Origin of the sequence: Deefgea piscis, from assembly GCF_019665785.1 — a bacterium.
In the GTDB taxonomy this organism is placed as follows: Bacteria; Pseudomonadota; Gammaproteobacteria; order Burkholderiales; family Chitinibacteraceae; genus Deefgea.
The window spans coordinates 1727555-1785225 of the sequence record NZ_CP081149.1 but is presented as its reverse complement, the minus strand read 5'-3'; the positions used below and the strand labels follow the sequence as shown (position 1 = coordinate 1785225).

Annotated in this window: 51 protein-coding genes and 1 tRNA gene (2 of these 52 running past the window's edge); 26 read left to right on the top strand and 26 right to left on the bottom strand. The window is 48.1% G+C overall.

Annotated features, from left to right (window positions below):
* From astB to K4H25_RS08250, 5 genes are all read right to left on the bottom strand, one after another.
* A protein-coding gene (astB, locus tag K4H25_RS08270; RefSeq protein ID WP_221022823.1) for an N-succinylarginine dihydrolase crosses the window boundary here: on the bottom strand, positions 1–63 show its beginning. Its footprint begins 1293 nt before the window's first position; only the first 63 of its 1356 coding nucleotides appear in the window; its start codon is at positions 61–63; the stop codon falls past the left edge of the window.
* Positions 60–1517, bottom strand: a complete 1458-nt coding sequence (gene astD, locus K4H25_RS08265) for a succinylglutamate-semialdehyde dehydrogenase (RefSeq protein WP_221022822.1) — start codon at positions 1515–1517, stop codon at positions 60–62. Before astD ends, astB begins: the two co-directional genes overlap by 4 nt.
* Positions 1518–1527: 10 nt before the next feature.
* Positions 1528–2550 (bottom strand): arginine N-succinyltransferase, encoded by a 1023-nt coding sequence (astA, locus tag K4H25_RS08260; protein ID WP_221022821.1) that lies wholly within the window; start codon positions 2548–2550, stop codon positions 1528–1530.
* Between the two features lie 108 nt (positions 2551–2658).
* Positions 2659–3156, bottom strand: a complete 498-nt coding sequence (locus K4H25_RS08255; RefSeq protein ID WP_221022820.1) for a C40 family peptidase — start codon at positions 3154–3156, stop codon at positions 2659–2661.
* A complete protein-coding gene (locus K4H25_RS08250) occupies positions 3149–4087 on the bottom strand; it encodes a histone deacetylase family protein (RefSeq protein ID WP_255588178.1) in 939 nt (312 codons plus the stop codon). The genes K4H25_RS08255 and K4H25_RS08250 overlap by 8 nt, the downstream gene beginning before the upstream one ends.
* A 280-nt stretch (positions 4088–4367) precedes the next feature.
* On the opposite strand from K4H25_RS08250, the gene K4H25_RS08245 reads away from it, so the two are divergent.
* The 6 genes from K4H25_RS08245 (at position 4368) to K4H25_RS08220 (ending at position 11483) form a co-directional block, all read left to right on the top strand.
* Positions 4368–5303 (top strand): AAA family ATPase, encoded by a 936-nt coding sequence (locus K4H25_RS08245; RefSeq protein WP_221022819.1) that lies wholly within the window; start codon positions 4368–4370, stop codon positions 5301–5303.
* Positions 5303–6265 (top strand): DUF58 domain-containing protein, encoded by a 963-nt coding sequence (locus K4H25_RS08240; protein ID WP_221022818.1) that lies wholly within the window; start codon positions 5303–5305, stop codon positions 6263–6265. The genes K4H25_RS08245 and K4H25_RS08240 overlap by 1 nt, the downstream gene beginning before the upstream one ends.
* Positions 6262–8193: a transglutaminase TgpA family protein gene (locus K4H25_RS08235; protein WP_221022817.1), complete on the top strand. Its 1932-nt coding sequence runs from the start codon at positions 6262–6264 to the stop codon at positions 8191–8193. Before K4H25_RS08240 ends, K4H25_RS08235 begins: the two co-directional genes overlap by 4 nt.
* Positions 8194–8251: 58 nt before the next feature.
* Positions 8252–9358, top strand: coding sequence for a ferrochelatase (gene hemH / locus K4H25_RS08230; RefSeq protein ID WP_221022816.1), 1107 nt, complete (start codon positions 8252–8254; stop codon positions 9356–9358).
* A gap of 69 nt (positions 9359–9427) precedes the next feature.
* Positions 9428–10126, top strand: a complete 699-nt coding sequence (locus tag K4H25_RS08225; protein WP_221022815.1) for a response regulator transcription factor — start codon at positions 9428–9430, stop codon at positions 10124–10126.
* Positions 10113–11483, top strand: a complete 1371-nt coding sequence (locus tag K4H25_RS08220) for a sensor histidine kinase (protein WP_221022814.1) — start codon at positions 10113–10115, stop codon at positions 11481–11483. Before K4H25_RS08225 ends, K4H25_RS08220 begins: the two co-directional genes overlap by 14 nt.
* A gap of 115 nt (positions 11484–11598) precedes the next feature.
* Here K4H25_RS08220 and purU read toward each other — a convergent pair whose 3' ends face one another.
* On the bottom strand, positions 11599–12453 hold the full coding sequence (gene purU / locus K4H25_RS08215) for a formyltetrahydrofolate deformylase (RefSeq protein ID WP_221022813.1): 855 nt from the start codon (positions 12451–12453) through the stop codon (positions 11599–11601).
* Between the two features lie 88 nt (positions 12454–12541).
* Positions 12542–12898 (bottom strand): hypothetical protein, encoded by a 357-nt coding sequence (locus tag K4H25_RS08210; RefSeq protein ID WP_221022812.1) that lies wholly within the window; start codon positions 12896–12898, stop codon positions 12542–12544.
* A gap of 89 nt (positions 12899–12987) precedes the next feature.
* Between K4H25_RS08210 and trmL the strand changes: the two genes are divergently transcribed.
* The 3 genes from trmL to K4H25_RS08195 all read left to right on the top strand — a co-directional run bounded on the left by trmL (position 12988) and on the right by K4H25_RS08195 (position 15719).
* Complete coding sequence (gene trmL / locus K4H25_RS08205; protein WP_173533854.1) at positions 12988–13452, top strand: tRNA (uridine(34)/cytosine(34)/5-carboxymethylaminomethyluridine(34)-2'-O)-methyltransferase TrmL; 465 nt, start codon at positions 12988–12990, stop codon at positions 13450–13452.
* Positions 13453–13937: 485 nt separating this feature from the next.
* Positions 13938–14753 carry a triose-phosphate isomerase gene (gene tpiA, locus K4H25_RS08200; RefSeq protein ID WP_221022811.1) on the top strand — a complete coding sequence of 272 codons (816 nt, stop codon included), beginning with the start codon at positions 13938–13940 and terminating at the stop codon, positions 14751–14753.
* 12 nt (positions 14754–14765) lie between these two features.
* On the top strand, positions 14766–15719 hold the full coding sequence (locus K4H25_RS08195; protein ID WP_221022810.1) for a class 1 fructose-bisphosphatase: 954 nt from the start codon (positions 14766–14768) through the stop codon (positions 15717–15719).
* A 62-nt stretch (positions 15720–15781) separates the two neighbouring features.
* Here the strand turns inward: K4H25_RS08195 and K4H25_RS08190 are convergent, their stop codons facing one another.
* The 12 genes from K4H25_RS08190 to ppsA form a co-directional block, all read right to left on the bottom strand.
* Positions 15782–16180, bottom strand: coding sequence for a group II truncated hemoglobin (locus K4H25_RS08190; RefSeq protein ID WP_221022809.1), 399 nt, complete (start codon positions 16178–16180; stop codon positions 15782–15784).
* Positions 16173–17378 carry a formate-dependent phosphoribosylglycinamide formyltransferase gene (purT, locus tag K4H25_RS08185; RefSeq protein ID WP_221022808.1) on the bottom strand — a complete coding sequence of 402 codons (1206 nt, stop codon included), beginning with the start codon at positions 17376–17378 and terminating at the stop codon, positions 16173–16175. Before purT ends, K4H25_RS08190 begins: the two co-directional genes overlap by 8 nt.
* 277 nt (positions 17379–17655) lie before the next feature.
* Positions 17656–18381 (bottom strand): ABC transporter ATP-binding protein, encoded by a 726-nt coding sequence (locus tag K4H25_RS08180; RefSeq protein WP_221022807.1) that lies wholly within the window; start codon positions 18379–18381, stop codon positions 17656–17658.
* Positions 18378–19148: an ABC transporter ATP-binding protein gene (locus tag K4H25_RS08175; protein ID WP_173533848.1), complete on the bottom strand. Its 771-nt coding sequence runs from the start codon at positions 19146–19148 to the stop codon at positions 18378–18380. Before K4H25_RS08175 ends, K4H25_RS08180 begins: the two co-directional genes overlap by 4 nt.
* A complete protein-coding gene (locus K4H25_RS08170; RefSeq protein ID WP_221022806.1) occupies positions 19141–20310 on the bottom strand; it encodes an ABC transporter permease subunit in 1170 nt (389 codons plus the stop codon). The genes K4H25_RS08175 and K4H25_RS08170 overlap by 8 nt, the downstream gene beginning before the upstream one ends.
* A 12-nt stretch (positions 20311–20322) precedes the next feature.
* Positions 20323–21252, bottom strand: a complete 930-nt coding sequence (locus K4H25_RS08165) for a branched-chain amino acid ABC transporter permease (protein WP_221022805.1) — start codon at positions 21250–21252, stop codon at positions 20323–20325.
* Positions 21253–21631: 379 nt separating this feature from the next.
* Positions 21632–22834 (bottom strand): aspartate aminotransferase family protein, encoded by a 1203-nt coding sequence (locus K4H25_RS08160; RefSeq protein ID WP_221022804.1) that lies wholly within the window; start codon positions 22832–22834, stop codon positions 21632–21634.
* A gap of 153 nt (positions 22835–22987) precedes the next feature.
* Entirely contained in the window at positions 22988–23947 is a 960-nt protein-coding gene (locus tag K4H25_RS08155; protein ID WP_221022803.1) for a DUF4434 domain-containing protein, read from the bottom strand.
* Positions 23944–26421, bottom strand: coding sequence for an NfrA family protein (locus tag K4H25_RS08150; protein ID WP_221022802.1), 2478 nt, complete (start codon positions 26419–26421; stop codon positions 23944–23946). The genes K4H25_RS08155 and K4H25_RS08150 overlap by 4 nt, the downstream gene beginning before the upstream one ends.
* Complete coding sequence (locus K4H25_RS08145) at positions 26405–27868, bottom strand: glycosyl transferase family protein (RefSeq protein ID WP_221022801.1); 1464 nt, start codon at positions 27866–27868, stop codon at positions 26405–26407. The genes K4H25_RS08150 and K4H25_RS08145 overlap by 17 nt, the downstream gene beginning before the upstream one ends.
* Complete coding sequence (wecB, locus tag K4H25_RS08140; protein ID WP_221022800.1) at positions 27868–29025, bottom strand: non-hydrolyzing UDP-N-acetylglucosamine 2-epimerase; 1158 nt, start codon at positions 29023–29025, stop codon at positions 27868–27870. Before wecB ends, K4H25_RS08145 begins: the two co-directional genes overlap by 1 nt.
* Positions 29026–29192: 167 nt before the next feature.
* Complete coding sequence (ppsA, locus tag K4H25_RS08135; protein ID WP_221022799.1) at positions 29193–31565, bottom strand: phosphoenolpyruvate synthase; 2373 nt, start codon at positions 31563–31565, stop codon at positions 29193–29195.
* 144 nt (positions 31566–31709) lie between these two features.
* Here ppsA and ppsR point away from each other — a divergent pair, with 144 nt between their 5' ends.
* The 6 genes from ppsR (at position 31710) to K4H25_RS08105 (ending at position 38281) form a co-directional block, all read left to right on the top strand.
* Positions 31710–32528: a posphoenolpyruvate synthetase regulatory kinase/phosphorylase PpsR gene (gene ppsR / locus K4H25_RS08130; RefSeq protein ID WP_182075044.1), complete on the top strand. Its 819-nt coding sequence runs from the start codon at positions 31710–31712 to the stop codon at positions 32526–32528.
* Positions 32529–32676: 148 nt separating this feature from the next.
* Positions 32677–33396, top strand: coding sequence for a septum site-determining protein MinC (gene minC, locus K4H25_RS08125; RefSeq protein WP_221022798.1), 720 nt, complete (start codon positions 32677–32679; stop codon positions 33394–33396).
* Positions 33397–33425: 29 nt separating this feature from the next.
* A complete protein-coding gene (gene minD / locus K4H25_RS08120; protein WP_173533837.1) occupies positions 33426–34235 on the top strand; it encodes a septum site-determining protein MinD in 810 nt (269 codons plus the stop codon).
* 3 nt (positions 34236–34238) lie between these two features.
* A complete protein-coding gene (minE, locus tag K4H25_RS08115) occupies positions 34239–34502 on the top strand; it encodes a cell division topological specificity factor MinE (protein ID WP_173533836.1) in 264 nt (87 codons plus the stop codon).
* A gap of 254 nt (positions 34503–34756) precedes the next feature.
* Positions 34757–35566: a type I methionyl aminopeptidase gene (map, locus tag K4H25_RS08110; RefSeq protein ID WP_221022797.1), complete on the top strand. Its 810-nt coding sequence runs from the start codon at positions 34757–34759 to the stop codon at positions 35564–35566.
* Between the two features lie 150 nt (positions 35567–35716).
* Positions 35717–38281 carry a [protein-PII] uridylyltransferase gene (locus K4H25_RS08105; RefSeq protein ID WP_221022796.1) on the top strand — a complete coding sequence of 855 codons (2565 nt, stop codon included), beginning with the start codon at positions 35717–35719 and terminating at the stop codon, positions 38279–38281.
* A 403-nt stretch (positions 38282–38684) separates the two neighbouring features.
* Here the strand turns inward: K4H25_RS08105 and trhO are convergent, their stop codons facing one another.
* Positions 38685–39635 carry an oxygen-dependent tRNA uridine(34) hydroxylase TrhO gene (gene trhO, locus K4H25_RS08100; protein WP_221022795.1) on the bottom strand — a complete coding sequence of 317 codons (951 nt, stop codon included), beginning with the start codon at positions 39633–39635 and terminating at the stop codon, positions 38685–38687.
* A gap of 248 nt (positions 39636–39883) precedes the next feature.
* Here trhO and K4H25_RS08095 point away from each other — a divergent pair, with 248 nt between their 5' ends.
* The 5 genes from K4H25_RS08095 (at position 39884) to K4H25_RS08075 (ending at position 44657) form a co-directional block, all read left to right on the top strand.
* Positions 39884–41017 (top strand): hypothetical protein, encoded by a 1134-nt coding sequence (locus K4H25_RS08095; RefSeq protein WP_221022794.1) that lies wholly within the window; start codon positions 39884–39886, stop codon positions 41015–41017.
* Between the two features lie 9 nt (positions 41018–41026).
* Positions 41027–41455, top strand: coding sequence for a hypothetical protein (locus K4H25_RS08090; RefSeq protein ID WP_221022793.1), 429 nt, complete (start codon positions 41027–41029; stop codon positions 41453–41455).
* A gap of 213 nt (positions 41456–41668) precedes the next feature.
* Positions 41669–42136: a hypothetical protein gene (locus K4H25_RS08085; RefSeq protein ID WP_221022792.1), complete on the top strand. Its 468-nt coding sequence runs from the start codon at positions 41669–41671 to the stop codon at positions 42134–42136.
* Positions 42136–42945 (top strand): hypothetical protein, encoded by an 810-nt coding sequence (locus K4H25_RS08080; RefSeq protein ID WP_221022791.1) that lies wholly within the window; start codon positions 42136–42138, stop codon positions 42943–42945. The genes K4H25_RS08085 and K4H25_RS08080 overlap by 1 nt, the downstream gene beginning before the upstream one ends.
* A gap of 323 nt (positions 42946–43268) precedes the next feature.
* Positions 43269–44657 carry a transposase gene (locus K4H25_RS08075; protein WP_221022790.1) on the top strand — a complete coding sequence of 463 codons (1389 nt, stop codon included), beginning with the start codon at positions 43269–43271 and terminating at the stop codon, positions 44655–44657.
* Positions 44658–44865: 208 nt separating this feature from the next.
* On the opposite strand, the gene trhP is transcribed toward K4H25_RS08075, so the two are convergent.
* The 5 genes from trhP to xseB all read right to left on the bottom strand — a co-directional run bounded on the left by trhP (position 44866) and on the right by xseB (position 50252).
* Positions 44866–46227 carry a prephenate-dependent tRNA uridine(34) hydroxylase TrhP gene (trhP, locus tag K4H25_RS08070; protein ID WP_221022789.1) on the bottom strand — a complete coding sequence of 454 codons (1362 nt, stop codon included), beginning with the start codon at positions 46225–46227 and terminating at the stop codon, positions 44866–44868.
* Between the two features lie 517 nt (positions 46228–46744).
* Positions 46745–46960, bottom strand: a complete 216-nt coding sequence (locus K4H25_RS08065) for a (2Fe-2S)-binding protein (RefSeq protein ID WP_221022788.1) — start codon at positions 46958–46960, stop codon at positions 46745–46747.
* 223 nt (positions 46961–47183) lie between these two features.
* Complete coding sequence (gene dxs / locus K4H25_RS08060; RefSeq protein WP_221022787.1) at positions 47184–49061, bottom strand: 1-deoxy-D-xylulose-5-phosphate synthase; 1878 nt, start codon at positions 49059–49061, stop codon at positions 47184–47186.
* A 40-nt stretch (positions 49062–49101) separates the two neighbouring features.
* A complete protein-coding gene (locus K4H25_RS08055) occupies positions 49102–50007 on the bottom strand; it encodes a polyprenyl synthetase family protein (RefSeq protein WP_221022786.1) in 906 nt (301 codons plus the stop codon).
* On the bottom strand, positions 50007–50252 hold the full coding sequence (xseB, locus tag K4H25_RS08050; RefSeq protein WP_173533827.1) for an exodeoxyribonuclease VII small subunit: 246 nt from the start codon (positions 50250–50252) through the stop codon (positions 50007–50009). Before xseB ends, K4H25_RS08055 begins: the two co-directional genes overlap by 1 nt.
* Positions 50253–50453: 201 nt before the next feature.
* Here xseB and K4H25_RS08045 point away from each other — a divergent pair, with 201 nt between their 5' ends.
* Together K4H25_RS08045 and K4H25_RS08040 are read left to right on the top strand one after the other, a co-directional pair.
* On the top strand, positions 50454–51308 hold the full coding sequence (locus tag K4H25_RS08045) for a beta-1,6-N-acetylglucosaminyltransferase (protein ID WP_221022785.1): 855 nt from the start codon (positions 50454–50456) through the stop codon (positions 51306–51308).
* 61 nt (positions 51309–51369) lie between these two features.
* Entirely contained in the window at positions 51370–52470 is a 1101-nt protein-coding gene (locus tag K4H25_RS08040; RefSeq protein WP_221022784.1) for an SIS domain-containing protein, read from the top strand.
* A gap of 17 nt (positions 52471–52487) precedes the next feature.
* On the opposite strand, the gene K4H25_RS08035 is transcribed toward K4H25_RS08040, so the two are convergent.
* Entirely contained in the window at positions 52488–53234 is a 747-nt protein-coding gene (locus K4H25_RS08035) for a c-type cytochrome (protein WP_221022783.1), read from the bottom strand.
* A 152-nt stretch (positions 53235–53386) separates the two neighbouring features.
* On the opposite strand from K4H25_RS08035, the gene K4H25_RS08030 reads away from it, so the two are divergent.
* The 4 genes from K4H25_RS08030 to K4H25_RS08015 all read left to right on the top strand — a co-directional run.
* Positions 53387–53463: transfer RNA gene (locus tag K4H25_RS08030), tRNA-Arg, on the top strand.
* A gap of 461 nt (positions 53464–53924) precedes the next feature.
* A complete protein-coding gene (locus K4H25_RS08025) occupies positions 53925–56318 on the top strand; it encodes a type I restriction-modification system subunit M (protein ID WP_221022782.1) in 2394 nt (797 codons plus the stop codon).
* Positions 56309–57586: a restriction endonuclease subunit S gene (locus K4H25_RS08020; protein WP_221022781.1), complete on the top strand. Its 1278-nt coding sequence runs from the start codon at positions 56309–56311 to the stop codon at positions 57584–57586. The genes K4H25_RS08025 and K4H25_RS08020 overlap by 10 nt, the downstream gene beginning before the upstream one ends.
* An 18-nt stretch (positions 57587–57604) precedes the next feature.
* Positions 57605–57671: the beginning of an HNH endonuclease gene (locus K4H25_RS08015; RefSeq protein ID WP_221022780.1), read on the top strand. It continues 743 nt past the right edge of the window; 67 of the gene's 810 nt are visible here — the first part of the coding sequence; it begins with the start codon at positions 57605–57607; its stop codon lies beyond the right edge, outside the window.

The following is a 57671-nucleotide window of genomic DNA, read 5'->3' as shown; positions in this document are numbered from 1 at the left end:
ATAATGATGCGTCGGCCCTACCAAACCATCAAAATTGGCTTCAAATGCCCGTACTGAACTCATAAAGTCATCCCCACTGGCAACTGAGCCGGCAACTGCAATTGCTCAGCCTCAATCGAGGCCACCGGATAGGCACAATAATCAGCGGCATAATACGCACTGGCGCGATGATTGCCCGAAGCGCCAATACCACCAAATGGCGCAGCACTGGACGCGCCGGTCAGCGGTTTATTCCAATTCACAATGCCAGCACGCGACGCACGCCAAAAATAGTCATATTGCGAGCGCGAATCAGACAATAAACCCGCCGCCAAGCCAAACTGCGTGCGATTGGCCAGCACCAGCGCTTGATCAAAATCGGTATAACGCTGCACTTGCAGCAAAGGGCCAAAATATTCTTCATCCGGCAAATCCGCCAAACCAGTGACATCTAAGATGCCAGGCGACAATAAGGCGGTATTGGGCATCAATCGTTGCATGGCTAATAAAGTTTGCGCGCCTTGGGCTTGCAAACGCTGCTGCGCCGCCAGCATTGCATCGGCCGCCGCCAGTGAAATCACCGCGCCCATAAAGGGCTGGGCTGGCGCATCCCAAGTACCGACTTGTAAAGCGGCAGTGACTGTAATCAGGCGCGCAATAAACGCATCGCCCCACGCACCAACCGGCAAGAGCAAACGCCGTGCACAGGTACAACGTTGACCCGCAGAAATAAATGCCGATTGAATCACATGGTGGATTGCCGCATCAACGTCACTCACCTCCTCCACCACCAATGGATTATTGCCGCCCATTTCTAGCGCCAAAATTTTGTGTGGCGCACCGGCAAATTGGCGATGCAAGGCATAGCCAGTATGCGCACTACCGGTAAAATACAAACCATCTAAATCGGAGTTGGCCGCCAAAGCGACTCCGGTTTCACGCCCACCTTGCACCACATTCAATACGCCCTCTGGCAAACCGGCAGCTATCCATAACTCAGCGGTTTTTTGCGCGGTCATCGGTGCCAATTCAGACGGTTTAAACACCACGCAATTGCCTGCCAGCAGCGCTGGCACAATGTGACCATTGGGTAAATGACCCGGGAAATTATACGGACCAAATACCGCCACCACGCCATGCGGTCGATGGCGTAACACGGCTTGCGCATCGCCTTGCTGCGCCTCTTTATAGCCAGTTCGCTCATCGTAACTTTTGATCGAGATCTCGATTTTATTGACCATGGTTGCCACTTCAGTCAATGCTTCCCAACGCGGTTTACCCGTTTCAATACCAATCACATCGGCCAAACTGGCCTGATTGGCCTTTAATAGCTCAGCAAAGTTGCGAATCAACGCCGCACGCTCGGCAAACTGCAAATCACGCCAAGCAATAAACGCGGCACGAGCGGCACAAACCGCCTCCTTCACATCATCTTCATTGGCAGCAGCACCTTGCCAAACAATGTCTTGCGTTACTGGATTGCGCGAAGAAAAAACCTCACCACGGCCAGACAGCCAATGCCCATGAATTAATTGCATACTTTTTCCTTTAAACCTTTGCGGACAAAGGCACAGCACGAACAGTCGCGTCATGCGTTAAATTTAAGCGTGTTAATACTTCGCTCGTCAGCGGCAAGATGCCATCTTGTGGCAAGGACACCGCTAAAGTAACTCTAAAATCAGTCAGGCTTCGATTGCTCACTAACCAAACTGAGCCATCAATCGGCTCGGTGGCGACGGGCAAAACGGGAAATACGGCACTGTCTTTGATGGCACGAATATCGGCCAAGCTGCATTCCAAGCTTGGACCGGCATCAAAAATATCGACATAGCCTTGATAACGAAAGCCTTCGGACTCCAGCAAAGCGCGTGCCGGTTCCGTTGCCGGATGCACGTGCCCCAAAGCGGCTCTCGCCTCATCAGACAAGAAGCAGGTATAGATCGGATGTTTGGGCATCAGTTCAGCAATAAACGATTTGCTGCCGACGTAAGAGAGAAAATCCGCTTTAGCGAAATCCATCGTAAAAAAATGCCGGCCTAAACTTTCCCAAAATGGCGAACGTCCGGTTTCATCAGAAACGCCGCGCATTTCTGCAATCACACGCTCTGAAAATCGATCAGGAAACTCCGCCATAAACAAAAAACGACTTTTAGACAATAAAGCGCCATTACCATCTCGGCGATAAGTTGGCTTTAAAAACAAAGAGCACAACTCGCTTGAACCAGTTAAATCGGAAGTCAAAAATAGCGTCGGCAGTTGCTTATAGATTTGCATTTCGCGCGACGCATGCACCGACAGACCCACTCGGTAGTTGTACCAAGTGTCATGCAGACCCAAAGCGGCTTCAACGCCGCAAATACCGACGATTTGTTGACTATCGTCGTCTTCAAGCACGAATAAATAACTGGCGTCAGCCAAGTCAAGTTGACCATGCAGACTTAGATTACTGGTTTGAATGCGCGCACTTAAGCGCTCAGGATTGGGCTGTAACGTTGTAACGCCTACACCCGCGGTCGCTGCCAAAGCAAGGAGCGCCTCTAGATCTGCGGGGACGATCGGGCGTATTAACATGGTCTTCAACTAAAAATGGAATATAACCAATGTAGCAAAGTGTTGAAAAACCGCGTATCGGTACTATCCCCATTGAAGCGTGATGCACTGTGCTATTTACTGATTGGCCTACATCAAGGTGCGCGCCCCTTCAAAGCGCGGCGCAAAGTAAACATTTTTTAGTGATTCAATCCGAACTCGACCATTACTTGACGGCGCATGAATAAATTTTTCATCGCCAAGATAGATACCAACATGTGAAAACGAGCGATCGGTGGTTTTAAAAAACACCAAATCACCCGCCCGCATTTCAGACTGACTCACCGGCCTTGCGGCGGCTGCCATTGCCGCGGCAGTGCGTGGCAAGGTAACGCCTAAGGCGTTTTTATACACCAGTAAGACCAATCCACTGCAGTCGAGCCCTGCTTCTGGATTGGTGCCACCAAACTGGTATTGCGTCTCCAGTAAACCCAGCGCATACATCACCACTTCGCGGCCAGCTCCATCGACTTTAATGTTGGCCAGTGAGGGTATTGGCTTGGCAGGCTTATTTTTTATAGGTTTGGTTGAAGTACACCCAGTGAGTATAAAAAACCCACACAGCAAAGTGATCGCAAATTTAATCATCTACCAACGCTCGCACATGTTCAGTCACGCTACGCGCCAGCGCAGATAAATCGTAACCACCTTCTAACATCGACACGATGCGATGTTCACTGTAGCGCGCCGCCACTTTCATTAACTGCTGCGTCACCCACGCATAATCGGCTTCAACTAAGCCCATCGATCCCATTTCATCTTCAAGATGCGCATCAAAACCGGCTGAAATCAAAATCAGTTGCGGCTTAAATTCGTTGAGCAAGGGTAACCATTGTTGGGTGACCACTTCACGAAACTCCGCGCTTTTAGTCGCCCTCGGCATCGCAATATTGTGCATATTCTCCGCCATCGGCACATCCCCTGAATAAGGAAAAAACGGATGCTGAAAAATACTCACCATCAAAGCGCGAGGTTCATCCCATAAGCAGTCTTCAGTCCCATTGCCGTGGTGCACATCAAAATCCACAATCGCCACCCGCTCTAAGCCATACACGGCCATTGCATGCTTGGCGGCAATCGCGACATTACTTAAAAAACAAAACCCAAAGGCTTTTTCTTTTTCTGCATGATGCCCCGGTGGACGAATCGCGCAAAATGCGTTTTGCGCCTTGCCTTGCATCACCAAATCAACCGCCTGAATCCCCGCCCCCGCGCCATGATAAGCGGCGTTCAAGGTATAGGGATTTAACACCGTATCGGGTTCTAAATGCACATGCCCTTGCGCTGGGCTGGCTACGGCTAAACGATCTAAATACGCCGCCGGATGCACCCGCAGCAATTGCTCACGCGTCGCCGCTTGCGCAGTCACATGCAATAAATAATCCCAAATTCCCGCCGCGATTAAGCGATCTTGAATCGCCGCCAAACGCTCAGGACATTCAGGATGACCTTGCCCCATTTCATGCATCACACACGATGGATGAGTAATATATGCCGTTGCACCACAGGAACCGACCACAGAAATTGCCCCTAGTTGACTATATTCATATTGCTTTTCATAGGAAAAACAAATGCTGATTACATAGATTTATACTTGCTCAACATGTTTTTTATCGTTGATTCTGCACAATCAAGAAAACTTGCGACGCTCTTAATCTTTGCATTACTCTTACGCGCTTCAAAAACCGTCTTGAGATCAATCCGTTTCGGCTCACCCAATACGATACCTCCTGACTTAGCGCTTGCTCAATAGACCTGTTTATTGTTAAGTTTACGCTGCACAGCACAAGAGGGAAAGAATGACACCATCAACAACGCCACGCCTGTTGCAGCAACTCCACGCCGCCGAGCAGCAATTAAATCAAATTATTCTGGGTAAGCCTCACACCATTCGGCTTGCGTTAACGTGTATTTTGGCCCAAGGCCATTTATTAATTGAAGACATCCCCGGCGTTGGTAAAACCACCTTAGCCCATGCTTTAGCCCGAGTTTTAGGTTTGGCGTTTGCCCGCATTCAATTTACCAGTGACTTACTGCCTGCCGATTTACTTGGGGTTTCAGTATATGAGCGCAATGAAGCACGCTTTCATTTTCATCCTGGCCCAATTTTCACGCAAATCTTGTTAGCCGATGAAATCAACCGCGCTACAGCCAAAACGCAATCGGCCTTACTCGAGTCGATGGCCGAGCGCCAAGTTACACTGGATGGACAAACACATTCATTACCTGCGCCTTTCTTTGTGATTGCAACACAAAACCCACAGCAGCAAATTGGTACTTTCCCTTTACCCGAATCGCAACTGGATCGATTTTTATTGCGCATTGAGCTGGGTTACCCTAGTCCCGCCGCCGAGCGCGCCTTACTCGAGGGACTAGATCGACAAGTTTTACTCCAACAAACAGCTGCCTTACTCAACGCAGAGCAACTTATCGCCGCGCAAGCCGCGACACTACAAATCACCACCTCACCCGCACTGCTCGATTATATTCAGGCGCTGATTGCACACACGCGCCGCGACACGCAATTTGTGTATGGCCTATCGCCGCGAGCGGCATTAGGCTTGGTTAACGCCAGCAAAGCTTGGGCATGGCTCAATGGACGCAATATGGTGCTGCCCGATGATGTGCAACAGGTTTTTGTCGCCGTTGCTGGCCATCGGTTAATCTCAAAACAAAGCCATCGCAATGACTTTGCCGCGGCTCAGCAAATCTTGACGCAGGTCGCAATTCCTTAATGAAGTCCGCTTTCAATAAATCATGGCAGCGCTGGATCAATCGCCGTCATCCAGCGCGCAGCGGCCCACAAAAAATCCATCATCAGCAACTCTATATTTTGCCGACACGCTATGGTTTCGCTTACAGCTTTATGGTGCTCACACTGCTCGTTGGCGCTTTAAACTATCAACTCAATCTTGGTTTGCTTTTTGCATTTTTACTAATTGGGATTGGCCAAACCATCATGCTCAAATCGTATGCCAATTTACTCGGCCTGCGGTTGGAGGCACAACCGGCATCGGCAGTTTTTGCGGGCGAACAAGCCGCAGTGTTAATTCGCATCGAAAATAAAAAAAACATCTCCCGCAGCCAACTGCAAGTCTCTTGCCGCCTCAGCCCTATTGCTTGGCTAGCAAACCTGCCCCCGTGGGAGACACAAGACGTCACTTTACGAGTGTCATGCCCACAACGTGGTGCAGTCACTCTGCCGCGCTTACGCCTAGAGTCAACTCAACCCATGGCCTTGTTTCGCTGTTGGAGCTACCTAAACAGCCCGCAATCATTGTGGGTCTATCCTGCGCCAGAACAAAACCCACCGCAGCCACCACTCGGACAAGATCAATCGAGCGGACAAACTTCATCCAACACCAATGGCCACGATGAATTTAATGGTTTGCGTTTATTTCAACGCGGCGACGCCAAGCATGCCATTGCGTGGAAACAAAGCGCACATGGCGAGCAGTTGCTGGTAAAGCACTTTCAATCTCCCGCAGCAGAAAGCCGCTATTTTCACTGGGATGATGTGCAAGATTTAGAACTTGAGCAGGCTTTAAGTCGGCTTTGTGCTTGGATTTTAGCCGCCCACGAACGCGGCCAAGACTATGGGCTAGAGCTACCCAATATTCACTTTGCCCCAGCATCAGACGCCATGCATCTGCAACGCTGCTTAATGGCACTCGCGCAATTTTCACCCCCACGATGAGCCGCCAACTGACTCCGCCAGAACAACAGCAACTTGGCGTGCTGATGCTCTTGGTTTGCCTGCCGCATCTCATCATGCAAGCCCCTTGGCTATCCGGTTTGCTCGGATTGGCACTGCTAGCTTTTTGTGGACTGAGCCCCCAATGGCGGATGCAAATACCGCGACACTTGAGCTTATTACTGGCGATCTTAAGCTTGCTCCTCGTTTATCAAGCCCATCAAAGCCTCATCGGCCGCGAAGGTGGGATTGCCGTATTCATTGCGCTGTGTATTAGCAAACTGTATGAAACACGCACCATCCGCGATGCACATGCTATGTTATTGCTGGCATTTTTTGCGACAGGGATCAGTTTTTTACATGGGCAAGCGCCTTGGCAAGCGGCGTTGGCAGGGTTAGCCTTAGTCGCAACGGTGAGTATTGCACTACGTTTAGAAAACAATATACTAACCCTAGGTATATCCATTAAGGCAGCGATAAAAATCTGCTTTCAGGCAATACCCCTTGCCATTCTATTGTTTGTTTTATTCCCTCGCCTACCTGCACCACTCTGGAGTTTGCCCAACGAGAAAGCCGCTCGCACCGGTCTATCTGGGGAAAAGATGTCGCCAGGCAGCTTAAATCAATTAATCCAAGACGATCGCATCGCTTTTCGTGCGCAATTTAATGGCATAGCACCACGGCAAGATCAACTGTATTGGCGTGGCCCAGTGTTCAATCAATTCGATGGCCAATACTGGTTACCCGCCACTGCAAACTCGAGCAACCCACCGCCAATCATCGCACGCGGTCCGCAAGTCAACTACAGCATTACCTTAGAGCCACATCAACAAAACTGGTTACTGGCACTGGATTTACCAACCGAATTCCCGCAATCGGCGATATTGAACACACAATTGCAATTAATCCAGCGCAGCCCGATCAATCAAAGATTGCGCTACACCGCCAGTAGCACCCTACACTGGCAAACCTTGGGCGACGCTGACACTGCAGCGGCACTGCAACTACCACCTGCGCTCAACCCAAAAACAACATCCCTCGCGCAAAGCTGGCAACAACAAACACCTGCGCAACGCGTGCAATCGGGCTTGCAATGGCTAAAAACCCAGCATTTCAGCTACACGCTGACTCCTCCATTGCTAGAAAAAAAAGACCGAATTGATGAGTTTTTATTTGAATCAAAACAGGGTTATTGCGAGCATTACGCCAGTGCGTTCGCGGTGCTGATGCGGGCCGCCAACGTGCCGGCACGTATTGTTACCGGTTACCAAGGCGGCCAGTTCAATCCCAATGGTAATTACTACATCATTCGACAAGCCGATGCCCACGCTTGGGTTGAGGTTTGGTTGCCAGAGCAAGGTTGGCAGCGCGTCGATCCTACCTTTATGGTTTCGCCCACACGCATCGAAAATGGCTTCGAAAACAGCTTTGCGTCTCGCTGGCAAAATGATGCACTGCCCAGCCTATTGAGTCGCAACGCGACATTCATCAAAGCCATGCGATTGCATCTTGATGCGTGGGTGAATCATTGGAATCAATGGGTGATTGCTTATGACAGTCAACGCCAATTGAATTTACTTCAGCGGCTAGGCATTAATGACTTTCTCTCTTGGCGATTTTTACTCTATTTATGCGGTGGATTACTACTTATTCTTGGTGGGTTTTTAATTTATTTTTTACATCGCAACCCGGCGCAACCGACCGACATTGCCAATCAATTATTTGCACGCTATTGCAAAAAATTACATCGCTATCAACTTTATAAAGCACCGCATGAAACAGCCAGCCAGTTTGCTGCACGCTGCCAAATAGCACAGCCCGAATTAGCGGCCAGCATCATTGAGATCACCGATCTCTATTTGGCGGCACGTTATGCCCAAGACAGCAGCGCATTAGCGCAATTAAAAATCGCCATTAAACGTTTTGCTTAATTCAAACAGATCGATTTATGATGGCCGCACCCTCATTCACTCATTCTCATTTAAAACTATGGCTCGCTTTTTAACTGAACCGCAATTCGCACATCAAAATCCAGCCAAAATTGGCGTGCTTTTAATCAACCTAGGCACACCAGAGGCACCAACCGCCCAAGCTGTACGCCCCTACTTAAGACAGTTTCTTTCCGACCCACGCGTGGTTGAAATTCCTAAAGCCATTTGGTGGTGCATTCTCAACGGCATTATTTTGACCGTACGCCCGAAAAAAAGTGCTGCAAAATACGCCAGTATTTGGACTAAAGAAGGCTCACCACTTAAAGTTTGGACCATCAAACAAGCCAAACTCCTCAAAGGGCAACTGGGTGAAGCGTTTCCAGAACAACTGGTTGTTGACTATGCAATGCGCTACGGCTCGCCTTCAATCGAAAGCCAAATCAGCAAATTGAAAGCACTCAATTGCAATAAAATCATTATCGTTCCGATGTATCCACAATATGCTGCCAGCACTACTGCCAGCGTGAATGATGAAGTTTATCGGGTATTACAAAAAACACGCTTTCAACCGGCCATCCGCACCGTGGCACCTTATTACGACCATCCTCACTATATCGCCGCCTTGGCCGCGCAAGTTCGCCAGCACTGGCAAGCCAATGGCAAAGGCGAGCACTTATTAATGAGTTTTCACGGCGTGCCACGCTACACGCTCGAAAAAGGCGACCCCTATCACTGCCACGCACTCAAAACCGGCCGACTATTAGCCGAAGCACTTGATCTAAGTCCGGAACAATATACCGTCTCATTTCAATCTCGCTTTGGCAAAGCTGAATGGCTGAAACCCTATACCAGTCAGGTACTCCAACAACTTGGCCAACAGCAACTATCACAGCTGGATGTGATCTGCCCCGGATTTGTTGCCGACTGCTTAGAAACATTGGAAGAAATTGCCATTGAAGGTCGGCATGACTACCTACAAGCGGGCGGAAAAAGCTATCAGTTTATTCCTTGCCTGAATGATCATGCCAAGTGGATTTCTACGCTCGAAGAATTGGTTCGCACCGAGCTGACAGGCTGGCTGACAAACGGTAAAGCAGAAAAAAGAAATATAAATGAATTAAATCAATCACTTAATCGATACAAGACCATAAATACAACAAATTGAACTTGGGGATTTTAGAAATTAACGCTACACTCTGCGGTAAGCTTAATCTTACAAAAGGGGATATACCCAATGGCCATTAAACTATTCTTAGCTGAAGACGACCTGATCTTAGCCGATGCGCTAAAATCAAGTCTTTCGCAAGCAGACTTTCAATGCGACTGCGTTAATGATGGCGCATTAGCATTACAAATTTTACTGCACAACGACTACGATGCCGTTGTTTTGGATATCGGCCTGCCAAACATGGACGGCCTGACTGTATTGCGTAATGTTCGTCAGCATAAGCCTTCTTTACCTATTTTGATTCTAACCGCGCTTGACGGTTTAGATGAACGCGTTGCAGGTTTGGATGCAGGTGCTGATGATTATTTGGCAAAACCATTTGAATTCTCTGAACTCGAAGCGCGTTTGCGTGCACTATTACGCCGCAGCCAAATCTTGCCACAATCAGTACAACAGCTTGGCAATTTGCGTCTTGACCGTGCCGGTCAACGTGCATGGTGCAACGACACTCCGCTTGATTTGTCAGCTCGTGAATTAACCGTACTCGAAATCTTGATGTCAAACATCGACCGCGTAGTCACTAAAGAGCAAATCGTTAGTGAATTAGGCAATGAAAACGCTGAAGTTGGCCTGAATGCGATTGAAGTTTACGTGCATCGTTTACGTAAAAAATTAGACCCAGCTGGCGTGGTAATTCGTACCATCCGTGGTTTGGGTTATTTACTTGAAAAGCAGCAAGTCATTCCTACTGATGCGACTAACTAAAACTTCGCTACGACAACAATTATTGTTGTGGCTTTTACTGCCCCAGCTGGTATTTTGCCTTGCTGGGGCAGCACTTTTTTTATCAATTACTTTGCACTATGCCGACAATGCAATTGATAAACGTTTAATCAAATCGGCCAATGCCGTAGCTAAACTCATCCAATCCCAAGCGCAGATTAGCCCGGAACTCAGCAACAAAATTATCGCAACTATTGATTCACTGGATGATTTGGAAATTTTTTCTATCCATGACAGCAATCAGCGCTTAATTGCCGGTCGAGCAGAAATAGTCTTACCCCAAACGCATCAAGCGCAAAACGATCCGTTCTTTTATTACCAAACAATCAACGGTCAGGAATATCGCGTACTTCTGCAAAAAAGTGCGAATCAATCGGATAGAACAATACAAATCGCGTTTAATCTACATGAACGTGATGTATATACCCGAAATATTTTCCTATCTACTGCAATCCCTTTACTCTTACTGATTATCATCACGATTTTCTTTGTCTGGTGGGGTATCGGCCTAGGCTTACGACCATTAGCGCAGTTGCAATCGATGATGGAATTACGTAAACCACAAGATTTATCGCCATTGGCCTTACAAGATGCCCCAAGAGAGCTCAACGCCCTTTCGGCGGCACTCAATCATTTATTGGCAACCACCGAAGCCAGTATTGACCGGCAACGTCGATTTATTGCCGATGCGGCGCACCAATTGCGTACCCCATTAGCGGGTTTAAAATCACAAACTGAATTGGCCATGCGTGAAAATTCGCCTGAAGGTCTGCGCGAACGACTCAACATGGTGCATACCAGTGCCACGCGAAGCATTCACTTAGTTAATCAACTATTGACCTTAGCTCGCTCAGAGCCCGGTAGCCAAACCAGCATCCCTAAAGTGCATATGGATTTGGCCAAAATCATTCGCGACTTAACTGCCGAGCTGGTGCCACGCGCTTTAGCCGCGCGGATTGATCTAGGTTGCGATTGCTTTGTGCAAGACGCGCCACTGCATGGCAACTCGGCACTACTGAGAGAAATGTTTATTAACTTGGTTGAAAACGCCATTAAATACATTCCACGCGACGGCAGCGTGACCGTTCGACTCACAGAAGACGAAAAGAACTACATCGTTGATGTCGAAGACAATGGCCCCGGTATTCCTGATAGCGACAAAGATCGGGTGTTTGAACGTTTTTATCGCCGCGAGCAAACAGGCAATGGCTGTGGACTTGGCATGGCGATTGTGCGAGAAATTGCAGAGCGTCACGCCGGTAGTGTGCAATTACTCGATGCCGACCCGCATGGTTTAATTGTACATGTGGTATTGCCAAAAACAGAGCTAAATACCTAATGCTGTACGCTATACCCCTATAATTTTTTAAATTATGTAAGTCAACGGCAATAAAAAAGTCCCGCATCTAAGAGCGGGACTTTTTTATTGCCGTACACAAATCAACACGGCGTGATTAATCAAAAATAACCGTTTTATTTGAATACACCAAAACACGATGCTGCAAATGCCAACGCACCGCACGTGACAAGACCACGCGCTCTAAATCACGGCCTTGCTGGATCAATGCTTCAACATCGTCTCGATGCGAAATACGATTCACATCTTGCTCAATAATTGGACCATCATCGAGCACTTCAGTCACATAATGGCTGGTCGCACCAATTAACTTAACCCCACGTGCAAACGCACGATGGTAAGGCTTTGCGCCATCAAAAGCCGGCAAGAAACTATGATGAATATTGATAATGCGCTGCGGAAATTGCGCAGTAAATTCGTGACTTAGCACTTGCATATATCGCGCCAGCACAATCAAATCAATTTCTTTTTCATGCAGCAATGCAGTTTGTGCCGCCTCTGCTGCCGCTTTATTGTCTTTACCGACAGCAATTACGTGGTATTCAATACCATAAAAATCGGCCAAAGCGCGGCAATCTTCATGATTAGAAATAATCAGTGGAATTTCACAATTAAATTCGCCACTTTTATGTCGGTGCAATAAATCGACCAAGCAATGATCATATTTCGAAACAAAAATAGCGACTTTTTGTGGACGATTCGATAAAGAAACTTTCCACGTCATTTGAAAACGATCGGCAATCGGCTGAAAAGCCGCAGCAAATGCTTTCATATCTAAAGTAAAGTCAGCCAAATCCCACTCGATACGCATCAAAAACAAGCCATCGGTATTGTCTTGATGTTGATCTGAATGCACAATATTGGCGTTATAAGTATACAAAAAATTAGCGATCGCGGCAGACAGACCTTTTCGATCTGGGCAGCTGATCAGTAGTGTCGCGGTATGTGTCATTCGGCATCATCTTGAATAAAGTTGTAGCCTTATTCTAACAGCACCCACCCCCAGAAAACAGTCGCGCCAGTCCAAGTATTGCCTTTAATCAGCCGTGAAGCGTATTTTTCACCGTTGTACGCTGCGCCTTTGCCAATAAGATTCCATCAAGAAAAAACTGTTCAAATGGCGGACTAAAGCCATACGACGGCAAAGCCGTCGACCAGCGAAACCCCGTTGGGCTTTTCAAATCGGCCACCAAGGCCAATGAATGGGCAAATAATGCAGCATAAATCGCCCGCCCAAAGCCAGCGCACCGAGCGGGGCTATAAAATATACCGCTTGGCGCTAAGATTGGATGATCTAAAACACGAAACGCCAAAGCCATCGTCTGTTCCGGTGATAAACTTGCTTCTTTGGCAACTTTAGCTACTGCACAGAGTAACTCTTGCGGTACGATATCCATTGGTATTCCTTAGCAGCTACACTGTTTCAGCTTAGCTGGAACGATTCGGTTCACCTTTTCTTTTACTCTTCCATTCATCAGCTGACATCATGTTTAATATTGTTTTGTTTCAACCTGAAATCCCCCCCAATACGGGCAACGTCATTCGTTTAGCCGCCAATACGGGCTGCATTTTGCATCTGGTTAAACCACTGGGTTTTCCTTTGGATGACACCAAAATGAAGCGAGCGGGGCTGGATTATCATGAGTACGCCAATATGCTGGTGCATGAAGACTGGGATGCTTGTGTCGCGCACTTAGCCGGTCAGCGCTTTTTTGCGGCAACCACTAAAGGCTCGCAGCGTTTTGACTTACTGCAATATGAGCCAGGCGATGTATTTGTCTTTGGCCCTGAAACACGTGGCTTACCAGCCGATTTATTACAAACTTTTGCTGCCGATCGGCGTATTCGCGTCCCAATGCAGCCAGACAATCGCAGCCTGAATTTATCCAATTCGGTGGCGATCACCATTTATGAAGCATGGCGTCAAAACGGCTTTATTGGTGGCGCATAAAGTAATACCAATTTAAAAGAATAATGAATAAATCAGGCTTGTTCGAGATCGAAAATGACCAACCAGCAACGCCGAGAGCAAGCTCTGATTTGCCACATTAAAATCAATATTTCTTTTTAAATCAGTCCAAAAACACCAATCAGCCAACTCAAACACAGCATTTCAGTGACCACCTAAAACAGCCGACCCCTTCAAAAAACTAATACCACTCGCTCTGAATATGCCTTAAGCCCTAAGGGGATTTACCTAGTGCTGTTGTACCCAATACGGATTTCCCCAGCTTTCTTCAATAGGGTTGCGGGTCTATTCTTGCATTGCCGAAGGATAAACTCGACATTCAGGACCCTACATCGACTAGCTATATTTGCTTAATCGTTTAGGTGCATTCAGTTGAACGCCTCTGGCATCGAATTTGTAACTTAAACAGAAACAATCGATTGATTACGAGCCCATACCACTGATTGATGCCCGCGAAGGAGTCCAACATGCTTTGGAATACTGCACCACACAACCGCCAAAAACTAGCCATAGCGCGACGTAATAAATTGGTCGTGGCCAACTGGAAAATGCATGGCAGTCTTGCCCTTTGTCGAGAAACCATCAATCAACTCAATCACATCGTTCAGCCTGGTGCAGACCTGATTATCAGCCCCCCTGCGCCTTATTTAAGTGAGCTGGGACGACTGGCGCAACAAACCGGCATTCATTGCTGCGGGCAAGACGTTGCAGCACAGCAAAATGGCGCGCGCACCGGAGAATGGTCTGCCACAATGCTGGCGGAACTAGGCTGCCATCACGCGATTGTCGGTCACTCCGAGCGTCGCCAACATCACCGAGAAGACAACATACTGATTGCGGCAAAAGCTCAGGCGTGTGTTGATGCGGGCATTACACCGATTGTCTGTATTGGCGAAACCTTGGACGAGCGCAACGCTGGACAGCTCGAACATATACTCGGCCAGCAGCTGGACGCACTACTTGCCACTTCTGGCTGGCGAGAAGCCATTATTGCTTACGAACCGGTTTGGGCGATTGGCACCGGCAAAGTGGCCACCCCAGCGATTGCTCAAGCCGCGCATCAATTTATCCGTGAATATCTCGCCAAAACCGATGCCGATGCCGCAGATGAAATGATGTTACTGTACGGAGGCAGCGTCAAAGCCGACAATGCCACCGCATTATTTGCCATGCCCGATATTGATGGCGGCTTAATTGGCAGCGCCTCATTAGAAGTTCATTCTTTAGTCCGCATTTATCAAGCGGCCAGCTTCACCAGCCGTGCCGCAGCACAACTGACTTGATAAGGAAGCACCATGACCGTGACACTCTCCACTTGCTTGCAAACCCAACCTAGCGACATGCGCCAAATGCTCGGCAATATAGCTAGTGCTTGTAAAGTGATTAGCAATGCGGTCGCGCGCGCGGCTTTATCTGGCGCACAAGGCGATGCGGGCAGTGGCAATATCCAAGGGGAAGAACAAAAAAAACTCGACATCATCAGCAACGACATCATGCTCAATTGGGCAGGTGCTTGCGGGCATTTTTCCGCCATGGCCTCCGAAGAGCTCGACACCATCGTGCAATGCAATCCACAAGGCCGATATTTGCTGGTATTTGATCCGCTGGACGGCTCATCCAATGTCGACGTGAATATCTCAGTGGGCAGTATTTTCTCTATTTTGCGCGCGCCCGAGCAAACCCCAACCGAGGCAGATTTTTTACAAGCTGGCCGTCAGCAAATCGCCGCAGGCTATGCCTTATATGGCTCATCGACCATGCTGGTCATCACCACCGGCACGGGCGTACAAGGTTTTACTTTAGACCGTGAAATTGGTGAATTTATCTTAACGCACCCCGAACTAACCATCCCGAGCGACACCCGAGAATTTGCCATTAACGCCTCAAACTCTCGTTTTTGGGAAGCACCGGTCGCGCGTTATATTGATGAATGTGTCGCCGGCAAATCAGGCCCGCGTGGCGAAAACTTCAATATGCGCTGGGTGGCTTCAATGGTCGCCGAAGTGCATCGCATTTTGATTCGTGGCGGGGTTTTTTTATACCCGAAAGACAGCGCCAAACAGAATGGAAAACTACGACTACTTTACGAAGCCAATCCAATGGCGATGATTGTTGAGCAAGCCGGTGGTGCCAGCAGCACCGGACAGCAACTGACCTTAGACGTGCAACCGAGCCAGCTACATCAACGCGTTCCGGTCATGCTTGGCTCTAAAAATGAAATCGCCCGTTTAATTCGTTATCACGAATAAAACACAAGGGTATTTAACTGCAGACATTATGAAATAAAGCCTACAGTTAAATACCCATAAATTTACTGATTGCGCATAAAATCAGCCGTTTTCATAAACGACTCTTCCAAGTGTTCACGCAAATCGCTACTCATCGGCACCTCAGCCAAAGCCTGCAACATACACAACATCCATTGATCACGCTCTGCCTCACCAATGGCAAACGGCATATGCCGCCCGCGCAAACGTGGGTGGCCATACTTTTCAATAAATAATTGCGGTCCACCGAGCCAGCCCGACAAAAATTCATAGAATCGTTCACGAATCTGCGTGGTATCAGCATGATGCATCGCATGCACTCCCGCCGCACGTGGATCACTCGCCATAATGTCGTAAAAGCGATCAACCAGTTGCCGTAAAATCGCCGGACCACCCAGTAATTCATACGGCGTCATCGCCTGCACTGCTGCGCTTTCAGTCATGATTCACCTCAACCGGCTGCACACAGCTGGCGGCTAATTTGGCGCGCTGCCGCGCTTGCTCAACATCCACGCCACTGGCGAGCGCCACCCCCATTCGGCGGCGAACAAAGGCTTCTGGTTTGCCAAACAAACGTACATCGGCCGTCGGCACCGCCATGGCCTGCGCCACACCATCAAACGCAACGCCAACCGCATCTACGCCGCCATAAATCACCGCACTCGCGGCTGGCGAGCGCAAACTCACATCCACTGGCAAGCCTAAAATCGCCCTCGCGTGCAATTCAAATTCTGAATATTGCTGACTTTGCAGTGTGACCAAACCGGTATCATGCGGTCGCGGGCTGACTTCACTAAACCACACCGCATCGCCCTTCACAAAGAGCTCAACGCCAAACAAACCACGACCACCCAAGGCGGTAGTTACCTTCTCAGCAATGTCTTGCGCCCGAGATAGCGCCAACGCCGACATCGCTTGTGGCTGCCAGCTCTCAACATAATCGCCACTCACTTGCACATGGCCAATCGGTTGGCAAAACTGTGTTTCAATCTCGCCATCAACGGCAATCGCGCGCACCGTCAGCAGCGTAATTTCATAATCAAAATCCACAAAACCTTCGACAATCACGCGGCCATTTTTGACTCGACCACCACTGGCGGCATAATCCCAAGCTGTCACGATATCTGTTGGCGTTTTGAGCAATGATTGCCCTTTGCCACTGGACGACATGACGGGCTTGACCAAGCACGGAAAGCCGATTTCAGCCACCGCCGTTTGCAATTGCGCCAAGCTGTCGGCAAATCGGTATGACGACGTAGCCAAGCCTAAATCTTCTGCCGCTAAGCGGCGAATGCCTTCGCGATTCATCGTTAAATGCGTTGCACGCGCCGTTGGAATCACCATCGCCAAGCCGTCCGCTTCAATCGCCAACAAAGCATCGGTCGCTATCGCCTCGATTTCAGGCACAATCCAGTGTGGGCGCTCTAACTCAACCACGGCACGCAGCGCTTGGCCATCGGTCATATCGATGACATGACTACGATGGGCCACTTGCATGCCAGGCGCATTGGCATAGCGATCCACCGCAATCACTTCCACCCCTAAGCGCTGAAAAGCGATAATCACTTCCTTACCCAATTCACCTGCACCCAATAACATGACCTTGCTGGCGCTAGGCGTTAATGCCGTACCAATTCTCATCTCATTCCCTTTTTCTGCTGCGCGAACAGATCGCTAGATTATCGACTCACTCTGCCAGCTTACCATTACCGCGATATGCCGTTTTAGCCGAGCACAATATTTACGCTCATTACCCAAGCCCGCAGCCATATTGCAAACCGTAGTCCACCGCAGATCTTTGATTGAAAGCATAGGTATTGATCGATAGCACATTTAAATCAAGACTTACCGAGCAATACCTATTGGCAATAAAAAATCCCAGCCGCAGCTGGGATTGATTCAAAACACCTTCAACGCATTATTCACCCAAATACGCTTGCTGAACTTTTTCATTGGCGAGTAAAGCGGCCGCATCATCGCTAAATGTCACTTTGCCCGATTCCATTACATACCCACGATTCGCGGTTTGCAAGGCTAACTTGGCATTTTGTTCCACCAGCAACATGGTCACGCCTTCAGCCGCCACCATGCGAATAATCTCAAAGATTTTTTGCACAATAATCGGTGCCAAGCCCATTGACGGCTCATCAAGCAACAACAACTTAGGTCGGCTCATTAATGCGCGGCCCATCGCCACCATTTGCTGCTCACCACCAGACAGCGTGCCTGCTAATTGCTTATAACGCTCTTTCACGCGTGGAAACAATTGATAAACCCGCTCTAGGTCATTGGCCATTTGCGCCTTATCATCGCGCCAATAGGCACCCATCAGCAGGTTTTCTTCCACCGTTAAGCGGCCAAAAATACCTCGCCCTTCTGGCACCATCACTAAACCATGACGAACATAATCATGCGCTTCGATTTTGGCTGTCGATTGATTTTTAAATAAAATCTCGCCACCAGCAGGTTTGACCATGCCCATTAAAGTTTTTAAGGTGGTGGTTTTACCCGCACCATTGGCGCCAATCAAAGCCACCAATTCGCCTTCTTTAACTTCAAGATTAATGCCTTTTACCGCATGAATCCCACCATAAGCGACCTTTAAATCTTTAACTTCTAATAATGTGTTCGCTGACGCTGTCATTCTGGTGCCACCCCTAAATACGCTTCGATCACTTTTGGATCGTTTTTAACGAGCTCAGGAATCCCCTCAGCAATTTTTTTGCCGTAATCGAGCACCGCAATCCGGTCGCACAATCCCATCATTAATTTCACATCATGTTCAATCAATAAAATGGTGACGCCATCATCACGGATTTTTTCCATGAGTTTTTTTAAATCATCGGTCTCTTTCGGATTCATCCCCGCCGCCGGCTCATCCAGCGCCAACAACTGCGGATTGGTCGCCAAGGCGCGTGCAATTTCCAATCGGCGTTGATCACCATACGATAAATTACGCGCTAACTCATCGGCTCTATCGGCAATGCCGACATAAGCAAGTAAGGTTTCTGCTTTAAGCGTAATCGCCGCCTCTTCAGCACGCGCTTTCGGTGGGCGAAATACTGCACCAATCACGCCAGTGTGGGTTCGAACATGTTGGCCGACCATGACGTTTTCTAAGGCGGTCATATTGGCAAACAAGCGGATATTCTGGAATGTTCGAGCAATACCTGCCTCGACCACGACATTGGGTTTTTTGCGAAATAAATCTTTACCGTTAAAAGTGAATTGCCCTTCATCTGGCTGATACAAACCTGTCAGCACATTAAACAGCGTGGTTTTACCCGCCCCATTAGGGCCAATCAAACCATAAATCTCACCTTTATTAATCGACAAAGCCACACCAGATAATGCATGCAAACCACCAAAGCGCTTATTGATGCCACTGATACTTAATAAAACCTCAGTCATGATTGCGCTCCGCGTCTTGCAAACTGTCTTTTTCTTGTTGCGAAATGGTTTTCGTTTTTGGGGCCAACTCGGCTCGACGCTGTTTAGAAGGCCATAGTCCGGCGGGTCTAACGAGCATAATCACAATCATTGCCAAACCAAAAATCAACATACGTAAGTTTTCTGGATCAACGACCTTGCGACCCACCAGTGCTTGCTGCAATGGATTAATCACATCACGCAAAATTTCTGGCGTAATCGAAACAATCACCGCACCTAAAATCACCCCAGGAATATTGCCCATCCCACCCAGCACCACCATTGCCAACACCATGATCGATTCCATCAGGGTAAACGACTCGGGTGATACAAAGCCTTGGAAGCTGGCAAATAAAGCACCGGCCACACCACCAAAGCTAGCGCCCATGGCAAACGCCAATAATTTAACGTTCCGAGTATTAATCCCCATCGCATTCGCGGCGATTTCATCTTCACGAATTGCCACCCATGCACGGCCAATACGTGAGCGTTGCAAACGCTTAGACACAAAAATAATGAGGAAACACATCGCCAGGATCAGGTAGTAATACAAATGAATTTTTTCGAAACTAAGCCCAAAAAATTCAATTGGACGACCCAAATCGTAACCAGCAAATTGCACAGCAGGAATATTGTTAATCCCTTGTGGACCATTGGTAATATTGATCGGACGATCTAAGTTATTCATGAAAATTCGAATAATTTCACCAAAACCCAAGGTCACAATGGCTAAATAATCACCGCGTAATTTCAATGTTGGCGAGCCCAGCAATACGCCAAATATCCCCGCAACAGCTGCAGCGATCAACATCATGACAAAGAAATTAGGTTGGAATAACCACTCTGGAATCACCGCCTGCAAATGCGGTGAATTGAGTAAGGCAAAGGTATAAGCGCCTACGGCATAAAACGCGATATAACCCAGATCCAGTAAGCCAGCGTAACCCACCACAATATTGAGCCCTAAAGCCAACATAATGTAGAGCAAAGCAAAGTCAACGGCCCTAAGCCATGAATTACCACTTTCAAAAAAATGCCCAAGTACCCAAGGTAAAATCGCTAATACGACTGCGATCCCACCCAGCACCAGCGTCGTTTTTAAATTATTGGCACGAAATTCGGCGCTATTGATTGTATTTGTCATATTCACCTCGGCTTAAGCACGTTCTGCAACGCGTTCACCCATCAAACCTGAAGGACGGAACACCAAGACTAGAATCAACACAACAAAAGCTAAAATATCTTTGTAATTACTGCCGAGCACGCCGCCCGTTAAATCACCCAGATAACCAGCGCCCAAGCTTTCAATCACACCCAGTAATAAGCCGCCCAGTACTGCGCCACCTAAATTACCAATCCCACCTAGCACTGCTGCAGTAAAGGCCTTCAAGCCGATCATAAAGCCCATATACGCATGCGCTTGATCATAATTGGCTGCGACCATCACGCCAGCCATCGCCCCCAAAGCGGAACCGATCACAAACGTCATTGAAATAATATGATTGACATTCACACCCATTAATTTTGCTACTTCTGGGTTTTGTGCCGTTGCGCGCATCGCACGGCCCATTTTGGTTTTTTCAATCAGAAAATACATGCCCGCCATCAATAGCAAAGTCAAAACCACAATCGCCACTTGAACTTGCGTAATCGAAGCGCCACCAATGCTATACACCTCGGTCGGCAAAATCGCTGGGAACGGACGATAATTACGGCCCCAAATCAGCATCGCCAATTGTTGTAACACAATCGACACACCAATCGCAGTAATCAACGGTGCCAAACGAGGTGCACGGCGTAAAGGCCGGTAGGCTACTTTTTCAATGGTGTATCCAAGCACCATCGACACCGGAATCGCCATCAGTAAGCCAACCATTAAAAGCGCAGGCCCCGATAAATTAAAATGATGTCCTAATAAGAAATTGATGCAGGTGATCGTCACCATTGCACCAATCATCACCACTTCACCATGCGCGAAATTAATCAATTGCATGATGCCGTACACCATGGTGTACCCCAAAGCAATCAGCGCATAAATGCTACCGATTACCAACCCATTAATAATTTGTTGGAGAAAAATATCCACTGCAGGCCCGTCCCTAAAAAGACTATTCGTACAACGAAACGCGTGTTTCGCCGTTTTATTGATCCACTGCTACGTATCAGTAACCCTCAAATCTTACCGTAACAGTTTATAAATGTGAAAATTACCTGTTTGTGGTGACGCGGAATACTGCGGTTTTCCCTAGCTAGGCGTTCTTACAAATTATTACGCGTTTGTTATTAATTACGTCATCATATTTATTTATCCGCAAACTATCGATTCTTTGGGGTATTCATATGCAAGCCAATATTTATATAGCCAATTACGACATACACCTAAAAAATTTAAATCCACAATCACAAAGAATCCACATAAAAAAACCGCCCATCGGGCGGTTGAGTATCAAATCAGTAATGCCGTTCTATGCAACAAACTGCGCAATGGCCATTTCAAGTCGTGCTAAGCCTGTTGTAATCTCTTCATCACTCACCACCAAAGAGGGGGCAAAACGGATCACATTCGGCCCTGCCATCAAGACCATAACGCCATTTTGCGCGGCAATATTCAAAATTTCTTTCGCGCGGTCTTGATACGGTTCAGATAAAACCGCGCCAATTAATAAGCCAAGACCACGGATCTGACTAAATACCGGATACTTCGCGTTAATCGCAGTAATACCAGCAACAAACTGTGCGTGTTTAGTTTTAACGCCAGCTAATACTTCAGGCGTGTTAATCACATCAATCACCGCACCTGCTACAGCGCAAGCCAAAGGATTGCCGCCATAAGTGGTGCCGTGCGTGCCAGCAACCAAGTATTTGGCAATCTCGGCCGTTGTCAGCATCGCGCCAATCGGAAAGCCGCCACCTAAGCTTTTGGCACTGCTCAAAATATCGGGTACTACGCCATATTCTTGATACGCAAACAAGCTACCAGAGCGCCCCATGCCTGATTGCACTTCATCAAAAATCAAATAGGCATTGTGCTGCGTACATAAATCACGCACCCCTTGCAAAAAGGCGGCATCGGCAGGCACTACACCGCCCTCACCTTGAATCGGCTCTAAAATCACGCACGCAGTGTCGTCGTCAATCAAGGCTTTAAACGCTTCTAAATTATTGTATTCAAAGTATTCAATGCCGGCGGGCTTAGGGCCAAAACCATCCGAATACTTAGGCTGACCGCCAACACATACGGTAAAAAAGGTTCGCCCATGAAAGCTACTGAGCGCCGAAATCACTTTGTTTTTTTGCTCGCCAAAACGCTCAATCGCCGCACGGCGGGCTAATTTAAGCGCCGCCTCATTGGCTTCAGCACCTGAGTTACAAAAAAACACTTTATCGGCAAATGTTGCATCAACTAATTTTTGCGCCAATTCAAGCGCCGGCTCATTGGTAAACACGTTCGAGACATGCCACAGTTGATTGGCCTGCTTGGTTAAGGCGCCAACTAATGCCGGGTGGCAATGGCCCAAAGAATTCACCGCAATCCCACCGGCAAAATCGATGTATTCCTTACCCGATTGATCCCAAACACGGCTGGCCTCACCACGAACAGGTATAAATGCAGCGGGCGCATAATTGGGTACCATGTACTGATCAAATGCAGCGCGGGTCAAAGCCATAGCAGTCTTCCTTTAAAAATCAAATCAACGATGGCTCGATGATAAACCAAGACAGTGATAGCAGCCTATTCGGGGTAAACACTTAATCATAAATACTGTGTTTTTATCTGAGCACAATCAAACCGAGCGACAGACTAAGAAATCACCTGCGCTTTATTCACTATGGTAAGGGCCATGCAATGGTTCACTTTTGCACCCTGTATTCGGGATACCAAACAATGATTCACTCAGTTGATTGAGCGAAAAATACACCGTTGGCGAAGATCCTGTAGCAGCACACCAAACCGCTTTTCTTCGCTGAATTTCAGGTAAATTGGCAGGACAAAAACGCTGCGCCTTAAGACTGTTTTTCTCGGTAAACACCTCTAAAATGCCACTCCATTGCTGACGCGGCAAAGCGGCATTAACCGCGCTGAGATAAGAAGCCGTCGCCGGCTGTGGCTTACGCAATACGCCTTGCCCGCCTTGCACCATCCATTGAATACCAGTTTGCTGCTGTAATGAGCGCAGCATGGCGGCGTATTCTGTGGGCGGACTAAACCCGCCAAAAAAAGAGCTCGCATACACCGGTAAATCAGGCCACAACGCCTTTAAATCACGCGAAATGGCTTGATAATGCCGCACTAACATCGCTTGCCTAGCAGGCGTTCGCCAATTCAAATCATCTATTTCTTCAGGCAAATACCAGCCAACAATTTTCACTTTGGATTGCGCAATAATTTTTTTAGCTTCAGCAAGACTAAAGTCGCGCAAAACTGACAAATAAGCATCTAACTCATCATCAGGTAAATTTAAGGCATTAAAAAAACCGGGGTCTGAATATAAACCCATGATGTAACTGCGCCGCGCTGGGCTGAGTAGTCGTTTTTGCAACCAGCCAGTACCATCACTGGGCCAAAATTCAGTTTGGCCATTGCGACTCCATTGCAGCAATACCACATTAAAACCCAAGGCATCCAACTGTCGATTAATTCGACGGGCATTATCAACCGTCACCTCAGATTGACTCTGCCAAGGTTGCAAGATCACCGTTTTAAGCGCAGCTTCTTGGCAAGGATTTGCCCATAATGCTGAACTCAAACCCCACGCCGCAACCGCCGATACCCATTTCAATGTGAAACTCTCCAATTAAATAAAACAGCAAACCGATCATCACTATTGCCGCCAATAGCCTGCCGAACCTCTAATGCGATTCTTTGCTTTAGGTCTGGGGCGCGCCAAGGATCGCCCCCAAACCAACTCACCACAGCCAGCCCAACCCCAATATCAAATCGACTCACCGTAGCATGCTGCGAATTATCAGTATTCATCGCCGCCATGCTGTTGATGTAAGGCATTAAAGTCGTTTTACCGGCATCACTTATACGATAATGCTCACCGATTTCGGCCAAAGCGGTTAAATAATAACTATTAGCACGGACCAGCCCTGCCGCATCGCCATACACGGTCAGCGAAGTCCATTGCGATTTGACTGGCTGCCAATCGGTATTGATCGAGTGCGAGCCAGACAATCGCACCATCAGATCATTTTCATAAGGCGCACCCTGCCGATAAATCCATTCGGCCGAGCCTATCAATACATAGTCGGTAAGTAAGCGCTGCCGAACCCCAATGCCTAAATTGGCATTATTATTTAACAAGCTTACAGACTGATCTTGCAAACTGGCATCACTACGCGCAAACACTGTCGTGGGTCGTGCGACATCCAGCAAGGGGTCAAGTCGATACGCCACTTCAGCATTAAATGAACCACCATATTGCGCAAATTGCACCGGGCTACTAATAAGCTGGTTATCAGGCCCTTGATTCAAACGCACCTGCCCGCCCAAAGACCAGCTCCAGCGGTCTTCCAAAATTTGTACATTGCGTTGCCAGCCAAACAGCTGCGTTTGCATCGCCGTCTCATCCAAGCCCCAGCGGGTTTGAATCTCGGTTTGATGATCAATACTGAAACGTAAATCCGCAATCGCCTGTTCAGTTTGCCCCAAGGCCATCTCTAGCTGCGCAATTTCAGGGCTGAGCTCTTTACGATTGGCATCGTGTGCCAAAGCGGCACGAAACAAGGCCAAGGCTAGCTCTGCTTTGCCTTGGCCTTTCAACCAAAAACCATATTCAGCCAAAATTTGTGGATTGCTCGGCGCCAATTGAGCTGCCTGCGCCAAAGCCGCCCCTTGTTGTTCATGTCGCTGTAATTGCTGCAAAAAACCGGCGTATTCGTACCACAACAAGGCCGTGGGCTTGGCGGCTAAAGCATCTTGATAAGCGGCATCTGCTGCCGCAAAATCTGCATGCTGGCGGGATTGTCTTGCGTGCGCCAATGCCAACTCACCCGGTGGAAAATAATCGGGATAATGCGCGGCAATATCTGCACTCACTGCCAAATCGAGATGCTGCAGCGCTAGTTTTGCCAATTCACGCGCCTGCGATTCGTTCATTTCCAACTGCAAGCGTTGATCTAAACGGTGCATTCCTTGTGCGACATCACCACTGGCCAACAACGCTTCACCTTCACCTTGCATTGCGGAGATTGATGCATGACCTTTTAGCTCACTCAGTTGATTGGCCGCAGCAAAATAAGCCGCCGCTTGCGCGTAATTGCTTTTACTACAGTAAGCTGCCGCCATCTGAGCGCGCTCAGTCGTTTGGCTGGGCAAATCTGAAACGGGGGTTTCCTTTAATAGCAATGGACAATTTTTTTCTTGCAGTAAATTACTGACTACCTCAGCCAAGGCCGGAGTAAACAAATTAGCTTGTCGTAACTGACTCAGTTGAAGTTGCAGTGTTTTGTATTGTTGCTTGGCAATCAAAGCTGAAAAATCAGCCGCAATTTTTTGCTCACGCTGTACGGCAGGCAACGCGGCATATGGAAACACTACCGGTGCTGCAGGCGGCGTCTGCACTTCAGGCTTGTTGAGCTGCGCGGTTTGCTGCGTTTGTTTTGGTTTCATCGTTGCAGTCATTGCCGGTATGGCCGAGGGCACTAACTGCGCAGAAAAAGTAGGGTTTGATTTGGCCGACTGTAATACCGCTTCGGCCTGCACCAGTAAGGCACGTGGCAAGGTGATTTTATACTGCGCGATCTGTGCCAACGTCTGTTGAATACGACTGACATTCCCTTTCCGTAGCGCGGCATTTAACCATGCCTCAGCCGCTTTTTTACGCGACGCCGCCGATAGCTCTGAACGCTTTAACGCCTCAGCAGCGGCATTCATCACCGCCTCATCATCGTGTTTTAAATAGGCGGACCATGCCTGCAACAAATACCCCATGCCATCGTTGGGCGCACGGCGCAACCAGTCTTTGGACAACTGATCCAAGCATTGGGTATCTTTTTGCCGTGAACACACATCCGCCAAAAACAATGTGCTCTTACGTCGACTCGGATCGATCTTATATACTTCCTCAAGTAGCTGACGCGCACCAGCGTAATCGCCTTTTTCCAAGCGCTGATAGGCTTTTTCCAGCCGAGGGTAGCTTCTAAATTCACGCCACTCATCCCCAAACCAATTGGCCTCGACCATCGGACTAAAACCCAGCAGCAAAAGCCAAGCCGATGAATAAAAAAATCGATTATTTTTTCCCATCATGCTCTCCTGCATGCAAGTCAGGAAAATCGTGGCTGGTTTTATCCCACTGCACAGCCCGACCCGTTTTATTGCTATGTCGAACTTGCGAAAACGCCCGAAAGAAAGCCGCGATATTGACGACATTGCCCACCACCATCCGTGGAATCGATTGCATGCCTTGCCAAAATCCAAAATACCGCCGGGTAAAGATAAACCGCTGTGCCACCCGATTCAGCATAAAGAAAAAATTAATCCCGACCAAAATCCACAAACTACTGTTGGATTCAATCAGTTCAGGAAAAGTCCACCACTCGGGATTGGCCACATGGTGCAGCCACGCCTGAAAAACCGTCAGCACAATCACATAACCCATCAGCAATGAAGGAAAAGCAATCACACTTTTTCGATCGCGTGCCAACATATACTTCATAAGAGGTTTACCGCTCCAGCCCAGGTTTTTATAGCCTTGGAAGACAATACCCACGATCCATCTGGATTTTTGCCGAATAGCTTGCCAAAGATGATTTGGAAAATACTCCTGCACACAAATCATATCGTGCACACCACGACGACCAAACCAAGCCCGAGGTGAGCCTTTAAACTGCACATGGTAGTGCATCATCATTTCTCGAGCGCCAACCTCATGGAGTCGAAAGCCGATTTCATAATCTTCGGTTAATGTACCGGTATCAAACACCACTCCGCCGTTGATCTCCGAGAGTAAACCCAACGCTTTGCGACTAAATGCAGTTCCAACGCCCGCACTGGGCACTTGGCCGGTCAGTAATTGCCGCACCAAAATATCTTTGCCATGCCACTCAGCAAATTCATCGACGTAATGATTACCCACGACATTTTTCCACGGTCGCGCCAAGGGCATCACCGGCAGCTGCACTAAATCAAACTGCGGTACCAAGCGATTAAACGCCCGTAATTCCAAAGGATGAATGATGTCTTCCGCATCGTGATACGCCACACAGGTAAAGTGGATCTGCTCGCGCGCCTCCATCTCAGTAATAAACGCGACAATATTGTTCAAGCAATCGGCCTTGGTCGTCGGCCCTGGATCACGCGTTACTACCTTATGCACATTGGGGTATTTTTTGGCCACTAAGTCGACTTCAGCCTGCGTCTCTAAATCGTTGGGATAGGTGCCAACAAAAATATGATAATTGTCGTAATCAAACGTACTCGCGGCATAATCGGCCATACGTTGAATCACCGGAGCCTCATGCCAAGCCGGAATCATAATGGCAATGGCTTGCTGCTCATCTTGATACAAATCATCGGCAAATTCAGGCAGGTATTCACTTCTACGCCATGATTTTCGATGCTTAAATCGCCATACCCAGTAGTAGCAATCGATCAAAAAATCATCGAGCGAGCTCAAAAAGATCACCACAATACCGAGCCGCAACAGCAAAGCGATCAAAAACCAATATGCCGCCAAAACATCCAGCCAACTCATCAGGCTCCCTCCCAAGCGCAAATTAAATCAACAATCCGCTCTGCCGCATTACCATCACCATACGGATTGCTAGCCTGAGCCATCGTTTGATACACCTTAGGATCATCGAGCAGCTGGCTAACCGCCTGCACAATCCGCTCGCCATCGGTACCAACTAACTTAGCCGTACCGGCATCCACCGCCTCTGGGCGCTCGGTGGTTTCGCGCATCACCAACACCGGTTTACCTAAAGTGGGCGCTTCTTCTTGAATGCCGCCACTATCGGTGAGCACCAAAAACGAGCGTTTTAATAAATACACAAAGGGCAAATAAGTCTGTGGATCAATCAAATGCACGTTCGAGCACGATTGCAAAATTTCATTCACCGGCGCTTGCACCTGTGGATTTAAATGCACTGGATACACAATTTGCACATCATCACGCTCTGCTAACTGGTGTAGCGCCTGACAAATATGCACAAAACCATCACCAAAATTTTCTCGCCGATGGCCGGTGACTAAAATCAGTTTTTTGCTTGAATCTAAAAAAGGAAAACCGGCGGCAAGCGATGCAGTCAAACCAGCATCACGGTCAATCTGCTGACTCACTTGCAGCAAAGCATCGAGTACCGTATTACCGGTAATAAACACCGAGGCCGGAGCAACGCCTGCCTGCAATAAATTATTGGCAGCCGTTGCTGTCGGTGCAAAATGCAAAGCGGCAAATAAACCCACCACTGAGCGATTGAGTTCCTCAGGCCACGGCGCATATAAATTGCCCGTTCTCAAGCCCGCTTCTACATGCCCAACGGGAATATGCTGATAAAACGCAGCGAGTCCCGCAGCCAATGTGGTCGTAGTATCGCCATGCACCAACACTAAATCAGGCTGATAGTCGACTAATACATCGCGCACGCCTTGCAATGCCCGCGCAGTCAGATCAGTCAGATTTTGCCCAGGCTGCATTAAATTCAAATCAAAATCGGCTTCTAGACCAAATAAACTCATCACTTGATCGAGCATTTCTCGATGCTGCGCCGTCACACACACTTGGCATTCAATCTCAGTATTGGCTTGCAAAGCCAAAACCAGCGGCGCCATCTTAATGGCCTCAGGGCGAGTACCAAAAACACAGAGCACTTTCTTTTTCTGCTGTTTTGCTGGTTGGCGTAAGCTCATTACATGTATACCTGAATTAAATATATAAATACATTTTAGTTTAAGTAAGTAAAGTATCCGTACTCATTTCAGCAAAATTATTCACACCGCCACGCGGCAAAAAAAATACCGGCAGCGCAACGCTTGCCGGTATTTATCGGGAAAAACAAAGCCATCACTACGCAGGATTAAGCCTTGCCGCCATTAGCCAAAAACAGCCAAGTTTCAATCACAGTGTCCGGATTGAGTGAAATCGTTTCAATCCCCTCTTCGACCAACCACTGGGCAAAGTCAGGATGATCTGATGGGCCTTGGCCACAAATCCCCACGTATTTACCCAATTTACGGCAAGCTTTAATCGACATCGACAACATCGCTTTCACCGCCTCATTGCGCTCGTCAAAGCTGGTTGACACTGGGCCACCTGAATCGCGATCAATCCCCAAGGTCAACTGCGTCATATCATTCGAGCCAATCGAAAAGCCATCAAAGTACTGCAAAAATTGCTCAGCTAACACGGCATTGGCAGGAATTTCACACATCATGATCACGCGCAGACCGTTCTCGCCGCGTTTTAAGCCATTGCGTTCCAGTAACTCAATCACGCACTCTGCTTCATTGAGTGTGCGCACGAATGGAATCATCACTTCAACATTGGTCAGCCCCATCACATCGCGCACTTTTTTCACCGCACGGCATTCCAACTCAAAACAATCACGGAATGATTTATCGACATAACGGGCCGCGCCGCGAAAGCCAATCATTGGATTTTCTTCGTGCGGCTCATACTCAGTACCACCGAGCAGATTGGCATATTCATTCGATTTAAAGTCAGACAAGCGCACAATGACTTTTTTCGGATAAAACGCCGCACCTAAAGTCGCAATCCCTTCGGCAATTTTATCAATATAAAAATCAATGGCTGAGCGATAGCCTGCAATGCGTTCTTCAACTTGTGATTTCAGCGGCTCGGCCAAATTTGGGTAAGCCAGCAGCGCTTTGGGATGAATCCCAATCATACGATTAATAATAAATTCCAAACGCGCTAAACCCACACCCTCATTTGGCAGCTGGCAAAAATCAAATGCCAACTCAGGATTACCCACATTCATCATGATTTTAACCGGCGCTTCAGGCAAGCTTTGCAGCGCCACGTCCAGTCGTTCAAATTTCAGCAAGCCTTCATACACAAAGCCGGCATCGCCCTCGGAGCAAGACACCGTCACTTCATCGCCTTCTCTAAGCATTTGCGTGGCGTCACCACAACCCACCACCGCCGGAATACCCAATTCACGCGCGATAATGGCTGCGTGGCAAGTACGGCCACCACGATTAGTGACAATCGCCGCCGCCCGCTTCATCACGGGCTCCCAATCTGGGTCGGTCATATCTGACACCAATACGTCGCCAGCTTGCACCCGATCCATTTCGGACACATCGCGAATAATCCGTACCTTGCCTTGGCCGATTTTTTGCCCAATGGCTCGACCTTCGGTCATGATGCGACTGGTTTCTAGCATCCGGAACTTAGTGAGTTTATCTGAACCTGATTCTTGTGACTTCACCGTTTCTGGACGCGCTTGCAAGATATACAACCGACCATCAATCCCATCACGGCCCCATTCCACATCCATTGGACGGCCGTAATGCTGCTCAATAATCACCGCGTAACGTGCCAACTCTTCCACTTCAGCATCAGTAATCGAAAATTGATGGCGCAGCTCTTTAGGCACCGCTACGGTACGAACAGACTTACCCGCCACCGACTCAGTATCAAATTCCATTTTCAGCGCTTTACCACCCAAATGGCGGCGCACAATCGCTGGGCGACCGGCCGCTAAGGTTGGTTTATGCACAAAAAATTCATCAGGATTCACTGCGCCTTGCACTACGGTTTCACCTAAACCATAGGAAGCGGTAACAAACACCACCTGATCAAAACCCGATTCGGTATCGATGGTAAAGAGTACCCCTGCCGCGCCCTTATCCGAGCGCACCATGCGCTGAATACCCGCCGACAGTGCCACAATTTTATGATCAAAACCTTTATGTACCCGATAAGCAATCGCTCTATCGTTATATAAAGAAGCAAACACATGCTTCATTGCATCAACTACATTTTGGTAGCCGACGATATTCAAAAAGGTTTCTTGCTGCCCCGCAAAAGACGCATCCGGTAAATCTTCTGCCGTTGCCGATGAGCGAACCGCGACGGTGACATTGTCACCCAAACGCGCATAGTGCTCGGCCATTTCGGCCTCAAGCTGCGCAGGCAAAGGCGTGGCCATAATCCACTCGCGGATTTGCTTACCAACTACCGCCAATTGCTTTACATCATCCACATCTAAAGTGCTAAGAATTTCATCAATTTGCTCAGCCAAGCCGTTTTGCGCCAAAAAAATTCGATAAGCTTCTGCGGTGGTTGCAAAACCACCAGGCACGCGTACGCCTTTCTCGCTTAGCTGCGAAATCATTTCGCCCAATGAGGCATTTTTCCCACCAACTTTCTCTACGTCATTCATGCGTAGCTGGGCAAAATCAAGTACGTATTTTTCAGTCATCTGGCGTGGCCCTTAACAATTAAAGAATGCTGCATTGCAAAAATCCCCTCAAGTTTAGCTTTTTGGTCGCGAAAGCCAAGTCAGGAAATACCTTTACTGGTTTTCCTGATGATTGCACGTTATCCTGCTGCAAAGGGGGGTTATATGCGCCGAACAGCTTTTTTTGTCTCTGATCGAACAGGGATTACTGCCGAGATTTTAGGGCATTCATTGCTATCACAATTTGAAGATGTTGACTTCAATCGAATCACTTTGCCATTTGTTGACACCATGGCCAAAGCCGAGCAAGTGGCCTTGGACATTCGTCGCCACGCAGTGGTCGATGGCTGTCGACCCTTAGTGTTTAGCACCATTGTTGACCCCATCTTGCGTGAGAAAATTCACGTTGAAGACGCATTAACCGTTGATTTTTTAGAACAATTTATCGGCCCACTCGAAGAAGAACTAGGCATCGAGTCAACCCATACTATTGGCCGCTCGCATTCGATCGGCAATTTTGAAGAATACAAAAATCGAATTGACGCGGTTAATTTTTCCATCAATCACGATGACGGCATCATGCCGCGTGACTTGGCTGAAGCTGACCTGATTCTTGTGGGTGTCTCTCGCTCAGGCAAAACCCCCACTTGCCTCTATCTCGCCTTACAGTTTGGTATCAAGGCGGCCAACTATCCACTCACGCCAGAAGACTTCGGCCAACACACTTTGCCGCGTCTTTTGTTGCCATATCGACACAAATTGTTTGGGCTTACAATTGAGCCAGAACGCTTACAACAGATTCGTGAAGAAAGAAAACCCGATAGTCGTTATTGCTCAATTGAAACCTGTCAGTTTGAAGTGGCTGAAGCCGAAGCACTATTGCGCCACGTGGGCGTCCCTTACCTCAACACCACGCGCATGTCGATTGAAGAGCTTTCAACCACCATCATGCACCGCACTGGAATCAAGCGCCGTACGTTCTAAATCGCCATCAATGGAGCGTAAATTCGTGAATCAATCGTGGTTTTGTCATGAATTTACGCTGTATTGATTACGAAAGTCGCAAACTCAGCTTCCTAGTGTTGTACTGAGGCGGTAAACTGCGATCTTTCGCTGTTGTGACCATCGCACCATGACCAGTTTTGCTTACGCCGACGATCCGGCGCCCGTATTTGAGTTTAAAAGCACCACCACCAAACTCACCGCCTTTGTGCCTAGCTCACTCGAGCCAGAAAAATTAATTTTGGCACTCCAAGAGCAGCTTGGCGATGGCGAACATTTCTTATCGAACGAGCAAATCGCCATTGATTTTAGCTTACTCAAATCGATTCCTTCGGCGATAGAAATCGCCGCCCTCGTCAATGTGTTACGCCAATTTCAGCTCAAACCGATTGCCGCCCAAGGCGGTTCAATCGATCAGCAAGTTGCCGCACAAGAAGCTGGGCTGGTCGTCTTACAAGACAGCGGCATCACCCCTGCGGCCGCGCCGATGGTTGAAACCATTGCGGCGCCATCGGCAATGATTATTGATCGCCCTGTTAGAACCGGTCAGCAAGTGTATGCCAAGGGCGGTGATTTAATCGTTCTCGCCTTGGTTTCTCACGGCGCCGAAGTGATTGCCGACGGCAATATTCATGTTTACGCACCACTACGTGGTCGCGCGCTGGCGGGCGCTCGCGGCAATACCGAAGCGCGAATTTTCACCACCTGCATGGAAGCCGAACTGGTGTCGATTGCCGGCGTTTATCGCTCGCTCGACGCCAACCTACCGGACTCTATTGCCGGTAAGCCAAGCCAAATTTTCCTCGATCAAGACAAACTCGTGATCGAAGCACTCAGCCAAACCAATTAACTAAATTTAAATTATTCCAGGGGATTTCCGTGGCGAAAATCGTTGTAGTAACTTCAGGTAAAGGCGGCGTAGGCAAAACCACCACCAGCGCCAGCTTTGCTTCTGGCCTTGCTTTACGTGGTTTTAAAACCGCCGTCATCGACTTTGACGTGGGCTTACGTAATCTTGATTTAATCATGGGCTGCGAGCGCCGCGTGGTGTATGACTTTGTCAACGTTATTCAAGGCGAAGCCAATCTGCGCCAAGCGCTAATTAAAGACAAAAACTGCGACAATCTTTATGTTTTGCCTGCTTCTCAAACGCGCGATAAAGACGCGCTTTCCAAAGAAGGCGTAGAAAAGGTACTCAAAGAGCTTGAGCATGATGGTTTTGATTACATCATTTGCGACAGCCCAGCTGGCATCGAAACTGGCGCGTTTTTGGCCTTGTACTTTGCCGATGAAGCGATTGTGGTCACCAATCCAGAAGTCTCTTCCGTGCGTGACTCGGATCGGATTATTGGCATTTTGGATGCCAAATCAAAACGTGCCGAAGACGGCGGTTCAGTCAAAACGCATTTACTGATTACCCGCTACAGCCCAGCACGCGTAGAAAGCGGCGAAATGCTGTCGCTGGACGATGTACAACATTTATTGCGCATTCCATTGATCGGCATCGTGCCAGAATCAGAAGCAGTATTACAAGCTTCAAACTCGGGTACGCCAGCGATCCATAATGCCGGCACCGATGTATCAGAAGCGTATAAAGACGTTGTTGCACGCTTTCTTGGTGAGACCAAGCCAATGCGTTTTGTTGAAGTACCAAAGGCACCGTTCTGGAAACGGTTGTTTGGGGGTTAATTGATGTCTATTTTGAGTTATTTTTTTGGCGAAAAGAAAAAAACCGCCAACGTCGCACGTGAACGCCTACAAATTATTCTGGCGCACGAGCGCAGCAGCACCAACAGTACGCCAGATTATTTGCCACAATTACAGCGCGAATTACTGGAAGTGATTTCTAAATACGTGGCAATCAATCCAGAAGACATTCAAATTCAACTTGAACGCAAAGATGATTTTGAAGTACTTGAATTGAACATCGTCTTACCTGAACACAAAGTGAAGTAATTCAGAAAGCCGACGCGGATCGACACGCAGCGAGCAGTCCACTGCCAGCCCGTATCAACCAAAACGTGTTTTTCTGATTGCCGCATCAAACCCAGCTTACGCTGGGTTTTTTTATACTTGCCGCGCCAATGCGTATTGTTCACCAACGACGCGCAATTGGACTTCAATCCGCAGCGGCGCGGGCAATGTTATACTTGCGTTAAATCAAACTCATCTCGCGCGGCGTTAGCGGCGTGAAGCAACTCAAGGCTTGTATGACAATTACCATTAAAACCGCCGAAGAAATAGAAAAAATGCGCGTTGCTGGCCGTCTTGGCAGCGAAGTGCTCGACTACATCACCCCGTTTATTCAGCCCGGTGTCACCACCGAAGAAATCGATCGTTTATGCTATGAATACATGGTCAATGTGCAGGGTACTATCCCCGCGCCTTTAAACTACTGCCCGCCTGGCTATATACCCTACCCGAAATCAATTTGTACTTCGGTGAATAATGTCATCTGCCACGGTATTCCAAACAGCAAGCCACTCAAAAATGGCGACGTGGTCAATCTAGACATTACCGTCATCAAAGACGGCTACCACGGCGACAATAGCCGCATGTATATGGTTGGCGACAATGTCGCTACGCATGCCAAGCGTTTGTCACAAATCACTTTTGACTGCATGTGGATTGGCATTGATCAAGTTAAGCCCGGCGCTCGCTTAGGCGATATTGGCGCGGCAATTCAAAAATACGCCGAAAAAGCCGGTTATTCGGTCGTACGCGAATTTTGTGGCCATGGCATTGGCGCGGTGTTTCATGAAGAGCCACAAGTATTGCACTACGGCAAGGCTGGCACTGGAGTTGAACTCAAAGCCGGTATGATTTTTACCATTGAGCCAATGATTAACGCTGGCAAGCGCGAAATCAAACAAATGAGCGATGGCTGGACGATTGTGACGAAAGATCGCAGCTTATCCGCGCAATGGGAACACACCGTATTGGTCACCGAAACCGGTTACGAGGTATTAACCGTATCGGCAGGCACGCCGCCGCGCCCAGAGAAATACCTACTCGCTTAATTCTAAACGCCCTCAATTGAGGGCGTTTTTAAATCAAAACCACACCCTGATTTAATCACGCCAGCACCCGCCCCAAATTAAAGACAATGCGGCGCTAGCGTGCCTTGCAATATCAGGCATTCACAGTATTGTCGTTTGGAGTTTATCGTCATGCGTTCGGTCAGTGCGATTCGTGAATCATATGCCCTTGCTAAACTCGCGTTGCGCGAGCGTTTTTCTGAACCCACCAAAGCCGCACCGTTACTCAATTCGCTATCGAATCTCACCGATGCCACCCTAATCGAGCTGTGGGATAGGCATGAATTTTCCAGCGATGTATTACTTTGCGCAGTAGGTGGTTACGGCCGTGGCGAGCTATACCCTTATTCAGACATCGATTTATTGATTTTACTGCCCGAGCAGCCCAGCGCTGGCTTACTGGAAAAACTCGAAATCCTCGTCGGCGAGCTATGGGATATTGGCATAGAGGTTGGTCATTCCGTGCGCACCACCACCGACTGCCTGTATGAAGCCGAGCAGGACATCACCGTGCAAACTGCACTGCTTGAAACACGGCCACTCACAGGGGACAGGCAGCGCTTTCATGATTTTATGGATACGGTACATCGCCACATCGACCCGAAAGAGTTTTTTGAAGCCAAACTGATCGAGCAACAAGCGCGCTACGGCCGCTTTCAAAACGCTACTTACAAACTTGAACCCAATATCAAAGAAGCGCCCGGCGGCTTACGTGATTTGCATTTGATTGGCTGGATTGCTGCCAGCCAACGCCTTGGCCGCGACTGGCATGCGCTAGCTGCGCTCAGCATGCTCACCCCGGAAGAGAACCGTAAACTATGCGAAGCCGAGCGCGTGCTGCGCACTTATCGGATTGCACTGCACTGGCGCGCCAAACGCCGCGAAGATCGGATTTTATTTGATTACCAGCACGCGCTGGCCAAAGACTTTGGCTTTGATGATATTTCTACCGCCGGCCGAATCACGCAGCGCGCCAGCGAAGCCTTTATGGCCGAATACTATTTAGCCGCCCGCATCATCACCCAGTTAGTGCCGGTGTTGGTGCATGCTTTACGGCAAAGGATTTATTCCTACCTCAGTAATACCACGCCAATTAATGCTGATTTTTATATTCGCGATGGCTTACTGGCGATTTATGACCCCGAATTATTCACCAAAAACCCATCGGCGATTTTGGCGCTGTTTTTGCATCTAGAACAACGCCGCGAAGCCAGCGACATTGCGCCAGAAACCCTGCGTGCACTGTGGCATGCCCGCGACTTAATTAACGACGACTTTTTGCACAATCCGCACAATAAGCAACTGTTTATCGCGCTATTTAGAGAGCCACGCGGCTTAACCCGCGTATTGCGGCGGATGAATCAATACGGTGTTTTGGGCCGCTACATTCCGGAATTTGGCGATATTGTTGGCCGGATGCAACATGATTTATTTCATGTGTATACCGTTGACGAGCATATTTTGATGGTGCTGCGTAATATGCGCCGCTTTGCCGTCCCGGCTTTCACCCACGAATACCCGCTGTGCTCGCGACTAATCGAAGAATTTGCTCACCCTGAAGTGCTGTATTTAGCCGCGCTATTTCATGATATTGGCAAAGGCCGTGGCGGCGACCATTCACAACTGGGCGAGACTATTACCCGCGAATGGTGCGAGCGCCATCCCTTGCCCGCCGCCGACACCGATTTGATTGTGTGGCTAGTTCGGCATCACTTAACGATGTCGTCGATCGCGCAAAAACAAGACGTGTATGACCCTGACGTGATCACCGAATTTGCCGCTTTAGTTGGCGACGAGCGCCATTTAAATGCGCTGTATTTGCTAACGGTGGCCGACATTCGCGGCACCAGCCCCAAAGTTTGGAATGCGTGGAAAGCCAAACTGCTTGAAGATTTATTTAAAGGCACACAGCGCTTTTTAAACCAGCAAAGTGGCCATTCATGGCTCAGCGAGCGCCAAGAAGAGGCCTTACGACTGTTACGACTATATGGTTTACGCAATGACGCGCACGATGCATTCTGGCGCTTACTCGATACGGTGTACTTCTTACGCCACGACGCACGCGATATTGCTTGGCATACCCGAATGCTTTTTGCGCGTACGCATAGCGATGATATTCAAGTGCGCGCCAAACTCTCCGAATCCGGCGAAGGGCTGCAAGTATTGGTCTACGGCCCAGATCAAGCGGATTTGTTTGTGCATATTTGCAGCTTTTTTGAGCGCGCCGGTTATTCAATTTTTGATGCGCAAATCCACACCACGCATCACGGCTATGCGCTCGATACTTTCTATGTGTTCATTCCCGATAGTCAGCATATTTCGTATCGCGATTTAATTAATTACGTTGAATTTGAGCTCAGCGAAGTACTCAATCAGCGCAAACCCGCACCCGCCAAACTCACCGGCCGGATTTCACGCCAGCAAAAACACTTCCCAGTTAAAACGCACGTGCAAATTCGCCCCGACGAAAAAGGCAAATATTCGATTCTATCGGTGGTTGCTGGCGATCGACCGGGCCTACTCTCGACCATTGCCCGCATCTTGGCGGCCAATCGCATCGAGATTCAATCGGCCAAAATCATGACTTTGGGCGAGCGCGCCGAAGATAATTTTTTAATCTCCGGCCGCGTACTTAACGACGCTAAATTTGTTTTGCAGCTAGAAAGTGAATTATTGCAAACGCTGAGCGAAAAATAAGGGTATTGCCGCGCAATCAAAATAAATCATTGATTGCGCGGCAATACCCTATTAATTTCTGCGATGTTCAGATTACGTGTTGATGATTTTAAGTGCCTACGGCACACTGCTTTACAGTCGCAGTCCGCGACGGGGACCCTATTTTCTTTGACTCGCCAAAGAAAACAGGGGAAAAGAAAGGCGACCCGAGCGCGCCCAGCTCCGCTGTGCCCTCGATTGTCGTGAGCCAAACGATAAAACCGTTTGTCTCTCTCCTCACTCGGTGCGCTTGGACGGGATTTTAAGCCCCAGCTCGACGAGCGCGGCACAGCATCAACACCAAATCTGAACATGACCAAGCTTAACCGTCTGTTGCTACGCCAGTTCGCTCATCAGCAGCCTAGCGATTTACGCCGCATTACAGTTAACGTGACGGGGTCTTTTTAATGATTCGGCCCAATGGATTGGGTTGATTACGTTTTTTAGCCAGCTCAATTTGCTTTTGCCGCTCGAGCGCGCCGCTGCGGGTTTTTTCGCTGAGATTGTCAAAGCAATGTGGGCAGCTTACGCCCGCGACATAATGCGGCGATAGGCGCTCTTCTTTCGACACCGGCTGACGGCAAGCGTGGCACAATTCATAATCGCCCTCGCTCAAATCGTGGCGCACCGTTACGCGGTTGTCGAACACAAAGCAATCGCCCTTCCAAAGCGTCTCTTCCTGCGGCACTTCTTCAAGGTATTTTAAAATCCCACCTTTTAAGTGGTAAACCTCCGCAAACCCTTCACCCAGCATGAAGCTCGACGCTTTCTCGCAGCGGATGCCGCCAGTGCAAAACATGGCGACTTTCTTGTGTACCGCAGGGTCAAAATGTTCTTTTACGTAGTCCGGAAATTCGCGGAAAGTTTCGGTTTTCGGGTCAATCGCGCGCTCGAACGTACCAATCGCCACTTCGTAATCATTGCGCGTATCGATTACCAGCACTTCGGGGTCGGAAATAATCGCATTCCAATCTTTGGGCTCAATATAGGTGCCGACGGCTTTATTTGGATCAACGCCCGGCACGCCCAAAGTGACGATTTCTTTTTTTAGTTTTACTTTGGTACGCAAAAAAGGCTGCTCATCGCAGAACGATTCTTTGTGATCGACATCCACCAAGCGCGGATCCGAGCGCAACCAAGCCAGCAAGCCATCAATCCCCGCGCGCGTTCCCGCCACCGTGCCGTTAATACCTTCATCAGCCAGCAGCAGCGTGCCATGCACGTTTAAATCGAGCATCGTTTGCAATAATGGCTCACGCAATTGAACATAATCGCTGAGCGTGACAAATTGATACAGCGCCGCAACAACAATCGCGCCTTCGGTTTGATTCGACATATTTTCTCCAAGTGGTCACCCGCGTAAAGGGCGGACCGGATTTTTTATTCTGGGAGCGGATTTTACCTGAGCTGGGGCGGGATAAACGACAGAGGAATAAACATATTTAGGGGAGAGTTAGCTACCGCCCAACAACATTGCAGTGAATCCCGTACATGCAAACAAAAACTTTCTTTAAAATTATCTAAATTGTAAATAAATGCCGTTTTCTGCCGATAGTCTGTTTATAACCGACCTCGACCATCGCCATGACTACGATCTCTAATGCAACGATTGCCCCTCAGCAAAACGACCTTTGGGCAGAGGCCAAACGCGAGCCCAGCAGCATCGAGTCGCCGCCCTTAGTAAGGACCCCGTCAACGACAGTAACACTAACAGACAAGAATTTAATCGACACGGATTTTTACTCCCAACTAGAGCAGCGTATCGCCAATAACGCGCAGCAGAAATGGGAACTCCCCTTGAGCGATTACGCTAGCAATCTAATGGCGAGAAACTTTAACGGCCACAGCAATGCCAATCGATTTTTGGGCTTAGGTGGCGCAATGCTCGAGCGCTTTAAATCCCCACCTGCCGACTTTAAACAATCTGTAACTGAAATCGGCCCGCAAGCGACTAAAGCGGCAATTGATCTCGAAAAAGGAACGATCAATTTAAACATCAAGACGCAATCGGGGGTCAGCATTGAGCTTAAACTATCCAATCAAGGTGATCGTTTGGCGGCTGAAGTCAAAACGAATGGCGAATTAACCGCCGCAGAGCAAACAGCGATGAGCCAACTGGCAAAAGGATTTGAAACAACCATTCAAAACCTTTTGGCTAAGCCGCCTCACGCTGAAATTGACGCACTCATGAAGTTTGACACCACACAACTGGCGGCCTTAGATTTAACCACCAATTTCGCCAATAAAAACGGCGAAACAATGGCATTTGAACTGCATGCAAATGAAAATCACCGCGAAATTCAACTGCAAACCCCGCAAGGAAAGATGAGCGTCAATGTCAATTTTCAGCAAGCGGCGGCGCTAGGTAATGCGCAACAGAGAGAAAAAGCCATCAGCCAATATCTCAAACAATTTGATCATGCTGGTGAGCGCGGCAAACCAAACGCCGAAATGTTATCGCTATTTAAAACCGTTTTTTCTGGGCTACACAAAAATCACCCCAGCGATGCCATTGCATTATTGAATGCACCACCTCAAGCCAAGGCGCTAAATGACTTAGAACAGGCGGTTTTGACCGGCCTAGGTGATTTTCAAGCCGATTTAACGATGAAGCCAACCTCGCCGAACCCAAGAAAAACATTAGAAATGGATCACTTTAGCTTTCAGCTAAAGCAAAAAACCAGCATCCTTGGCAAGACATCCATCACTCAAAAGTAAGAGGCACAGTTGAGCGCCAGTTACCACGAAGCACTCAACACCAATACGCCGCCAAAGCTAGACTCAACGAAAGAATCACAAAATTATTTGTACAAAACCATCCAAGACCACGCCAGCAGCTCTATTGATGTTCAATTTGATAACCAGCGGCAATTAAAATCGGCAAAATTAGAAAAATCTGCACAACAATCAACGCATACCCTGCGTTATGAAATGGATAAACTGACAAAAGAAACGCGCTTACCAGAACAAGCACATTTCATTCAAGATTTACTCACCACAATGAATTCATTGCAAAAACGTTTAAACGACAGTGAAACCGACCTACTCTTGAAAAAACAAAAATTAGGCGAGCTCAATGAAATGATTTTTCTAAATACCGATCCATTCCGCTTGGAAAAAACCACGCCAATTCAAGCATTCCAACGTCAAAGTTGAAACTAAAACCCACAAAATCACACCTTATTCATTTCTAGAAACTACGAAACAATTTAATAGCCATTTCATAGAATAATTTTCCGTAAAGATGGAAAAATGGAGAATTAAAATAATTTGAATAAAATTAATGCGCTAAATATGCGGGATTTGAAGCTATAGCCCATAATTAGCAATACACCTCAACATACATCTAACGAAAATCGTGAGCGCGACATGATCAATTTATTATGCAAAGAAATAAATGAGAAAAATGCGTTTCAACAATTTTTAAGCATTAGGAAAATAGACTTCGAATCGTCACACATAGAAAATCGTAAGCCACCAGAACCAGATCTTTTTTTTACTCATGCGACCGAAGGGCCAATCGCATTCGAATTAGTCAGTTTGACTGATGGGAAAATTGCCCAAATTCAGGCAAGCTTAACACCATCCATGAAGGGTTTTTATACTGAAGATCCATCTATAACTATTGTCCAAAAAAAGCTTTGCAAAGAATACACAACAGAATGCAATCACATAGAATTATTGATTTATAGCAATGGACAGATTGTTACTCCAGATGATGTAATAATTGCCAATATCACGCCATTGCTCTTTGAATTCAAGCATCAGTTTAAATTTGTCTGGTTTATGGGAGAGGTCAGTACAGTTTGTTTATACCCTGAAATAATAAACATTTAGTGCAAGTTAAAAAATTTAAAAAAGGACTAAATTGTATGTCGTATGAGGTGGTTTTTGATGGCAGAGATAATGTACTTTTTTCTAATGGGGGTCCATTTGAGAGCGCAATTCATTGTCGCGAGACAAAGATGGATTTATATTTAAATATAACATCTGCATGTCTAGTGGGCTCATGTGGACAGTCCGGACAAGTTAACGAGCGAATTATCTGTACTGCAAATTTTGAAGAGGGAATTCGGATACTTAGATCATCCGGAAATGCTGCTGATTTTGTTACTAAAACAGCAAGGGTTGAATTTTATAAAAATACTGATGTACTTAACGGCGTATCTTTTTACGAAACTGAAAATATAGGGTTGATTATAGGCGTTTACATTCCACACGACACATTTGACTATGTAGCAAAAAATATAATGCATGACGGGTTGTTGCGCGGTTTTACTGTGTTATTAAACATGGTTTGTTTTTACAATTTTGAGGACAGCGAAATGAAATTCCTCCATATTATCAACCCTACTTCGCCGAATGAGCATTATTATAATAATTACAATGGTTATACAGGGGAAAATATTGGTGTGTTTGATTGGCTATCTATTAAGTTCGAAGAAAAAACATTTGTCGCAAAAGAAGAAACTCCTGCTGTAGAAAGTATTTTGCAAAAACAGTTACAAGATAATACCAACAAGTACGCAGAAGTATCATCAAACATATCGGCTATACTGGAAAATAATAACAAACTAACTAGTATCGCAATTAAACTTCTGGTTGCTATATTTGTACTTTTAGTGTTGAATTTTTTATTTAAATAAATAAGTGGGTCGGCTCCAGATAGTTTGAATGTAGAAAACAACAAGCCTTTTTAAATCATAGGCTTGCGTTGCCATCATTCAAACTGAGTAAGTCGGCCGTACTTAGTGCTCATAGTTTAGAAAGTAAAGTCGGTTCTGTTGCATTAAATCATCACTACGGTCTTAAGTTGAAATTGATCAAAAAATGAATCTTTAAATATCTACTTTGGCCGAGCTGATGACGCTCGCTGAGTGTCGGCAGTGGGTCGATTCTGTTGAAAAACCCCGTGAGCGAAGGTCATTTGCTAAAATAGCACCATGTGTTTTTCTCGGAGATGCTAGCGATGATGGGGCAACATACTGGCAACCAAAACCAGCTGTTTTATTCCTTTAATCTTGACGAGCATATCCCTGCTAACCATTTATTGCGTAGCATTGACCAATGCCTCGACCTAGGCGAACTGCGCATTCATATCGCCAAGCATTACAGTCCAATTGGTCGCCCCTCAATTGATCCAGAACTGATGATTCGCATGCTGATTGTGGGGTACTGCTACGGCATCCGTTCAGAACGCCGACTTTGTGAAGAGGTGCATCTCAACTTGGCTTATCGCTGGTTTTGCCGCCTTAGCCTTGAAGATGCCATTCCCAATCATTCAACTTTTTCCAAAAATCGGCATGGTCGATTTCGTGAGAGTGATGTTTTTCGGTGGGTATTTGATGAGGTTGTGCGTCGTTGTATGGCGGCAGGATTGATCAAAGGCGAAGGTTTTGCCATCGATGCTAGCTTAGTTGAAGCCAATGCCAGTCATCAACATAGCGTTGCTCCAGGTGAGGCGTTTGATTGGAACAATCCAGAAATTCGCACACGTGCAATGACTGAATATCTCGACGCCCTTGATAACAACCAATCTAGCGATGTTGAACGCAAAATCTCATTGAGTGATCCTCAATCTCGCTGGACCGCCGCCACAGGCGGCATCGCTTATTTTGCATATTCAACTAATTATCTAATTGATACCGCCCACGGCATTATTCTTGATGTTGAAGCGACACCCTCTCATCGGACGGCAGAAGTCGATTCAACGAAAACAATGGTTGATCGTGTCAAAGAACGCTTTGATTTGAAGCCTGATCGGCTGATTGCCGATACCGCGTATGGCTCGGCACCGATGCTAGGCTGGCTAGTCAAAGAAAAACAAATTGAACCACACATCCCCGTCATGGATAAAACTGCTCGCAAAGATGGGACATTGTCACGGGATGATTTTGAGTGGAATGAAGCAGCAGATGAATATCGTTGCCCTGCGGGCAATCTATTGCGCATTCAGTGGCGCGATTACAAAACACCACGTTCACATGTGACGAGTGCGGACACCATTATTTATCGCTCACGTGCCAGCGATTGCGCCACTTGCTCGATGAAAGAAAAGTGCTGTCCAAACACAACGTTTCGCAAAATCGCTCGCAGCATTCATGAAGACGCGCGTGATGTTGCACGTAAAATTGCGACCACACCAGAATATGAAATATCACGCTGTGAACGCAAAAAAGTAGAAATGTTGTTTGCCCATATGAAAACGATTTTAAAGCTTGATCGACTGCGGCTTCGTGGATTGACCGGAGCAACCGATGAATTCACATTAACCGCGATTGCACAAAATCTGCGTCGATTGGCCAAGTTGAGCGTGCTCGGTACGCCGAGCAAGGGGCTTGGTGCGCCCGCAACATGAAAAAACAACAAAATTAGCTCAGTAAATGGGCAAAAAAGCCCAAATTAAGCCTCCAAAATGTCATTTTTCAGCCTCGTTAGGCTTTAAGTACTGATCAAGGCTTTTTAAAGGTGGGTTTTTCAACAGAATCGGTCGAAAGCCGCCCGCCAATCAAAACTGACAAAAAAGCCGCTTTTCAGCGGCTTTTTAACAATCAAAATCTCAACAATTAAAACAAGCGGGCAATCAAAGCATTGGCGTATTTGGCATCGAGCGGGATGGCGGCTTTGGCGCCGCTGCCGAGTGCGGATTCAACCAGAGCGCCGTTTTTACCGCGGATTTGCTCAAGTTTAACGATGATATTACCGCTTGGATGGATGATTTCCAGCGAGTCGCCGACTGAGAATTTGTTTTTAACTTCAATTTCAGCCCAGCCGTCTTGGATATTGAGCACTTCGCCAACGTATTGGCTGCGGTGCGCTTTAGAGTGGCCGTCGAGGTAGTTTTGCGCTTCGTGCGTGGTGTGGCGCTGATAAAAGCCGTCGGTATAACCACGATTGGCAAGGCCATCAAGGTCGGCCAATAAGGTTGGGTTAAATGGACGACCCGCAACCGCGTCGTCAATCGCTTGACGATACACTTGGGCGGTGCGCGCAACGTAATACAGCGACTTGGTACGACCTTCGATTTTCAGCGAATCGATCCCCATTTTGACCAAACGCTCGATATGCTGCACTGCGCGCAAGTCTTTACTGTTCATGATGTACGTGCCGTGCTCGTCTTCGACAATCGGCATTAGCTCGCCCGGACGATTGGCTTCTTCGATCAAATAGGTTTTGTCGGCCAATGGATGGCGCTCTTGGCCACCGCAGGCGGAGAACACTTGATTGGCGTCATTCATCGCTTTATTAAAATCAAACTGAATGACTTGTTCTTTCAGCTGAACATCACCGGCGTCATCTGGATTGGTGTCGTGCGTTTTGTAGTCCCAACGGCAGGCATTGGTACAGGTGCCTTGATTTGGGTCGCGGTGGTTGAAATACCCCGACAATAGGCAACGGCCTGAGTAGGCAATGCACAGCGCGCCGTGCACGAACACTTCGATTTCCATGTCCGGGCATAGCTGGCGAATTTCTTCGATTTCATCCAAGGACAATTCACGCGACAAAATCACGCGCTCTAGCCCCATTGATTTCCAAAATTTCACGCCGGCGTAATTCACCGTATTGGCTTGCACCGACAAATGAATCACTTGCTCTGGCCATTTTTCACGCACCATCATAATCAAGCCTGGATCGGCCATGATCAGCGCATCCGGCTTCATCGCAATCACCGGCTCCATGTCGGCCAAATAGGTTTTTACTTTGGCGTTGTGCGGCAAGATGTTGCTGGCGACAAAGAATTTTTTGTCACGGGCGTGAGCTTCTTCAATCCCTTGACCAATTTGCTCTAATTTAAAATCATTATTGCGCGCGCGCAGGCTGTAGCGCGGTTGACCGGCGTAGACCGCGTCGGCGCCAAAGTCATAAGCGGCACTCATTTTTTCGAGCGTACCGGCGGGCAATAAGAGTTCAGGAGCTTTTAAGGTCATGGTGGGTGCGTGTGTTCAAACTAAGAAAGGCGGGCATTATACCGCAAATACGCTGCACAAAAAACAGGCAATATTAAATAAATCAAGCAAATCAGTGGCTTGCCGACATTACCCACAGCTAACTCACACACCATGCTTTTTTTACGGGGATAAACTGGCAAAACGCGGGATAAGTGCTAAATACAGCAAAATTGGGCAGATTCAAGCTTGGTTTTAAAAATTTTTGCCTATTTTTTAATCGGCCAACAAAATCAGTAACAAAACAGTCACTTAGCCCAGCTATCCACAGCCTGTACACATGACTATCCATCTAGCCTGTGAATGAGCATCGCTCGCTGATTAAAATTTAATCAGGCTGTATTTTCCCTATGGTTTCAAGCACCTAAGCCACTTACTCACAGCCAGCACACAGACTTAGCCCAGCCGCATGGGGAAAACCACAATCATCGCCGTGGATAATAAAAAACCGAGCTTTTTGCTCGGTTTAATGACTATTTTTTGCTGAACGGGAATCGCTTTATGCAAACCCTAAACCCGACAGCGGCACATGTTGCTGCTCGGCTTGCTCGACAAGGGCTTCTTTTAAAACTTGCTTGGCGCAGCGCGCACATTTGCCGCAGCACGTGGCGACGCCAGTCACCTGCCGCAATTGGATAAACGTGCGAACGCCCTGCTGCGCTACAGCACGCTCAATCGCTCTTTCGCTCACATTATTGCAAACACAAACAATCATAATAAGAACCTTATCAATAACTATTCTCATTATCATCAAAATAAATCCAACTGCCAAGTACTTTTTACCCATCGCTGGCATCAGCCCCACCGCCCCTCAAATCCACCGGAATGATATCGCCAAAAAGCACCTGCTTTACAGCGCTTACGCGACCAAGCTCAAGCCGCCCAAAAAAAACGCCCGGCAATGCCGAGCGGATTTTAAATCATGTTCAATGACCAATTTAAAGCGTAGCCAGTCGCTGCTCAATACTGGCAAGAATACCCGCGCCATCCAAACCACAGTCCGCCAAGATTTGCTTTTGCTCGCCATGCTCGACATAACTATCGGGCAAACCCAATTGCAATACGGCACGTGAAACACCTTGCGCGGCCAAACACTCTAAGACCGCACTACCTGCGCCGCCCATGATGGCATTATCTTCAACCGTCACCAGCAAATCGTGCGAAGCGGCCAGCGCCAAGACCAGCTCCGTATCCAGCGGTTTAATAAAACGCATATTGGCTACGGTTGCACCGAGTATTTCACCTGCAACAAGCGCAGGCTCTAGTACCGCACCAAACGCTAGAATCGCCACGCGACGGCCCGTTGCCACGCTTGATTCATGCGCTGCGCGGCGAATTTCGCCTTTACCCCAAGGCAACAAGCTCATTTCAGCGGCGACTGCCGCCCCCAAACCACTGCCGCGCGGATAGCGCACAGCTGCGGGGCCAGCGTATTGATACGCGGTATAGAGCATTTGCCGGCATTCGTTTTCGTCACCGGGCGCTAAAATCGCCAGATTTGGAATGCAGCGCATAAACGACAAATCAAAACTACCGGCATGCGTTGGGCCATCGGCCCCAACCAAACCCGCGCGATCAATCGCAAAAGTAACATCTAGATTTTGCAAGGCCACATCATGAATCAATTGATCATAAGCGCGCTGTAAAAAGGTCGAATAAATCGCCACCACCGGCTTTAAGCCCTCACAGGCTAAGCCAGCGGCAAAAGTAACGGCGTGTTGCTCAGCAATCCCCACGTCAAAATAGCGCGTTGGATATTGGGCATGAAATCGAACCATGCCCGAGCCTTCACGCATCGCCGGTGTAATCCCAACCAATTGCTCGTCTTGCGCGGCCATATCGCACAGCCAATCACCAAACACTTGAGTAAATGTGGGTTTACTCACCTTGCTACTACAGACGCCATCTTGCTGATTAAACGGCGCCACAGCGTGATATTTCACCGGATCGGCCACGGCCAATTTGTAGCCATTGCCTTTTTTGGTCACCACGTGCAAAAACTGTGGCCCTTTTAACTGCTTAATATTGGACAAGGTAGCGACCAGCGTTTCCATATCATGGCCATCAATCGGGCCGATATAGTTAAAGCCGATTTCCTCAAACAAAGTACCGGGCGTTAAAAAGCCTTTGACGCTTTCTTCGCCTTTTTTGGCAAATTCTTTCAGCGGCGGCACCGCATCGAGCACTTTGCCAGACGCATTACGAATGCCGTTATAAAACTTACCCGATAGCAATTTGGCTAAATAATTATTAAACGCGCCAACATTCGGTGAAATCGACATTTCGTTGTCATTTAAAATCACCAATAAATCGACGTCGTCGCGATGGCCCGCATTAAACAAGGCTTCAATCGCCTGCCCTGCGGTCATCGAACCATCACCAATGACTGCAATCGCTTTGCGTTTTTCGCCTTTAATCAATGCCGCTTCGGCCATGCCCAGCGCAGCACCAATCGAGGTTGAAGAATGCCCAACCCCAAATGTGTCGTATTCGCTTTCTTCGCGCTTAGGAAACCCAGCCAAGCCGCCTTTTTGCCGCATGGTGAGCATGCGGTTTTTACGTCCAGTCAGGATTTTATGCGGATAGCTTTGGTGGCCAACATCCCACACCAAACGATCATGCGGCGTATCAAACACATAATGCAGCGCAACAGTTAACTCCACCGCGCCTAAATTGGATGCAAAATGCCCACCGGTATGGCTAACCGAATCGAGTAAATAGCTGCGCAATTGCTGAGCGAGCGCAGGCAACTCTTTGCGATCAAGTTGGCGTAAGTCTGCGGGTATTTCTATGGTATCAAGCAAAGGATAATTCATGTGTACCTTGCTTTGCAGGGGTATCCCCCTACAAGCCCTGTTAGTATTTTCTATCAACAATATACCCAGCAAGGGCACTTAATATATTGGCTCTTTCCCCAAAGGGAGCTAATGCGGCCAACGCCGAAGCTTTGAGCTCACTGGCTTTTTCTTTTGCGCCTTTTAGTCCCAGCAAAGCCACATAGGTGGGCTTATTATTCGCCGCGTCTTTCCCTGCGGTTTTACCCAAGGTGGCCGAATCCGCTTCACAATCCAAAATATCGTCAACCACTTGAAATGCCAAACCGATGCATTTGGCGTAATGATCGAGCGCTTCGCGCTGCTCGCTGGTCAATGGCGTACCGCAGTAAGAGCCCAATAAAACCGAGGCGCGAATCAAGGCACCGGTTTTCAAAATATGCATCATTTCCAGCTGCGGCAAAGTCAACGTCTGCCCAACACTATATAAATCGATACCTTGCCCGCCACACATACCCAAACTGCCCGATGCCGTCGCCAACAACCGAATCATTTGCAATTGATCCGCCGGATTGTCGGCCAAGCGATGATTAGCCAACACTTCAAATGCAGCAGCTTGTAAAGCATCACCCGCCAATAGCGCAGTAGCCTCACCGTAAGCCACGTGCACCGTTGGCTTACCTCGGCGCAACACGTCGTTATCCATAGCGGGCATATCGTCATGTACTAAGGAATAAGCATGAATAAATTCCAAGGCACAGCCCGCGTATTGCAAACGTTCGGCAGGCGCATCAACCAACGAACCCGCAGCAAACACTAATAATGGCCGCACTCGCTTGCCACCGTCGAGCACGCTGTAGCGCATCGCGTCGTGCAAGCGCTCGGGCAAATGATTGCTCGATGGCAATACTTGCGATAGCGCGCGCTCCATTTGCGCCTGAACGTCTTCCATCCAGAGTTTAAAATCAGTCGCTACCGTTTTGCTCATTATTCTGTCCCCATCTTTGGCATTGGTTTAAGCTCACCACCTTCTAAGAGGCGAACTTGCTGCTCTGCCGCGCTTAATTTGCTTTCGCAAAAACGCAATAATTCAGTGCCACGGCTAAATGCCAACAAACTCGCATCGAGTGCTTGTCCACCGGCTTCCATTTGGGCAATCAGAGCCTCTAACTCGGCCAAGCCTTGTTCAAAGTTATCGGGTAAATTCGCCGATTTCGCTGCTGCTTTTGCCATAAAGTTTGCGCCCAAAATAAAAGTTCTTCACAAAAACACACCAATGAGCGCAGCCTTCTGCCTCATTCGCGCAAGGGGCTTATTGTACCCTTGCCATCGCGCTGAAAACAGTCATTAAAGCCGCAAAACCACAGTCAGCGGCGCTCAATAGGCCAAGACTGTTAGAATAGAGACACTTTAAACCGTGTTTTTGCGTAAATAATGACCACTATTGCTTACTTTATTCTGGCCCACGCCCATCCCGAACAAATTTCACGCCTGATTCAGCAACTCAATACACCGCATTCACGGTTTTATATTCACATCGACGCCAATGCGCCGGATGACATATTCACGGCATTACAAAACCAATGGTCAACACACAACAACATTCATTTTATTGAGCGCCAAGCCTGCCGCTGGGGTGGTTTTTCATTGGTTGATGCCAGCCTAAAACTCATGGCTGCTGCCAGCAAAGACGGCTTTGACTGGGGGGTATTGCTCTCTGGACAAGACTACCCAATCCATAGCAATCAATACATCGAAGAAACCTTAGCACGTAGCCCCTACCTTGGCTTGATTGACATCAAGCCTGCGCCAGAGTTTGACATTGCCTACCGCTATCGCGCATGGCACTTTGAACATCTGAACGGCACATACTTGAATAAAGCACTGCAAAAAATACAGCGCTTGACCCGCAAAGTCGGCATAGAACGCGCTTTGCCGGCACCGATTTCGCAAGTTTATGCCGGCTCACAATGGTGGACACTGAGCCACACTGCCTGCCAAGCCGTGCTCGAGTTTGTGGCAAAACACCCGCAGGTGGTGGATTTTTTCCGCCAAACACTCATTCCTGACGAGATGTTTTTTCAAACCATTTTGATGAATAGCCCACTGGCCAATCAACTCTCAAGCGATGCGCGACGTTATTTAGAATGGAATGATGGTGCTTGGTCGCCCTGCTTGCTCAAGCCTGAAAACATCCGCCAACTGCAGCACAGCAACGCTTTATTCGCCCGAAAATTTGCCGCAGACTCCGCCACCACCCAAGCACTCATGGCATTACATCGCCAATAAGACAGGCCAATTGAGTTTGCGTTCACTAAGATAAAGGCATCAGCACACCACAAAGTTAACCATGCCAATCGCCAGCGCCGACTTAAGTTCGCCCTCTCTCTACACCGCTGAGCGCGGCTGGCTATTGCAAGCGATTAACGATCAAGCAGCGCTATGCGCCAATCTAATTGAACACGCCAAAGCCAACACACTCGCGCCTTGGCTGCAAGAGCCTGAACGCTTTGCCGACATCCAAGCGGTGTTACTCATTGCCAGCGGCTCGAGTTTTCATGCCGCACAAGCAGCTCGCTTTTGGATTGAAAGCCTCGCAGGGCTACCGGCTCAAGTTGAATTAGCCAGCGAGTTTTGCCAGCAACATTTACTCTCTCGCCCCCACACGCTAGTGATTATTATTGCCGAATCTGGCGAAGCCGCCGACACCTTAGCCGCACTCAAATACGCGCAGCAGCTGGATTACCCGCTGACTATCGCCATCGGCCATCATGCCGACAGCACACTCATGCAGCAGACCCAATTGCAACTAATGCTTGATGTTGGCCAGCAACACGGTCGCATTGCGACCAAAACATTTTGCGCCCAATTGCTGGGTTTATTTTTGGTTACGCAAACACTAGCTCAATCGCAAAACCAAGCCATACCCAGCGATATCGACGCCGAGCTTGCCGCACTGCCTGACGCAATCACACAAGTTTTAAACCTCGCGCCACAGCTCAAACAATGGGCTCAATGCTTGCAGCAACAAACCGCCATTTTTATTACCGCACGGCAGAGCTACACACCGATCGCCAGCGAAGGGGCACTCAAATTTAAAGCCATCGCGCATTGCTTTGCCGAGGCCTGCTCTTGCGGTGAACTCAAGCACGGCATTGCCAACCTTGCCAAGCAAAAAATCGCCCTGATTGCCTGCCTGCCATGGGATAGCTTGGCCGAAAAAACCTTGGCCGATTTACGCCAGTTTCACCACCATCACTGCGCTATTTTTGTTTTAAGCGACGCCCCGCTCAGCAAAATTAACGGCCTTAACACGATTCAAATGCCACATAAACTCAAGCACCTCAATCCACTACTGTATGCCATCGCCCTACAAGAACTTGCCTACCACACGGCAAACGATTCATTTGCGCAAAGCATAAAAAAAGCCACATCAACAGATGTGGCTTGATCGGGAAATTCAATTAATTATTTCGAAGCATTAATCAAATACAAAGCAGCGGCATTAAATTCAGCATCTGAACCGCTATAACCGCCTTTCGGTGGCATCGCATTCAAACCCTTTGTTGCAATCGCAATTGCATTATCAACGCCGTCTTTCAAACGTGGCGCCCAAGCGGCTTTGTCGCCAAATTTAGGTGCACCAGCAACACCCGTGTCATGGCAAGCCATACAAACGCTAGCGTAAATTTCTTTACCTTTTACATTTGGATCAATCGTTGCCGCAGTGCCAGCAGCGATTTTAGGTTCTTCAAATTTGGCACCTGCTGCATTACCCATAAAGGCCACGGCACGCGCCACTTCTTCATCCGTTAACGCTGGATCGCCACCCTTGGCTGGCATCGCGTTAAACCCAACGACAGCATGCTTTACCAAAGTCGCAAAACCTTGGCCGATTCGCGTAGACCAAGCCGCTGCATCCGCAAATTTAGGTGCGCCAGCCAAGCCAGCGCCATGACAGGAAATACATACGGCCTCATAAACAGCCTTACCTGAGCGAGAACCAATCGGCGTACTATCGACAATCTTGACAACGCCGACAGGTTGTAAGCGTGCTACGACGGCCTCATTAGTCATCGTTGAGCTTGCCATATTCATCGACATACCCGAAGTAAACAGCTTGATTACCAAGTAAACAAACAGAGGTACGCCAATTAAAGCCGCCAGAATCATTCCGACAACGCTTTTAGACGCAGATGCGTTGGAACCGCTCATGCTGTCATCCCTTTCTTGAAATTGTTAAATTAATTGGCTGTATCGCCTTTATGGCTGACAATTATACCGACAACATCGCAACAACAAAACACTATTCACCAACTGACTAGACGCGAACGCAAATAGCCGTTATCATCGCTCCCCTAATCAAAGCGCCCGTAGCTCAGTTGGATAGAGTATCAGTTTCCGAAACTGAGGGTCACAGGTTCGATTCCTGTCGGGCGCACCAATCAAATCAACGACTTAGCTAAAACAAAGCTACAGCACCAGCAGCACAACCAGCAACAAACACGCCACACCCATACACACACCCATACAGCCAGCAAATCGGTATCAACTCAAAAACATACCCAATCATTTATGCACGACTGTATCTAATTCCCCACCTACACCAAAAAATACCATCAATATTTGGTTGAAACGACCGTGTTAGACGACATGACAAGCCGCAGTCGGCCAACAAAAATCAGTTCACTAACTTAATCCAATAAAATATTCTTGCCGCGCGTTGATTAGTTGCATTACAAGCTTATACACTGAAATCAACGAAGGTGAGGCTAATTCAATAGAAAGTCCCTCGTCAGCAGGGTATCATAGCCCTCATCTTTTTTCGGCTGAATGCGGCGTTGCGCCTGCGTTTATGCCTTCGCACTATCCCTGCCAAAAGCACACCTTAATAAAAGTAAAAACATGGCCATCAAGAAATCTGAACTTTATTCATCCCTCTGGAAATCGTGCGACGAATTGCGTGGTGGGATGGATGCCAGCCAGTACAAAGATTACATTCTCGTTTTATTGTTCGTGAAATACGTTTCGGATAAATACGCGGGGCAAAGGGATTCGCTGATTGAAATCCCCACTGGCGGTAGCTTTGCCGACATGGTCGCGCTCAAGGGCGATAAAGAAATCGGCGAGAAGATCAATATCATTATCGCCGCTCTGGCAGAGGCCAATGAACTCAAAGGCGTGATCGACGTTGCCGACTTTAATGATCCAGACAAGCTCGGCAAGGGCAAGGATATGGTCGAGCGCCTATCCAATCTGATTAGTATTTTCGACAATCCTAATTTGAACTTCGCCAGTAATCGCGCCGAGGGTGACGATATTCTAGGCGATGCCTACGAATTTCTGATGCGCCAATTTTCTATTCAATCGGGCAAATCCAAAGGCCAGTTTTATACTCCCGCCGAAGTGTCGCGCATTATGGCGAAAGTATTGAATTTGTCGGAAGCCACTAGCGGCGATCAAACGATTTACGACCCAACCTGCGGCTCGGGCTCTTTGCTGCTTAAAGCGCACGATGAAGCCAAAGGCGCAAAGGGGCTAGACCTCGCGCTCTATGGGCAAGAAATGGATAACGCCACCAGCGCCTTGGCCAAGATGAATATGATTTTGCACGACTGCCCAACGGCGGAAATCTGGCAAGACAACACGCTCTCTACGCCGTACTTTAAGGAACAAAGCGGCCAGCTCAAGCGTCACGACTTCATCGTGGCCAATCCACCGTTTTCGACCAAAGCGTGGAGCAATGGTTTTAACCCTGCGGAAGACGAGTTTGGTCGTTTTGAATATGGCGTGCCACCCGAGAAAAATGGCGATTACGCCTTTCTGCTGCACATGCTGGCCTCGCTCAAATCCACCGGCAAAGCCGCAGTGATTTTGCCGCATGGTGTGTTATTCCGTGGTGGTGCCGAAGGCCGCATTCGCCAAGAGATCGTCAGCCGTGGTTATATCAAAGGCATTATCGGCCTGCCTGCCAACTTGTTTTACGGCACCGGCATTCCCGCTTGTATCATCGTGCTGGATAAAGAGCACGCCGCCGCGCGGAAAGGCATCTTTATGGTCGATGCCAGCAAGGGCTTTGTGAAAGACGGCAACAAACACCGCCTGCGTGAGCAAGACATCCACAAAATCGTCGATACCTTCACCAAGCTAGCCGAGACCGAGCAATACGCTCGCCTCGTGCCATTGGCGGAAATCGCCGCCAACGATTACAACCTGAATCTACCGCGTTATATCGACACCTCTGAGGCTGAAGACCTGCAAGACATCGCCGCGCATTTGCGCGGCGGTATTCCGCAGCGTGATTTGGATGCGATGAAATCCTACTGGCAGGTATTCCCTTCTATCCAAAATCAGCTAATGGCTACAAGCCAATACCCTGGCTATTACGATTTAAAAGTTGCGATTGCCGATATTAAACCGACGATTTTTAGTCATCCTGAATTTATTGCCTTTAACGATGCTGCCCACGCCACTTTCCGCCAATGGCAAAGCAGCGCTGCGCAACAGCTCAAAGCGATTACCCCTGGCATCACCCACCCAAAAACGCTCAACGACACTTTAGCCGAGCAATTGCTCGCAGCGTTTGAAAAGACGCCACTCATACAGCCTTACGATGTGTATCAGCACCTGATGGATTATTGGGCGCAATCCATGCAAGACGATGTGTATCTGGTCGCCGCCGATGGCTGGCAAGCCCTGAGCGATGGCAAACCCAATCTCGATTTGCTGCCCAAAGACTTAATCATTGCACGCTATTTTGCAGCGGAAGCCGCGCAAATCACCGAGCTAGAATCCACCCGCGATGCTGCCGCGCAAGCGCGGGAAGAATTTGAAGAAGAGCACGCAGGTGACGATGGCCTGCTGGTCGAAGCGAAAACCGAAAAAGGCAAACTCAGCGCCAAAAGCGTCAAAGACCGCCTCAAAGTGATTGCCCACGATACGACAGCCAAAGAAGAAATCGCCGCGCTAAAACGTTGGACGCAACTGGCAGATGCAGAAACCGCAGCAAGCAAACAAGTCAAAGACGCTGAAAAAGCCCTCGACACGCTCGTGATGGCGCAGTATCGGCGTATTAGCCAGCTCGACGTGTGCGATATCGTCGTCGACGATAAATGGCTGGTGGCGATTGAAACCGCCATCCAAAGCGAACTCGACCGCGTCAGCCAAACACTAACGGGGCGCGTGCGCCAACTAGCCGAACGCTACGCCACACCGCTGCCAACGTTACTGGATGAAGTCGAAAGCCTCAGCACCAAAGTCGATGCCCACTTGCAACAGATGGGGTTCACATGGAACTGAAAGCGGGTTGCAAGCAAACCGAGATTGGGGTGATTCCGGAGGATTGGGAAATTGCATGTTTAAGTCAACTTGCAGAGCTCATCACGAGTGGTTCTCGTGGGTGGGCGAAATACTATTCAGATAGTGGCGCTTTATTCGTTCGCAGCCAGAATGTGCGAGATGGGAGACTTGATTTCACTGATAATCAATTTGTAAATCCCCCAAAAAACTCAGAAGGTAGTCGAACACAACTAAAAAATTTAGACCTGCTAATTACCATAACAGGTAATAGTGTCGGTAATGTCGCTATTGTCGAACAAGAGCTAGGCGAGGCTTATATTAGCCAGCACGTAGGACTTGTTCGTTTGTCATCACCTGTTTTAGGTAAATTTATATGCTATTTTCTTTCACCAAATTCATCTGGTAATTTGCAGATTCTAGCAAGTCAATCTGGCCAAAGTAAGCCAGGATTAACTCTAAAAAATATTCATGATTTTTGGATTGCATTACCACCTATTCATGAACAAAACGCGATTGTAGCTGCGCTGTCCGATGTGGATACGCTGCTAGCCAAACTCGACGCGCTGATCGCCAAAAAACGCGACCTCAAACAAGCCGCCATGCAACAACTCCTAACCGCCCAAACCCGCCTGCCGGGGTTTGTTGGGGAGTGGGTTAATGTTGCTCTTGGTGATATTGCAGATTCAAATCAGAAATGGAGTTTTACTGGTGGCCCATTTGGTTCAAATCTAAAATCATCCGATTATATCGATGATGGCGTACGAATAATCCAGCTTCAAAATATTGGTGATGGTGAGTTTCATAATGATTCTAAGGTTTTTACTACGAGTAAAAAAGCTGATGAATTACTTAGCTGCAACATTTATCCGGGGGAAATCATTCTCTCGAAAATGGGTGATCCTGTTGCTCGTGCCTGCATTATTCCGCCACATCACGAACGTTATTTAATGTGTTCTGATGGAATTCGCTTAGTCGTGAATCCAAAAAAATTTAATACATACTTTATTTTCTTAGCGATCAATTACCCAGATTTTAGATCCCGAGCAGAAAATGCAGGGACAGGTTCAACAAGGAAGCGAATTGGTTTGACTGAGCTTAGAAATTTAGAGATTTTTTGCCCGCCATTGCCAGAACAAATCGCTATCGTGACCATTCTCTCCGACATGGATGCCGAAATCACCGCCCTCGAAGCCCGCCGCGACAAAACCCGCACGCTCAAGCAAGGCATGATGCAAGAATTGCTGACGGGCAAAACACGTTTAATTTAAATTAAAGCTACAAGACTTATGACATATTACTTTGCCTATCACGGCCCTGAAAATGACTCCTCGTTTGACTATCTTGGCGGTTATG

Bases quoted from the DNA above. Each gene is read 5' to 3' on its own strand.
- K4H25_RS08145 (WP_221022801.1), bottom strand. From the start codon at position 27,868: ATGAGTTGGCTGGATGTTTTGGCGGCATATTGGTTTTTGATCGCTTTG.
- astD (WP_221022822.1), bottom strand. From the start codon at position 1,517: ATGCAATTAATTCATGGGCATTGGCTGTCTGGCCGTGGTGAGGTTTTT.
- K4H25_RS08085 (WP_221022792.1), top strand. From the start codon at position 41,669: ATGATCAATTTATTATGCAAAGAAATAAATGAGAAAAATGCGTTTCAA.
- trhO (WP_221022795.1), bottom strand. From the start codon at position 39,635: ATGTCGAATCAAACCGAAGGCGCGATTGTTGTTGCGGCGCTGTATCAA.
- K4H25_RS08240 (WP_221022818.1), top strand. From the start codon at position 5,303: ATGAAGTCCGCTTTCAATAAATCATGGCAGCGCTGGATCAATCGCCGT.
- K4H25_RS08055 (WP_221022786.1), bottom strand. From the start codon at position 50,007: ATGAGCAAAACGGTAGCGACTGATTTTAAACTCTGGATGGAAGACGTT.
- K4H25_RS08255 (WP_221022820.1), bottom strand. From the start codon at position 3,156: ATGATTAAATTTGCGATCACTTTGCTGTGTGGGTTTTTTATACTCACT.
- astA (WP_221022821.1), bottom strand. From the start codon at position 2,550: ATGTTAATACGCCCGATCGTCCCCGCAGATCTAGAGGCGCTCCTTGCT.
- K4H25_RS08210 (WP_221022812.1), bottom strand. From the start codon at position 12,898: ATGGATATCGTACCGCAAGAGTTACTCTGTGCAGTAGCTAAAGTTGCC.
- trmL (WP_173533854.1), top strand. From the start codon at position 12,988: ATGTTTAATATTGTTTTGTTTCAACCTGAAATCCCCCCCAATACGGGC.
- K4H25_RS08245 (WP_221022819.1), top strand. From the start codon at position 4,368: ATGACACCATCAACAACGCCACGCCTGTTGCAGCAACTCCACGCCGCC.
- K4H25_RS08040 (WP_221022784.1), top strand. From the start codon at position 51,370: ATGCCAATCGCCAGCGCCGACTTAAGTTCGCCCTCTCTCTACACCGCT.
- K4H25_RS08195 (WP_221022810.1), top strand. From the start codon at position 14,766: ATGACCGTGACACTCTCCACTTGCTTGCAAACCCAACCTAGCGACATG.
- K4H25_RS08150 (WP_221022802.1), bottom strand. From the start codon at position 26,421: ATGATGGGAAAAAATAATCGATTTTTTTATTCATCGGCTTGGCTTTTG.
- K4H25_RS08035 (WP_221022783.1), bottom strand. From the start codon at position 53,234: ATGAGCGGTTCCAACGCATCTGCGTCTAAAAGCGTTGTCGGAATGATT.
- K4H25_RS08220 (WP_221022814.1), top strand. From the start codon at position 10,113: ATGCGACTAACTAAAACTTCGCTACGACAACAATTATTGTTGTGGCTT.
- K4H25_RS08065 (WP_221022788.1), bottom strand. From the start codon at position 46,960: ATGATTGTTTGTGTTTGCAATAATGTGAGCGAAAGAGCGATTGAGCGT.
- K4H25_RS08235 (WP_221022817.1), top strand. From the start codon at position 6,262: ATGAGCCGCCAACTGACTCCGCCAGAACAACAGCAACTTGGCGTGCTG.
- K4H25_RS08160 (WP_221022804.1), bottom strand. From the start codon at position 22,834: ATGGCTTTGACCCGCGCTGCATTTGATCAGTACATGGTACCCAATTAT.
- K4H25_RS08175 (WP_173533848.1), bottom strand. From the start codon at position 19,148: ATGACTGAGGTTTTATTAAGTATCAGTGGCATCAATAAGCGCTTTGGT.
- ppsR (WP_182075044.1), top strand. From the start codon at position 31,710: ATGCGCCGAACAGCTTTTTTTGTCTCTGATCGAACAGGGATTACTGCC.
- ppsA (WP_221022799.1), bottom strand. From the start codon at position 31,565: ATGACTGAAAAATACGTACTTGATTTTGCCCAGCTACGCATGAATGAC.
- K4H25_RS08045 (WP_221022785.1), top strand. From the start codon at position 50,454: ATGACCACTATTGCTTACTTTATTCTGGCCCACGCCCATCCCGAACAA.
- K4H25_RS08170 (WP_221022806.1), bottom strand. From the start codon at position 20,310: ATGACAAATACAATCAATAGCGCCGAATTTCGTGCCAATAATTTAAAA.
- K4H25_RS08025 (WP_221022782.1), top strand. From the start codon at position 53,925: ATGGCCATCAAGAAATCTGAACTTTATTCATCCCTCTGGAAATCGTGC.
- K4H25_RS08075 (WP_221022790.1), top strand. From the start codon at position 43,269: ATGATGGGGCAACATACTGGCAACCAAAACCAGCTGTTTTATTCCTTT.
- hemH (WP_221022816.1), top strand. From the start codon at position 8,252: ATGGCTCGCTTTTTAACTGAACCGCAATTCGCACATCAAAATCCAGCC.
- xseB (WP_173533827.1), bottom strand. From the start codon at position 50,252: ATGGCAAAAGCAGCAGCGAAATCGGCGAATTTACCCGATAACTTTGAA.
- purT (WP_221022808.1), bottom strand. From the start codon at position 17,378: ATGAGAATTGGTACGGCATTAACGCCTAGCGCCAGCAAGGTCATGTTA.
- minC (WP_221022798.1), top strand. From the start codon at position 32,677: ATGACCAGTTTTGCTTACGCCGACGATCCGGCGCCCGTATTTGAGTTT.
- K4H25_RS08095 (WP_221022794.1), top strand. From the start codon at position 39,884: ATGACTACGATCTCTAATGCAACGATTGCCCCTCAGCAAAACGACCTT.
- dxs (WP_221022787.1), bottom strand. From the start codon at position 49,061: ATGAATTATCCTTTGCTTGATACCATAGAAATACCCGCAGACTTACGC.
- minE (WP_173533836.1), top strand. From the start codon at position 34,239: ATGTCTATTTTGAGTTATTTTTTTGGCGAAAAGAAAAAAACCGCCAAC.
- tpiA (WP_221022811.1), top strand. From the start codon at position 13,938: ATGCTTTGGAATACTGCACCACACAACCGCCAAAAACTAGCCATAGCG.
- trhP (WP_221022789.1), bottom strand. From the start codon at position 46,227: ATGACCTTAAAAGCTCCTGAACTCTTATTGCCCGCCGGTACGCTCGAA.
- K4H25_RS08105 (WP_221022796.1), top strand. From the start codon at position 35,717: ATGCGTTCGGTCAGTGCGATTCGTGAATCATATGCCCTTGCTAAACTC.
- K4H25_RS08020 (WP_221022781.1), top strand. From the start codon at position 56,309: ATGGAACTGAAAGCGGGTTGCAAGCAAACCGAGATTGGGGTGATTCCG.
- wecB (WP_221022800.1), bottom strand. From the start codon at position 29,025: ATGAGCTTACGCCAACCAGCAAAACAGCAGAAAAAGAAAGTGCTCTGT.
- K4H25_RS08180 (WP_221022807.1), bottom strand. From the start codon at position 18,381: ATGACAGCGTCAGCGAACACATTATTAGAAGTTAAAGATTTAAAGGTC.
- purU (WP_221022813.1), bottom strand. From the start codon at position 12,453: ATGACACATACCGCGACACTACTGATCAGCTGCCCAGATCGAAAAGGT.
- K4H25_RS08190 (WP_221022809.1), bottom strand. From the start codon at position 16,180: ATGACTGAAAGCGCAGCAGTGCAGGCGATGACGCCGTATGAATTACTG.
- map (WP_221022797.1), top strand. From the start codon at position 34,757: ATGACAATTACCATTAAAACCGCCGAAGAAATAGAAAAAATGCGCGTT.
- K4H25_RS08225 (WP_221022815.1), top strand. From the start codon at position 9,428: ATGGCCATTAAACTATTCTTAGCTGAAGACGACCTGATCTTAGCCGAT.